This window comes from Bradyrhizobium niftali, from assembly GCF_004571025.1.
In the GTDB taxonomy this organism is placed as follows: Bacteria; Pseudomonadota; Alphaproteobacteria; order Rhizobiales; family Xanthobacteraceae; genus Bradyrhizobium; species Bradyrhizobium niftali.
The window spans coordinates 56418-114088 of the sequence record NZ_SPQT01000019.1 but is presented as its reverse complement, the minus strand read 5'-3'; the positions used below and the strand labels follow the sequence as shown (position 1 = coordinate 114088).

44 protein-coding genes and 1 pseudogene (2 of these 45 cut by a window edge) are annotated in these 57671 nt (G+C 60.1%); 20 read left to right on the top strand and 25 right to left on the bottom strand.

Going from position 1 to position 57671, the window contains the following annotated elements:
* From E4K65_RS28795 to E4K65_RS28785, 3 genes are all read left to right on the top strand, one after another.
* A protein-coding gene (locus E4K65_RS28795; RefSeq protein WP_027546406.1) for an ABC transporter permease crosses the window boundary here: on the top strand, positions 1–231 show its 3' end. Its footprint begins 747 nt before the window's first position; the window shows 231 of its 978 coding nt (coding positions 748–978); its start codon lies off the left edge, out of view; its stop codon occupies positions 229–231.
* Between the two features lie 42 nt (positions 232–273).
* Positions 274–1248 (top strand): sugar ABC transporter substrate-binding protein, encoded by a 975-nt coding sequence (locus tag E4K65_RS28790; protein ID WP_135176999.1) that lies wholly within the window; start codon positions 274–276, stop codon positions 1246–1248.
* A gap of 78 nt (positions 1249–1326) precedes the next feature.
* Entirely contained in the window at positions 1327–1614 is a 288-nt protein-coding gene (locus E4K65_RS28785) for a YciI family protein (protein ID WP_135176998.1), read from the top strand.
* 144 nt (positions 1615–1758) lie between these two features.
* Here E4K65_RS28785 and E4K65_RS28780 read toward each other — a convergent pair whose 3' ends face one another.
* The 6 genes from E4K65_RS28780 to E4K65_RS28755 are packed head-to-tail and all read right to left on the bottom strand — an operon-like array spanning position 1759 to position 8289.
* The gene (locus E4K65_RS28780; protein WP_135176997.1) at positions 1759–2646 is read right to left on the bottom strand and encodes a branched-chain amino acid aminotransferase; all 888 of its coding nucleotides are present in this window, start codon (positions 2644–2646) and stop codon (positions 1759–1761) included.
* Positions 2647–2674: 28 nt separating this feature from the next.
* Positions 2675–3532: an acyl-CoA acyltransferase gene (locus tag E4K65_RS28775; protein ID WP_167771241.1), complete on the bottom strand. Its 858-nt coding sequence runs from the start codon at positions 3530–3532 to the stop codon at positions 2675–2677.
* 11 nt (positions 3533–3543) lie between these two features.
* Entirely contained in the window at positions 3544–4701 is a 1158-nt protein-coding gene (gene metA, locus E4K65_RS28770) for a homoserine O-succinyltransferase MetA (protein WP_135176995.1), read from the bottom strand.
* The gene (locus tag E4K65_RS28765; protein ID WP_135177062.1) at positions 4698–5999 is read right to left on the bottom strand and encodes an O-acetylhomoserine aminocarboxypropyltransferase/cysteine synthase family protein; all 1302 of its coding nucleotides are present in this window, start codon (positions 5997–5999) and stop codon (positions 4698–4700) included. The genes metA and E4K65_RS28765 overlap by 4 nt, the downstream gene beginning before the upstream one ends.
* Positions 6000–6031: 32 nt before the next feature.
* Complete coding sequence (locus tag E4K65_RS28760; RefSeq protein ID WP_135176994.1) at positions 6032–7036, bottom strand: amino acid--[acyl-carrier-protein] ligase; 1005 nt, start codon at positions 7034–7036, stop codon at positions 6032–6034.
* Positions 7037–7062: 26 nt separating this feature from the next.
* Positions 7063–8289, bottom strand: coding sequence for an acyl-CoA dehydrogenase family protein (locus tag E4K65_RS28755; protein ID WP_135176993.1), 1227 nt, complete (start codon positions 8287–8289; stop codon positions 7063–7065).
* Positions 8290–8532: 243 nt separating this feature from the next.
* On the opposite strand from E4K65_RS28755, the gene E4K65_RS28750 reads away from it, so the two are divergent.
* From E4K65_RS28750 to E4K65_RS28730, 5 genes and pseudogenes are all read left to right on the top strand, one after another.
* Positions 8533–8802 carry a phosphopantetheine-binding protein gene (locus tag E4K65_RS28750; protein WP_027546415.1) on the top strand — a complete coding sequence of 90 codons (270 nt, stop codon included), beginning with the start codon at positions 8533–8535 and terminating at the stop codon, positions 8800–8802.
* On the top strand, positions 8799–10715 hold the full coding sequence (locus E4K65_RS28745; RefSeq protein WP_135176992.1) for a long-chain-acyl-CoA synthetase: 1917 nt from the start codon (positions 8799–8801) through the stop codon (positions 10713–10715). The genes E4K65_RS28750 and E4K65_RS28745 overlap by 4 nt, the downstream gene beginning before the upstream one ends.
* A 34-nt stretch (positions 10716–10749) precedes the next feature.
* The gene (locus E4K65_RS28740; protein WP_027546417.1) at positions 10750–10995 is read left to right on the top strand and encodes an acyl carrier protein; all 246 of its coding nucleotides are present in this window, start codon (positions 10750–10752) and stop codon (positions 10993–10995) included.
* A complete protein-coding gene (locus E4K65_RS28735) occupies positions 10982–12367 on the top strand; it encodes an AMP-binding protein (RefSeq protein WP_135176991.1) in 1386 nt (461 codons plus the stop codon). Before E4K65_RS28740 ends, E4K65_RS28735 begins: the two co-directional genes overlap by 14 nt.
* Positions 12360–13085 (top strand): annotated as a pseudogene (locus E4K65_RS28730) (SDR family NAD(P)-dependent oxidoreductase). Before E4K65_RS28735 ends, E4K65_RS28730 begins: the two are co-directional and overlap by 8 nt.
* Before the next feature lie 94 nt (positions 13086–13179).
* Here the strand turns inward: E4K65_RS28730 and E4K65_RS28725 are convergent.
* Together E4K65_RS28725 and E4K65_RS28720 are read right to left on the bottom strand one after the other, a co-directional pair.
* Positions 13180–13440 carry a hypothetical protein gene (locus E4K65_RS28725; protein ID WP_027546420.1) on the bottom strand — a complete coding sequence of 87 codons (261 nt, stop codon included), beginning with the start codon at positions 13438–13440 and terminating at the stop codon, positions 13180–13182.
* Positions 13441–14009: 569 nt separating this feature from the next.
* The gene (locus E4K65_RS28720; RefSeq protein ID WP_135176990.1) at positions 14010–14672 is read right to left on the bottom strand and encodes a LuxR C-terminal-related transcriptional regulator; all 663 of its coding nucleotides are present in this window, start codon (positions 14670–14672) and stop codon (positions 14010–14012) included.
* Positions 14673–15384: 712 nt separating this feature from the next.
* Here E4K65_RS28720 and E4K65_RS28715 point away from each other — a divergent pair.
* Complete coding sequence (locus E4K65_RS28715) at positions 15385–16284, top strand: LuxR C-terminal-related transcriptional regulator (RefSeq protein WP_060908458.1); 900 nt, start codon at positions 15385–15387, stop codon at positions 16282–16284.
* Between the two features lie 178 nt (positions 16285–16462).
* Here the strand turns inward: E4K65_RS28715 and E4K65_RS28710 are convergent, their stop codons facing one another.
* From E4K65_RS28710 to E4K65_RS28700, 3 genes are all read right to left on the bottom strand, one after another.
* Positions 16463–17887, bottom strand: coding sequence for an HlyD family type I secretion periplasmic adaptor subunit (locus E4K65_RS28710; RefSeq protein ID WP_135176989.1), 1425 nt, complete (start codon positions 17885–17887; stop codon positions 16463–16465).
* Positions 17874–20522: a type I secretion system permease/ATPase gene (locus E4K65_RS28705; protein WP_135176988.1), complete on the bottom strand. Its 2649-nt coding sequence runs from the start codon at positions 20520–20522 to the stop codon at positions 17874–17876. The genes E4K65_RS28710 and E4K65_RS28705 overlap by 14 nt, the downstream gene beginning before the upstream one ends.
* A 109-nt stretch (positions 20523–20631) precedes the next feature.
* Positions 20632–22875 carry a heparin lyase I family protein gene (locus E4K65_RS28700; protein ID WP_135176987.1) on the bottom strand — a complete coding sequence of 748 codons (2244 nt, stop codon included), beginning with the start codon at positions 22873–22875 and terminating at the stop codon, positions 20632–20634.
* Positions 22876–24162: 1287 nt separating this feature from the next.
* On the opposite strand from E4K65_RS28700, the gene E4K65_RS28690 reads away from it, so the two are divergent.
* The 4 genes from E4K65_RS28690 to E4K65_RS28675 all read left to right on the top strand — a co-directional run bounded on the left by E4K65_RS28690 (position 24163) and on the right by E4K65_RS28675 (position 30627).
* Positions 24163–25062, top strand: a complete 900-nt coding sequence (locus tag E4K65_RS28690) for a WecB/TagA/CpsF family glycosyltransferase (protein WP_235885761.1) — start codon at positions 24163–24165, stop codon at positions 25060–25062.
* Positions 25063–25234: 172 nt separating this feature from the next.
* Positions 25235–27109, top strand: coding sequence for an asparagine synthase (glutamine-hydrolyzing) (gene asnB, locus E4K65_RS28685; RefSeq protein WP_135176986.1), 1875 nt, complete (start codon positions 25235–25237; stop codon positions 27107–27109).
* 226 nt (positions 27110–27335) lie between these two features.
* Positions 27336–29258 (top strand): heparinase II/III family protein, encoded by a 1923-nt coding sequence (locus E4K65_RS28680; RefSeq protein WP_135176985.1) that lies wholly within the window; start codon positions 27336–27338, stop codon positions 29256–29258.
* A 235-nt stretch (positions 29259–29493) separates the two neighbouring features.
* The gene (locus tag E4K65_RS28675; RefSeq protein ID WP_167771240.1) at positions 29494–30627 is read left to right on the top strand and encodes a hypothetical protein; all 1134 of its coding nucleotides are present in this window, start codon (positions 29494–29496) and stop codon (positions 30625–30627) included.
* Positions 30628–30827: 200 nt separating this feature from the next.
* Here the strand turns inward: E4K65_RS28675 and E4K65_RS28670 are convergent, their stop codons facing one another.
* The 10 genes from E4K65_RS28670 to E4K65_RS28625 all read right to left on the bottom strand — a co-directional run bounded on the left by E4K65_RS28670 (position 30828) and on the right by E4K65_RS28625 (position 44494).
* The gene (locus tag E4K65_RS28670) at positions 30828–31466 is read right to left on the bottom strand and encodes a hypothetical protein (protein ID WP_135176984.1); all 639 of its coding nucleotides are present in this window, start codon (positions 31464–31466) and stop codon (positions 30828–30830) included.
* A gap of 84 nt (positions 31467–31550) precedes the next feature.
* Positions 31551–32288, bottom strand: coding sequence for a hypothetical protein (locus E4K65_RS28665; RefSeq protein ID WP_167771239.1), 738 nt, complete (start codon positions 32286–32288; stop codon positions 31551–31553).
* A 367-nt stretch (positions 32289–32655) separates the two neighbouring features.
* A complete protein-coding gene (locus E4K65_RS28660) occupies positions 32656–34164 on the bottom strand; it encodes an MOP flippase family protein (protein WP_135176983.1) in 1509 nt (502 codons plus the stop codon).
* Positions 34155–35039 carry a hypothetical protein gene (locus E4K65_RS28655; protein ID WP_167771238.1) on the bottom strand — a complete coding sequence of 295 codons (885 nt, stop codon included), beginning with the start codon at positions 35037–35039 and terminating at the stop codon, positions 34155–34157. Before E4K65_RS28655 ends, E4K65_RS28660 begins: the two co-directional genes overlap by 10 nt.
* Before the next feature lie 433 nt (positions 35040–35472).
* The gene (locus E4K65_RS28650) at positions 35473–36489 is read right to left on the bottom strand and encodes a polysaccharide deacetylase family protein (protein ID WP_235885760.1); all 1017 of its coding nucleotides are present in this window, start codon (positions 36487–36489) and stop codon (positions 35473–35475) included.
* 372 nt (positions 36490–36861) lie between these two features.
* Complete coding sequence (locus tag E4K65_RS28645) at positions 36862–38046, bottom strand: glycosyltransferase family 4 protein (protein ID WP_167771237.1); 1185 nt, start codon at positions 38044–38046, stop codon at positions 36862–36864.
* Positions 38003–40357, bottom strand: a complete 2355-nt coding sequence (gene wecB, locus E4K65_RS28640) for a non-hydrolyzing UDP-N-acetylglucosamine 2-epimerase (RefSeq protein ID WP_235885759.1) — start codon at positions 40355–40357, stop codon at positions 38003–38005. The genes E4K65_RS28645 and wecB overlap by 44 nt, the downstream gene beginning before the upstream one ends.
* 82 nt (positions 40358–40439) lie before the next feature.
* Entirely contained in the window at positions 40440–41600 is a 1161-nt protein-coding gene (locus E4K65_RS28635; protein WP_167771236.1) for a glycosyltransferase family 4 protein, read from the bottom strand.
* A 123-nt stretch (positions 41601–41723) separates the two neighbouring features.
* Complete coding sequence (locus tag E4K65_RS28630) at positions 41724–42884, bottom strand: GumC domain-containing protein (RefSeq protein WP_135176980.1); 1161 nt, start codon at positions 42882–42884, stop codon at positions 41724–41726.
* 122 nt (positions 42885–43006) lie between these two features.
* Positions 43007–44494, bottom strand: a complete 1488-nt coding sequence (locus E4K65_RS28625; protein ID WP_135176979.1) for an undecaprenyl-phosphate glucose phosphotransferase — start codon at positions 44492–44494, stop codon at positions 43007–43009.
* Between the two features lie 305 nt (positions 44495–44799).
* On the opposite strand from E4K65_RS28625, the gene E4K65_RS28620 reads away from it, so the two are divergent.
* Together E4K65_RS28620 and galE are read left to right on the top strand one after the other, a co-directional pair.
* Positions 44800–46248, top strand: a complete 1449-nt coding sequence (locus tag E4K65_RS28620) for a polysaccharide biosynthesis/export family protein (RefSeq protein ID WP_135176978.1) — start codon at positions 44800–44802, stop codon at positions 46246–46248.
* A gap of 322 nt (positions 46249–46570) precedes the next feature.
* A complete protein-coding gene (gene galE / locus E4K65_RS28615) occupies positions 46571–47629 on the top strand; it encodes a UDP-glucose 4-epimerase GalE (RefSeq protein ID WP_167771235.1) in 1059 nt (352 codons plus the stop codon).
* 1019 nt (positions 47630–48648) lie between these two features.
* Here galE and E4K65_RS28605 read toward each other — a convergent pair.
* The gene (locus E4K65_RS28605) at positions 48649–49029 is read right to left on the bottom strand and encodes a VanZ family protein (protein WP_135176976.1); all 381 of its coding nucleotides are present in this window, start codon (positions 49027–49029) and stop codon (positions 48649–48651) included.
* Positions 49030–49273: 244 nt separating this feature from the next.
* Between E4K65_RS28605 and E4K65_RS47640 the strand changes: the two genes are divergently transcribed.
* From E4K65_RS47640 to E4K65_RS28580, 5 genes are all read left to right on the top strand, one after another.
* Positions 49274–49495, top strand: a complete 222-nt coding sequence (locus tag E4K65_RS47640; protein WP_167771234.1) for a hypothetical protein — start codon at positions 49274–49276, stop codon at positions 49493–49495.
* A gap of 440 nt (positions 49496–49935) precedes the next feature.
* Positions 49936–52347 (top strand): coiled-coil domain-containing protein, encoded by a 2412-nt coding sequence (locus tag E4K65_RS28595; protein WP_235885758.1) that lies wholly within the window; start codon positions 49936–49938, stop codon positions 52345–52347.
* A gap of 92 nt (positions 52348–52439) precedes the next feature.
* Positions 52440–53483 carry a TAXI family TRAP transporter solute-binding subunit gene (locus tag E4K65_RS28590; RefSeq protein ID WP_135176973.1) on the top strand — a complete coding sequence of 348 codons (1044 nt, stop codon included), beginning with the start codon at positions 52440–52442 and terminating at the stop codon, positions 53481–53483.
* The gene (locus E4K65_RS28585) at positions 53480–54100 is read left to right on the top strand and encodes a hypothetical protein (RefSeq protein WP_167771233.1); all 621 of its coding nucleotides are present in this window, start codon (positions 53480–53482) and stop codon (positions 54098–54100) included. The genes E4K65_RS28590 and E4K65_RS28585 overlap by 4 nt, the downstream gene beginning before the upstream one ends.
* A gap of 35 nt (positions 54101–54135) precedes the next feature.
* The gene (locus tag E4K65_RS28580; protein WP_135176971.1) at positions 54136–54735 is read left to right on the top strand and encodes a DsrE family protein; all 600 of its coding nucleotides are present in this window, start codon (positions 54136–54138) and stop codon (positions 54733–54735) included.
* Positions 54736–54964: 229 nt separating this feature from the next.
* Here E4K65_RS28580 and E4K65_RS28570 read toward each other — a convergent pair whose 3' ends face one another.
* The 3 genes from E4K65_RS28570 to E4K65_RS28560 form a co-directional block, all read right to left on the bottom strand.
* Positions 54965–55783, bottom strand: a complete 819-nt coding sequence (locus tag E4K65_RS28570) for an ATP-binding cassette domain-containing protein (protein ID WP_167771232.1) — start codon at positions 55781–55783, stop codon at positions 54965–54967.
* The gene (locus E4K65_RS28565) at positions 55759–56841 is read right to left on the bottom strand and encodes an ABC transporter permease (RefSeq protein ID WP_135176968.1); all 1083 of its coding nucleotides are present in this window, start codon (positions 56839–56841) and stop codon (positions 55759–55761) included. The genes E4K65_RS28570 and E4K65_RS28565 overlap by 25 nt, the downstream gene beginning before the upstream one ends.
* A 119-nt stretch (positions 56842–56960) precedes the next feature.
* Positions 56961–57671, bottom strand: the 3' portion of a protein-coding gene (locus tag E4K65_RS28560) for a sugar ABC transporter substrate-binding protein (RefSeq protein ID WP_135176967.1). It continues 309 nt past the right edge of the window; the window shows 711 of its 1020 coding nt (coding positions 310–1020); its start codon lies off the right edge, out of view; its stop codon occupies positions 56961–56963.

Here is a 57671-nt window from a genome sequence, read left to right as displayed (position 1 = left end):
GGCGAAAGCCTGACGCTGCCTGCGATCGCGGCCGTGCTGATCGGCGGCACCTCGCTGTTCGGCGGCGTCGGCACCGTGTTCGGCACCTTCATCGGCGCGCTGATCCTGACGCTGGTGCTGAACGGCATGAACCTGCTCTCGGTCAGCGCCAACTGGCAGCCGCTCGTGACCGGCATCATCGTCATTCTCGCGGTCTGGCTCGACATGAAGACCCGCCGCCGCGCGCAATGAGTTTCTAGAGTTTCAACAAGCAAAACGAGGGATGGAGGCAACATGAAACGGAAACTTGGCAATTTGGCGCTGCCGCTGCTGATGGCGGCCGCGCTCACCACGGAGGCGCGCGCGGACGGCGAGACCATCGCCGTCTTCACCAAAAACCAGACCAACCCGTTCTTCCAGACGGTGCGGGTCGGCGCCGACAACATGGCAAAGGCGCTGAACGCGAAGACGCTCCAGTACATTCCGACCAAGCCGGACTCGATCCCCGAGCAGCTCAGCCAGATCGAGGACGTCGTGGTGAAGAGGCCGAGCGCCATCGTCTTCACACCGGTCGACTACAAGGCGATGGTGCCGGGCGTCGAAAAGATCAACGAAGCCAAGATCCCCGTCGTCAACATCACCGACCGCTCCGCCGGCGGCAAGTTCCTCTCCTTCGTCGGCGCCGACGATTACAGCCTCGGGCTCGAGACCGCGCGCTTCCTGCTCAAGACGCTGGGCGGCAAGGGCAACATCGTCATCATCGAGGGCGTCAAGGGCTCGCTGACCAATGTCGACCGCGTCCGCGGCTTCAACGACGCGCTGAAGGAGAACGCCGGCGCCAAGCTGTTGGCCTCGCAGCCCGGCAACTACCAGCGGCTCCAGGCGCTCCAGGTGATGGAGAATCTGATGCAGTCGAATTCGCAGATCGACGGCGTGCTCGCCGCCAACGACGCCATGGCGGTCGGTGCGATCGAGGCGCTCGACGGCGCCAACCGCAAGGCGCAGGTGATCGGCATCAACGGCACCAAGGAGGCGATCGACGCGATCAAGTCCGGCAAGCTGCTCGCGAGCGGCGACTACAACGGATTTGCGCAAGGCTGCCTCGGCACCATGATGGCGATCCGCTCCTTGCGCAACCAACCCGTTATCAGCGAGATCGTGCTGAAGCCGACGGTCATCACCAAGGACAATTACCAGCCGTTCGACGTGCCGCTGGAGCAGCGGACCTGCCCGACGTTCGAGGACGCCGGCAAGCTCGGCGGCAAGTAGATCAACAGGTCACGGCAAACCCGGACGGCCGCCCCTCGCGGCCGTCCCAAGAACCGAAGCAAGAAAACGGAGACCACCATGCTGTTCGCCATTCACGCCATCGATCGCGCCGGCGCGCTGCCGACGAGGCTCGCCAATTACGACGCCCACAAGGCTTTTCTCAGCGACACCTCGCGCTACGGCGTCAAGATCGTGATGTCGGGGCCACTCGTCTCCGACGACGGCGCGGCCATGATCGGCAGCCTGTTCCTGATCGAGGCGCCGGGCCGAGCGGAAGTCGAAGCCTTCAACCGCGCCGATCCCTTCGCCGCGGCCGGCATCTGGGACAAGGTCACGATCACGGGCTTTCTGCGCCGCCAGGGTTGAGCGGCCTCCGCATCGGCCGAACCGGCAAGTTCAATTCGCCGAACCTGCCACTTGCTCGGGGAAAGCCCTCAACCGGTCTGCCCGTTCGTACGCAGCGATCTCGCGATCGGAATAGATGACCTCGGCGGTGCCCGTGAAGTCCTCTCACGCGGCAAGCTTCACCCCGTGGGCAAAGTCCCAATACAGCTCTCGTGCCCGCGCATAAAAGCGCCCGGGCCTGAGTTGCCGATCGTCGATCCGGATCACCGGAGCGACCTTGGCGAAATTGCCGGTCGAAAAGATCTCGTCCGCAGTGACAAAATCCGAGTAGCGCAGCGTTGCCTCCAACACCGTGATGCCGTCACCGCGCAAGAGCTCGATCACGCGCTGTCGCGTGATCCCATTCAGGAAAGTGCCATTCGGCGCCGGCGTAAAGACAACGCCGTCTTTCGCCATGAACACGTTCGAATTGCCGAACTCCGTGACGTTACCGAGCATGTCCAGCATGAGGCAATTCTGGAAGCCGCGCGAGACCGCCTCCCTGAGCGCACGGGAACTGTTCGGATAAAGGCAGGAGGCCTTGACGTCGGCCGGCGCGCATTCGGCGGTCGGCCTGCGGAACGGCGACAGTGTAATCGCACTGCCGACGGGCTCCGGGATCGGCGATTCGTAGATGCAAAGGCACCAGTCCGTCGTTTCCGGATCGAACAGCACACCGCCGCCGATGCCGTTCTGCGGCCAGTACATCGGGCGGATGTAGAGTTCGGCATTGATCGGGAAACGGGCGATGCCTTCGCGCACCAATCCGAGCCACGTGTCGAGATCGACGACCGGTTTGAGCCCGAAATTGACCGCAGATTGATTGACGCGGGCGCAATGACGATCGAGGTCGGGCATGACGCCCTCGAAAGCCCGCGCACCATCGAAGATGGTTGAGGCGAGCCAGAGCCCATGGGTGCGCGGCCCCATGATCGGCACGTTGCCCTCGTGCCACTGGCCGCGGAAGAATGTCCATGTCCTCGAATGGCTGACGGACTTGGTATCGGGAACCATGACGAACCTCCGTTCCGGAACGACTGAGTTATGGTCCGTAGATCACCAGCTCGGAATCCGACAGATCGGCAAGCCGGGGGCAATGCGGGCCCTTGAAGTATTTGCGGCCGACCGCCCTGTAGATGCCGACGAGGCCAGCCACAGGGCCATTGGCGTCGAGCGCAATCGATATCCGGCCGTGCCGCAGCAAGAAGCGGCCGATGGCGCCGGCGCATACGACATAATCGGGCACATCGGGGCAATAGATCATTTGCATCGCCGGCAGCCTGATGCCGCCGGCGCGCATCTGCTGCAGGACGAACGGAAAGGCGCGGCCATCGGCGGCGCGGCAGACCAGGCAGAGGCAGCCGTAGGCTGCGTGACGCGCCAGCAGCGCAACGTCAGCCTCGGACAAGCCGTCGATCGCCTGCGTGTCCTGCCGGAAGATCTCCACGCGCATAGCCTTGACCGGATGCGACAGCGCCGGAAAGGAGAAGAACAAGCCGCCGCAATAGCGCTGGAATCCCTGCGCTTCGATGGTTTGCCAAGTCCATTCCGCCGGACTGATATTGACGTAGGTAACGTCCTCGTGGCGCTGCGCGACCTTGGTCAGCATCGGTGCGTAGGTGCGAAAGGCGGGTTCCACATACCAGCTGGAAAGACTGCAGCGGATGGAGGTGCTTCCACCATCGTTCCTTGCGGTGTGGATCAACAGCAGAGCACCGACGGGCGCCCGGTCGTGCTCGAGCATGTAGCCGAAGCGCGGGAAGCTGTCGGGCGTCTCGCGCACGGACAGGCGCCGGAGTCCGTCGATCCAGTAGTCGCGCGAACGGATCGGAAAGCCGCGTGTCAGAAGATCGGCGATGGCATCGAGATCGGCAATTCCTATCTCACGGCATCGGATCATGGTCCGAACTCTCACTCGTAGTATCCGAGCCGCCTCTTGCTGGCCGGGTTTGACGAGCGCGCCAGACGAGCGGATCGAGCGGCAACCAACTTGCGTCCGTGGCGATGCGCCGGATTTCCGGCGGCAGACAGGGTCGCTTCTCGGGCTCCCAGCGGCTTTGAGCGTCCGGCGCGCTGCGACACCATGTACAGCAACCAGTTGCGGTATATGCGCTGGGCCGGCAGATGCCAGACATTGCGCAGGTCCTTCGTCAGCCGGTCGACCGGAAACTCGGCAAAAAGCTCCGGGTTTCTGTCGGAAAGGGCTTTCTGCCGGAAAGCGATCATCATCTCTTCCGCGCCCTCGTTCAGATAGCCCGTCGGTATCGTCGGACAGATCTCGTTCTCTCCCCGGAGGAAGCGACCCATATCCCTGCGATATTCACCCAGCAGGCTCTGGGTTTCGTATTCCGGGTGCCCCTGGAAATGGACGAAAAGACTGTTCTTCTGCTGCTTGACGAAGCAATCGACGCCAGCGTCCGCCGACCAGGTGAGAACCGAATATCCGCAGTCCGAGAGATCCTCCTCCTGCACTTCGTTCCACCGGGCGTGCGGAATTCGGAAGGTCCTCGGCACATCTTGCATCAAGGGATGATGTCTCGTCTTTGTTTGGGCGAAGACACCGAAGCATTTGGTGGGGAGCTTGTGGCGCGTAACGCCGTCCAGGTGCAGGACGACCCCATGGACGGCCAGACAGGAAAACACCGACGACACCGTATTGTCCCTGGCCCAGTCAGCGATCTCGGCGAAGGTGGTCCAGTATGGCTCCTCCGTCAGACTGGCGGCTCTGGGTTCGGCGCCGGTCACGATCACTCCATCCAGATGCCTGTTCAGCAGATCGTCGATGCTGCGGTAGTAACGACGAACGTAATCGCGCCCCCATTCCGAACGGGGGGTCGCCTCCATCGTATAGAAATGCAGCCTGACGCAAAGTCGTCCGGAAGCCGCAGCCAGCAGGTCGAACAGCTGGCGCTCGGTCGACATCAAGGCAGCATCCGACATGTTGTTGATGAGCCCGATGTCGAGGCACTCCGCCCGGTTTCCCGACGACGCCGTCGCGTGGGCGCCTCTGCCCGGCGCTCGCGACAAGAGATGGTGCTCGTGTGAATCTACGTCGATCAAGACAGTCATGCGAGTGCCTTCATGCTTGACGAAACGTCAACGGCGCAAAGGGCCTGATCGAGATCCGCGACGATATCGTCGATGTGCTCAATTCCGACGCTCAGCCTGATCATCTCGGGCCGCACGCCGGCTCTGTCCTGTTCTCCGGGAGACATTTGCCGGTGCGTTGTCGATGCGGGGTGGCAGGCGAGCGTTTTCGCGTCGCCAATATTGACCAGCCGCTTGCAGAGCTTCAGCGCGTCGTAGAACCGCTTGCCCGCCTCGAAGCCTCCAGCCACGCCAAACGTCAGCAGCGAACACGCCTGACCACCTAGATACTTCTGCGTCAGCACGAAATATGGGCTGTCGTGAAAGCCGGCATAATTCACCCACTCGACGCGGCGGTCATTGCGCAGGAACTGCGCGACCTTTGCGCCATTCTCGACGTGCCGCTCGATCCGGAGCGCGACGGTCTCAATGCCCTGGAGCAACAGAAAAGCGTTCATCGGCGCCAGGACGGCGCCGGTGGTCCTCTGGGAGACGGCGCGGCAACGCGCAATGTAGGCGGCGGCGCCGTAGCGCTCGGTAAAGACCAGTCCGTGGTAGGACTGCTCCGGCTCGTTCATCATCGGGAAGCGCCGGCGATGCTCCGCCCACGGGAACCTGCCGCCGTCGACGATGATTCCACCGAGCGTCGTGCCATGCCCACCCATGAATTTCGTCAGCGACTCCACGACGATGTCTGCGCCGTATTCAATCGGCCTGAGCAGGATCGGTGTCGGCACCGTGTTGTCGACGATGAGCGGGACGCCGTGCCTGTGCGCGGCATCGGCCATCGCCTGGATGTCGCAGACGTTTCCGGCCGGATTCCCGACGCTCTCGCAGAACACCGCCCGCGTATTGTCGTCGATCAGCCTTTCGACGCTTTCCGGCCGGTCGTCTTCCGAAAAACGGACCGCAATGCCCTGCCTCGGCAGGATGTGCGCGAACAGCGTATGCGTGGTGCCGTAGAGCTGCGGAACCGAGACGATGTTGGAGCCCATCTCCGCGATGTTCACGACCGCATAGTTCACCGCGGCCTGACCACAGGCCACGCTGAGTGCCTCGATGCCTCCTTCCAGGGCGGCGACGCGCTTCTCCAGTACCGCGTTGGTCGGATTGCCGATCCGGGTGTAGCGGAAGCCGTCCACTTCAAGGTTGAAGAGCGCGGCTCCATGGTCGGCGCTGTCGAATGCGTAAGAGGCTGTCTGGTAGATCGGCACGGCAACGGCTTTCGTTGCCGGATCGCTTTCGAAGCCGCCGTGAATGGCGAGAGTTTCTCTCCTCATGGAGGCGCACCCTTCTGCTCTTCGAGCCCGGGCTAGCTCCCGACTTCCTTGGCGCATCGGTACTCCTCGAATGCAGGCGCTGTCCCGCGGTCGGTCTGCCCCAGGCCAAGCAGGTCCCGCACTGCGATCGGCCACTGAGCGACGTCTTTGCCGTGGGTATGGAACATGGCGACGGCGAGACGGTCCATTCCGAAGGCGACGCAGGCAGTGTGGGCCGGCTCGCCGGCCGCATCGACGATGCCCCAGGTGGTGCCGAAATGATCCCGGTGGTAGTTGAAGCTCATGCAGGCGGTCGGTCGCTCCTCGGAGCGCAGAGGCACCAGTAGTTCGAACTTCAGCGACAACTGCTTTTGGCTCACCGCCATCATCTGCCCAACCCGGCCGAAGAACGGGTCGTTGGCATGGTCGACCCTGAAGGTCAGCCCGAGATCCCGGGCGATCTTCTGCGCGCGTATGATCCAACGATCCCGGAACGCCGAGACGTGATCGGCACTGCCGATGCAGACGAATTCGCGCATCCTGAAGGACTGCAGCCGGTCGAGATGGCGCGAGGGTTCACGACGGAAACAGTCGGCGGCCACGTCGAAGCTCCAGCCGGCTGCCGGCACCGGCCCTCGGCTCGCCGCGATCGGATAGACCGGATAGCAGGCTGCCGGCGACAGCACGAGATCGGCCGGTGATAGCGATGCGGTCCAGTCGCCACCGGCATCGAAGCGGCTGATCGCCGCGTCGATCTCGCTTTCTATGCCGTGCAAGCCACAGACGCAGCCAAGAAGATTGGGAAAGCTCTTCAGATAGCCCGACCTCTCAAGCTGGGCGCGATTCATGACGGGCGGGAAGCGCATCACCTCGGCGTTCGGCTCGCGATTCCGCGAGATCACCGCCGCAATTCGCTCCACAACGTCTTCGTAGAGTGCGGTGCGGGCATAGACGCCGGGAGAGCCCATCTCGTGGAACAGCGCATCCGCAAGATGGTCCAGCGGATCGGCTGGAGGGGTAGTGGAGTCCGCGGATGCTTCGACAATGACCACGTTCATCAGGCCGTTTCCTTTTCAGAAGAAGATCAATCGCACAAAGAGTCCGGAACCGTGCTCATCAGCGTGGCGGTCCCCATGCTGGCGAGGATGCGATCGTTGTTGATCATGATCGGAGCGGAAAGCACGTCACGCAGGTGGCGGCCGATACTTACGTCGGTGTCGTTGCGGTATCCGGACAGGCCGCAGGCGCGCATCGCGTGCATGACGGTCGCAACCGCGAGTTCGGAGGCCTCCACCTTGAGAAGATTGATCGAGGACTGGAAGTCGACGGACGAGAGCGCGCGCACATCCCGTTCGCGGACTTCGAAGAAGTGGAGGTTCGCAGCGATGACGGCGCGCAATTTCGTCAGGCTCATTTTGGCGGCGGTGAAGTGCGCCGCGCCGGGAGGCATGTTGCCGCCCGATCCGCGGGCGGCCTTGCGGATGAAGAGCTGCGCCCGGTCCACCGCCGCAGCCGCGATCCCCGCCCAGACCGAGGACCAGCACAGATGGGCGACGGGCGTCATCGTCTGCGCATGGATCTTTTCGTATGCCACGGGGAATATCTGCTCCGCAGCGCCCCTGAAATTCAGCTTGAAACCGGCGCTGCAGGTCCCGCGCATGCCGAGCGTCTCCCACGCGAGAGTGGGCTCCAACGTATAGTCGTCACGGGTGATGGCCAGCAGCACCTGATCGGATCCGGCGGCCTCGTCCGAGCGGCGGGCGATGGTGATGATGCCGTCCGCCTCGGCGCCGTACGAAATCACCGTCGCATCGCGCACCAGCGAAATCTCGGTGCCGGCGCTCTCCACTGCGGCCGAACTGAAGCGTATGTTTCCGCCGTTCTGGCCTTCCGTGGTCGACGATGCCAGCAGCATCTGCTCGGCAGCCACGCGGCGCATGAGACTTTCGTGCCAGCCACTGCCCGCGCCGTGGCGAACCAGGCACGCGACCTTGGTCTGATGCATCGCGAAGATCATCCCGACCGAAGCGCAGGAGCGGCCGAGCGCGTAACACATATCGGCCACCTCGGAGATGGACGCAGCGTCTCCGCCGAACTCGACCGGAATCTGAGCGCCCAGAAGTCTCTCCTTGCGCGCCGCGTCGATCGCCTTCCGCGGGAAGCGCGCCTCGCGATCGACCGCCTCAGCCTCCGCCGCAGCGACCTGCGCGACATTTGCCGTTCGCTGCTGGAACGAGGGGCCTTCGGGAGAGAATGCTACTCGGCCAATTTCCGTGGCGACGTTGCGGAACTGAACTTCCTGCACAGTCATGGGCCAGAGCCTCCCGTTTCATGGTGGTCATGATTGGTCGATGCGAGCCAAATCGAGACGAATTCCGCTCCAAATCGACAACTAGCCCACTTCCGCTGGCGCGTCGTTGGCGCAGAAGTGGGTATCAGGAAGCTGTGACTCCCGGGCGAGGTACCTCCGAAGCAGAGCTGTTGGCCGCAGGAACAGTTGGGTATCGTCGCCCCGAATGTGATCACGCCTGGCCACGGCGGGAGACCGGCTGAAATGCACAACATTGCCATCAACGTTCAGAACCGCGTTCTATCGGTCGTCAGGAGCGTCCTGCAGCAGAACGCGATCACCGCCGATGTCCACCCGGAGTCGCGACTCGTGGATATCGGGCTCAGCTCGATGGGCATGGTCGAATTGATGCTCAAGGTCGAAGCCGAGTTCGATCTCATCCTTCCCCAATTCGAGATCACCCCTGAGAACTTCCGATCGGTAAAGGCAATGGAGCGGATGATCCTCAACCAGCTGGGATCCGGGTCCGGATGAAGCCAGTTGAACAGAGGTTCTGCTTCGACAACCAAGCGAGCAGCATCGAACCGGTGCGCGCGCACGTCGAGCCAGCTCAGCCGGATGATCACGTCCCGAAGAAAGCCGCGATCCAGCGGGCGACCAGCCGTGACGCTCCGCGGCGCAGACGGTCCGCCGCCAAGACCTGGCTGCAAGCCATCGCATTAACCACACGGATCGAAGCCCAGCCGCATCGGTTGTTCGCCGACATCGTGGAGGATTGGGCACAGCGTCAGCCCGGACGGCCCGCCTTGCTCGCGGATGGCCAATCCTTCACCTATGGCGAACTCGCTGCCCGGATCAACCGGTATGCGCGCTGGGCGCGGGACCTCGGCCTCCATGCCGGAGGCACCGTCTGCGTGCTGATGCCGAACCGGCCGGACTACCTCGCCTGCTGGCTCGGCATCAGCAGCGTCGGCGGGACGGCGGCGCTGATCAACACCAGGCTGGTCGGCCAGTCGCTCGCCCATTGTATCGACGTCGCTCATGCCGATCACCTCATCCTCGCCGCCGAATGCGTGGATGCGTTCGAGAGCTCGCGTCCGCACCTGCACCGCGTGCCGCAAATTTGGAGCCTCGACACCGGCGATCCCAGCGGCGATCTGGATGCGGCGCTCGCCGCCTTAGACCCACGCCCGCTGTCCTCCGCCGAACGTGGCGACGTCGCGATCGACCGACGCGCGCTCCTCATCTACACCTCGGGCACGACGGGCCTACCGAAGGCGGCGAACGTCAGTCATCGCCGCATTCTCGCCTGGGGCGGATGGTTTGCCGGACTGACGGACGCGTCCATCGACGATCGTCTCTACGATTGCCTGCCGCTCCATCACTCCGTGGGCGGCGTCGCCGCTCCCTGCAGCATGCTCTGCGCGGGCGGCTCGGTCGCGATTGCGGAGAAGTTTTCCGCTGGCAGCTTCTGGGACGACATCGAGCGTTTCGACTGCACCGTCTTCCAGTATATCGGCGAGCTTTGCCGCTATTTGCTGAAGGCGCCGGCGTCTGAACAAGAGCCGCGACACCGGCTGCGGTTGGCCGTCGGTAACGGATTGCGCGGCGACATCTGGGAGATGTTCGCCAACCGGTTCGCGATTCCGCAGATCCTCGAATTCTATGCCGCAACCGAAGGCAATTTCTCGCTGTTCAATGTCGATGGAAAACCGGGCGCGATCGGCCGGATCCCGCCGGTTCTGGCACATCGCTTTCCCGCCTCGATCGTCAAGATCGATGCCGACAGCGGCAGCCCGGTCCGGAGCGCCGCAGGACTCTGCATCGCCTGCGCACCTGGCGAGATCGGCGAGGCTGTCGGACGTATCGGCGCTGGCGATCGCGACGGCCGGCCTTTCGAGGGCTACACGGATCCCGAGGCAACCAGGAAGAAGATTCTGCACGACGTCTTCGCTGTGGGCGATGCCTGGTTTCGCACCGGCGATCTGATGTTGCGCGACGAGCAGGGGTACTTTCACTTCATCGACCGCGTCGGCGACACCTTCCGCTGGAAGGGCGAGAACGTAGCGACCAGCGAAGTGAACGACGCAATCAGGGACTGCACCGGCGTTCTCGACGCCTCAACCTATGGAGTTGCGGTGTCCGGGGCGGATGGCCGCGCCGGCATGGCGGCATTGGTGGTCGGCCGAGATTTCGACTTCGGGATACTCAGAGAACACCTTTCGTATCGGCTGCCGCGTTATGCAGTTCCAGTCTTCGTCAGGCTGTGCCGGGCGTTGGAGACGACCGACACCTTCAAGCAGCAGAAGCAGCGGCTGATCCGCGAGGGATTCGATCCTTCGGTGGTGGACGATCCGCTGTTCCTGCGTGATCCGGCGACCGGTGACTATCGTTCGATCGACCGGGCCGTCTACGCGCGCATCGTAAAGGGCGAAATCAGGCTCTAACACCGGCTCGGAAAGCCGAAATGTGAGGTGTATCATGTCGGTCAAATCGAAGATCTTCTCCGCGATGAAGCAGATCGCCGAAGAACAGAAAGTCACGCTTCCGCCGCTTGAGGACGATCTGTCGCTGAACGAAACCGGGTTCGATTCGCTTGCATTCGCCATCCTGGTCGCGCGGCTGGAGGACGAGCTTGGCATCGATCCCTTCACTGTCGCCGAGGACGCAGCCTTCCCGTCTACCCTCGGTGAGTTTGTCAGAGCCTACGAGAATGTTCCCGCCTGACATCATCGCGCTCCGCCAATATCTCGGCGCGGGGCCGAAGGACCGCACGATTTCCGATGCCCGGCACAGTGTATCGCTGACCGACATGATCCAGCACAGCTGCCTGGCTGGCGGACCGTCCGAGCTGTCCGGCCGCTCGGTGCTGCTTGCGACGTCGGGACAGCTGCTGTCCGCGCTAGCCATGATCGAGCTCGACGGCATTGCCCGCCGCATGCTCCTATGCCCGCCCGACCTGGATTGGGATTGCCTGCAGGTCCTGCTCGAGCGGGCCGATATCGACACCATCGTCACCGATCGGCCCTTGCACCGAAGCAGCGCTGGCAAGTACGTCGTTATCGGCGTCGACCTGCCCGAACGGAGGGCCATGGGATCGGAGGTTGATCGCACGACCGAGTGGCTGATGCTGACCTCGGGGACGTCAGGACTGCCGAAGATCGTCCGACACACGCTTGATGGGCTTTCTGGCGCGATTATCGCCGAGGGGCCCGCGCGCCACCGGAACGCAACCTGGACGACGTTCTACGACATCCGCCGCTATGGTGGCCTGCAGATTTTCCTGCGGGCCGTGATCGGCGGCGGATCGATGGTGCTTTCGGAGCCCGGGGAAGCCATTGCCGCCCATGTGGCGCGGCTGCGCGCGGGCGGCGTTACCCACATCTCAGGGACGCCGTCGCATTGGCGCAAGCTCCTGATGAGCGGCGCGTCCGCCAATTTCTCGCCAGACTATGTCCGCCTGTCCGGCGAAATCGCCGACCAGGCGGTGCTGGACGGCCTGGCCAGAGCATTTCCGCGTGCGTCAATCGGGCACGCCTATGCCTCGACCGAGGCGGGCGTCGGTTTCAGCGTGGACGACGGGCGCGAGGGTTTTCCTGCCCACCTGATCGGGCAGAATCACGCCGGCGTCGAGATGAAGGTGGTCGACGGCTCACTGCGGATCCGTTCCCGGCGTACTGCGCGCGCCTATGTCGGCGCCGATGCTCCGCCGCTCGCCGACACCGAGGGCTTCGTCGATACCGGCGACATGGTCGAGCTGCGCGGCGAACGATACCACTTCGTCGGCCGGCGAGGCGGCATTATCAACATCGGCGGGCTGAAGGTGCATCCGGAGGAGGTGGAAGCAGTGATCAACCGGCACGCGTCCGTCCAGATGTCGCGCGCGCGGTCGCGCAGGAGCCCGATCACCGGCGCCATTGTGGTCGCCGACGTCATCCTCACCAACGGTACCAATGCGGAGCGCCACGAGAGGATTCGCACGGAGATTCTCGGTCAGTGCAAAGATTGCCTGGCTGCATGGAAGGTGCCTGCGGTGATCCGCTTCGTCGAGCGGCTCGACGTCACCGCGGCGGGAAAACTGGCTCGCACCGATGCGTAACGTCATCGTCACAGGCGGCAGCCGCGGTATAGGTCTTGCCATCGCGCGCAGGCTCGCCGCATCCGGCGAGTATAATGTGATCGCCGTCGCGCGCCGCGAGAGCGAGGAGCTTGCAGCCGCGGTCCGCGAAGCGCAGCGACGCCTGCATTTCCGCGCCTGCGACCTTGCGGTGACCAACGCGATCCCGGCCTTCGCAAAATCGCTGCGCGACGAATTCGGCGCGATCTACGGCCTCGTCAACAATGCCGGGGTCGGTCCCGACGGACTGCTGGCGACCATGCACAATTCCGATATCGAGGCCTTGATTCGCTTGAACGTATTGTCGCCCATGATCCTGACCAAATACGTGGCGCGCCATATGATGGCCGACGGCGCGGGGCGGATCGTCAACATTTCCTCCATCGTCGCCTCGACCGGCCACAGCGGTTAGTCCGTGTATGCCGCGTCCAAGGCCGCGGTTGTCGGCTTCACCCGCTCGCTGGCCCGGGAAGTTGGCAGGGTCGGCATCACAGTGAACGCGATCGCACCCGGCTTCATCGAGACGGAATTGACCAGGTCCCTGGACGACGAAGGCCGTCGACGCATCGCTCGCCGCAGCGCATTGCGCCACCTGCCCGAAGCCGACGACGTCGCTTCCGTGGTCGAATATCTTCTCGGTGAAGGCGGCCGGAACATCACCGGCACCGTGGTGACGGTCGACGCCGGTAACACTGCCTGAGCGCCGGGAATCGGGCATTCGCCGTCGAGGGCGACCTCTCCTCTCGGCTCAAAGGTACTCGAAGTCGACCTGGCCTGACGGCAGGCTGGGCACTTCAATTCGGCGATAGCCCCTTCAGATACTCAAGCATCGTGTTGCAGGCCTTCTCCGCCTCCGCGAAGGTTGAAAACGCCGAACCGCCAATCTTGATCGCGCCGTTACCCCGATAGAGCGGTCGCCACGACGCCACGTAGCCGGCACGTCCGTGAAAGCCGGCACCGGCAGGCGTCTCATACGTGATCACAAAGGAAAAGCCGTCGCCGGCCGCACTCCAGATTTCCATGTCCTCGACGGCACGGTGAAACAGAAGGGACATCAAGATGCGCCCGCGCACTCGCTTTCAGCTCAACGACAGAGTTCCGGTCCTGACGGCAGGCCGTCAGGAGGGAACGACCCTGACCACTGGGGGGGCAGGAAGGTAGGGCCAGGGCCGTCGCTCCGGATGTGCCGAGATCCAATCGGCACATCTCTGCGATCATGTCTGGAGCCGTTCGTCATAGCCCGCGACTACGTTTTACCTGACAGCGGACAAACTGCGATCGACCCAGAGCCGCAGATGACGAATAAAGTACACTTCCCGCCGGACGCCTTGGCTGCGATTTTGGATCAGGCGCCAGGCCTGAGGGACTACCCCATTAGGTATCCCGGACATCGACCTCGCCAATCAAGCGGCGCTTGAAATCAGGCTTCAGCCCCTAACACTACTTGTTCCAGTCGAATGGTTGCGTTGCCGGGGCGCCGCCGTGACAGACGCAGCTTCATCACCGGCATCTTTCGGATCGGGTCGCTGCATCCAATAGAGCCGCCTGCCCATTGCAGTGGGAGCGTCGACCGGGAATGGTGGTGCGTGACGAGCCTCTCCTCAGCGCTCCCCACTCGTCGGACTCAATCCTGAGTCTTCTCCCGCGGGGCGGTCGCGCGATCATGTTGCGAGATGGCGAGGGCCGCGAGCACCGTCCGATTGCTGATTTCCAGTTTTTGGAAGATGTTGTGCAGGTGCACCTTGATGGTGCCGTCGGTAGTATTCAACCGGCGCCCGATTTCCTTGTTCGACAATCCTTCGGAGACCAGCCGCATGATCTGACGCTCGCGTTCCGTCAGCGCGGTCAGTCCGGTCTCCGAAGTCATGCCCTGCTCGCGCGACACGATCGAGTCGGATGGGGTCGATGGCAGCACGTTGTGACCATTGGCGATATGCCGCAACGACTGCACCAGAGCCTCGGGATCGGTATTTCTCAGGATGATACTGCAGGTCACGGGCGTCGCCGAGAACACCAGTTCGCAATCCTCACTCGCGACGAAAAACACCAAATGCGTCGAACGATTTTCTGAATTGACGGTCGAAAGAATTTTCGCGGCGGCGAGCTCGGGCATTGCGGGATCGACAATCGCCATATCGGGCGCCAAGCTCCGGATCGCTTCGATGCAGCTTGCGGCATCGCTACAAGATGCAACGATATTGAAATCGGCCGCGGCGCCGAGCACCTTGCTCAGCCCCTCCAAGACCACCGGATGCCGGTCAGCAATGACTACACTGATACGTCGCATTACGCGCTCCTCAGCCAGTCCCCCCAACATAAACTCCGCGCACCTTCTTCTGTTTCACCCACACCATACAGCATACATGCAACGCTGGAATCGCAGCATAGCATACAAGCAATGTTGGAATCGCAGCGCAATACTTAGGTTAATCCAAGCCCGGATCTGTTCGCTTCCCGTATCTTCACGCAGCAATGCAACGCGAATGCCCGTAAGACTCCGGTGATCTGACGAGGGCGAGCAAGCCCCCAGCACCCATCCAGTCCGCCTAACGGCGTAATCCTCAACGGTGCACCCTTCGATATTTCCGCAACGTTCAATATATACCGCGCCGTTAACTCGCTCGCAGAATGCGTTCGCTTATACCTAGTATAGAAAAGCGAGTACAACCAACAAATCTTTCAATGTTGAATGAACATCCTCACCTAATTCACGCAGAGGCTGCGCCGGAAGGCGGGTTTTTATACCGCAATTACACGGGTATACGCAGTCCCGCGTCTATAACCAACGGTATATAGGGCGATCGCGAATTCGCATCTAACATTCATAAAAGCTTAAGCACGATGGATTGCTCGAAATCCACCAACGAGACGAGGCAAAGAACGCCAGACCAGAACGGAGGAACACGATCGAGGTAGCTCAATATACCTAAAAACCACAAGTCATATCAGTTCAACCGCCCATCGCTGTTGTGTCATTGCGTAGTAGGCTGGAGGGTAAAATGAGGAGGCGGCAGTCTTGCGAGACCGTTCTTATTGGAAAGAACGTTTTGATTAGAGAAGGTATTGCTAAAATCCTGCACGCGGCAAATTTTCACATCCCGGCCTCAGTATCGAGCCCCGAGGAATTGCCGAACTCACTTCAAGCAGAGAAATTGATGTTCCTCATCGTCCATACCGGCGATGGCTTCAATGTCGCGATAGAACAAATCGGATTCGTGAAAGATAGGTACCCGGACGCGCGCATCGCCATCGTGTCCGACAATTATCGACCAGTCGATCTTGCCTCAGCATTTCGAGCAGGGGCCAACGGATACTTCGTGAACGTCAATTCGTGCGACGCGTTCATCAAATCCGTCGAACTCGTGACGATGGGCGAGACCGTCTTCCCGCCTGCATTCCTGTCATTCGCCCTTGATGCCGGTCGCGATCGCGAGCCTGAAACGGCGGAGCCCGGCGAATGCAGACAAACCATCCTCGCTGCTGCGGACGAAGCGATCCTGCCGCAGCTCTCTCCCCGAGAAAAGGCAATTCTATCCTGCCTTATCGAAGGCGATTCCAACAAGTGCGTTGCCAGGAAGATCAATATCGCCGAGGCGACCGTGAAGGTTCACGTCAAGGCGATCCTGCGCAAGATCAGGGTCCAGAACCGGACACAGGCCGCGATCTGGGGAATGAACCACGGGTCGCTGGTACGGCCGGCAAACGATCGCGCCCCCTCAGCCGTCGATGCGGGCAGAGGGATCGCCAAGCCCATCGAGGTGATCTCCGAAATGGCGCAGCTCAACGAGCCGGCGCCATTGGTTCCTCACTCCAGCCACGTCGTGGTACCCCGTATCGACAGTCTGCTCCGCAAGGGCGTCGACTCAGGAGCTCACGCCGCGGTACGGCTCTACAAGTAGATGCAGGGACTCGTGAACGGCCCCATCGCGGAGTGAAGCTGCGACACTTTCGTCGACTCCGCGACGGCCAGGCGCCCGACAGCAGATTCCCTGCTGCTCTTGCATGCATAGCACTCGAGGTCGTGCGGACACTCTCGTCGGCCTCGGGTTGACGACGCGGACTGCGGGAGCGGGCTCTTTACCGCTCTCGCAGCGATTCCTGCTTGTACCTCGCCAACGGCGAGAGAAGATAGCTGATGATCGTGCGCGCGCCGGTCTTGACCTCGACCGTCACCGCCATGCCGGGACCGAGCTTGACGAGCTTGTCCTCCACCTGCATGTGCGTGCGGTCGAGTGAAATCCGCGTCGCATACTCCAGCTCCTGCCCTTTCGGCTCGCTGCTGCCTTGCGCCGTGCCCGACGCGCGGTCGTTCGGTCCGCCCTGCCTGTCCCGCGTGATGGCGTCGGTCGACACGCTGAGCACGTCCCCATGCAGGAGCCCATAACGCGTGAAGTTGAACGTATCGATCTTGATCTCCGCCTTCTGTCCGGGATGGACGAAGCCGATGTCGCGGTTGGAGAGCATGGCCTCGATCTCGAGCTGACTCTCGCTTGGAACCACGATGGCGAGTGACTGCGCCGGCGTCACCACGCCGCCCACCGTGTGAACGGCGAGTTGCTGAACGACGCCGTCCACCGGCGCGGTCAACTGCTGAAGCTTCGTGCGCCGATCCGCCTTGACCACTTCCTGCGCGGCGCTCGCCGCCTTCTGCTCGGCTTTCGCGAGTGCGTCATAGGTGGCACGCCGATACTCCGCGGCAGTCCTTTCCTTCGTTTCTTTCAGCAGGGCGATGGCGGCGTCGGCTTCGCCGAGCCGGCTCTGCTGGAGGACCAGATCCTGCTGAAGGCCGACCAGCTCCTGATACTCGGAGAGATAGACAACCCGCGAGGCCAAGGCCTTGTCGACCAGAGTCTTGCGAATATCGACCCGCTCCTGGAGCACCGGTATCGTCGCCTGGAGCTTCGCCACGCTCGCCGATGTGGTCGCCCGCTCCGCTTCCTTCTGACCCTGCTGGCGCTCGATCTCCGCAAGCTTGGCGCCCTGCTCGGCGCGCTGGCTGATCAGAAACTGGCGATGCATCTCGATCTCCGCGGCGCTTGCGCCCTGCGGTGATCGGAAGGCGGCAAGCGGATCGCTGGTGAGCGCTGCTCGCAGCCGCGCGACGTCGAGTTCGGCCGCAACAAGATCGCTTCTCTGGCGCTCCTGATCGGCGTCCGTCATCGTCGGGTCGAGCTCGATCAGCACATCGCCGGCCTTGACGCTCTGTCCGTCACGTACGTGAATGGCGCGAACAACGCCTGTCTCGAACGGCTGGATCAGCTTGGTGCGTCCGCCGGGCACGATCTTGCCCGTCGCAGTAGCGACGATGTCGACGCTGCCCAACGATGCCCACAACAGCGCGACGCAAAAGACCGCGATGATGCTCGCCCCGATCGCGCGACCGATCGGCGACGGCGGCGATTCGGTGATCTCGAGTGCCGCCGGCAGAAACGCGATCTCGTGCTCGCGCCGTCGGACCTCGGCTCTCGGAAACGGAACGATATTCCGGTTAGCGGACGTCATGGATACCGGCCTGCAGATAGTGGAGATTTGCGTAGCGCCCGTTCGAGCGAATGAGTTCGTCGTGGCTGCCGTCCTCGACGATGCGGCCATGCTCGAGAGTGATGATCCGGTTCGCATTGCGCACGGTAGAGAGCCTATGAGCGATGACGATGACAGTCCGGCCGGCGGAGATCCTTTTCATGTTCTGCTGGATGGCGCGCTCGCTTTCGTAGTCGAGCGCACTGGTAGCCTCGTCGAGGATAAGGATGCGGGGGTTGGTAATGAGTGCGCGAGCGATCGCGACACGCTGGCGCTGCCCGCCGGATAGACTGCTGCCGCGCTCGCCCACGATGGTGTCGTAGCCCTCGGGCAGCTCCAGGATGAAGTCGTGTGCGCCGGCGAGTGATGCCGCCTCGATGACGCGCTCCATGGGCATGGACGGATCGGCGAGTGCAATGTTCTCGCGGATCGAGCGATTGAAGAGCACGTTCTCCTGCAAGACCACGCCGATTTGGCGCCGAAGCCAGGTCAGGTCGACCGTCGCGAGATCGACGCCGTCGACCAGCACGCGTCCGCTCTCCGGCACGTAGAGACGCTGGATCAGCTTGCCGATGGTGCTCTTGCCCGAGCCCGAAGAGCCAACGATACCGATGACCTGGCCGGGCTCGATGCCGAAGGACACATCGTGCAGCACCTCGGGGCCGTCGACGCGGTAGCGGAAGGTCGCGTGCTCGAATACGACCTTGCCGCGGATCGCCGGCAGCGCGGCGCGGGCCGAACTGAAGCTTGGCTCCGGGATGGTGTTGAGAATGTCGCCGAGACGATCGACCGACAGCCGGGCCTGATGGAAATCCTGCCACATCTGCGCGAGCCGAAGCACCGGCATGCTTACCCGCCCCGCCAGCATGTTGAACGCGACGAGCTCTCCGACGGTCAGGTCGCCGCCGATCACGAACTTGGCGCCGAAGTAGAGCGTTGCGGCCGTGACCAGCTTGTTGATCATCTGGACCGCTTGGCTCGCCGTGTTGTTCAGGCTGAGTACGCGGAAGCTCGCCCCCACGTAGCCGGCGAGTTGCTCCTCCCAGCGGCGTTGCATCTGCGGCTCGACTGCCATCGCCTTCAGCGTCTCGACGCCCGTGACGCTTTCGACCAGGAAGGACTGGTTCTCCGAGCCGCGATTGAACTTCTCATCGAGGCGGCGGCGAAACAGCGGCGCGGCGCCGGCGGAAATTCCGATGTAGAACGGGAACGACGCCAGAACGATCCACGTCAACGCGGCCGAATAGTAGAACATGACCGCAAGGAAGACGACAGTGAACAGAAGATCGATGACAAGGGTGAGCGCCGAGCTCGTCAGGAACTGGCGGATGTTCTCAAGCTCGCGAACGCGTGCGACCGAATCGCCGACGCGGCGTGTCTGGAAATATGCGATCGGCAACGCCATCAGGTGACGAAACAGCCGGGCGCCGAGCTCGACGTCGATGCGGTTCGTCGTGTGCGCGAACAGATGGACGCGCAACGTGCCGAGAACGGTCTCGAACAAGGTCAACGCGACGAGACCCGCGACCAGGACGTCGAGCGTGCTGATGCTTCGATGCACGAGTACCTTGTCGATGACGACCTGGAAGAACAGCGGGGCGACGAGGGCAAAGACCTGAAGGAAGAACGACGCGATCAGCACTTCGCCGAGAAGACGGCGATACTTGTGGACCGCACCGAGAAACCAGCCGATATCGAATCGCCTGGACAGATCCGTCAGGGCCGCACGCCGGGTCATCAGGATGATGTCGCCATCCCAGACGGCCTCGAGTTCGGCCTGCGTCATGGATTCGGGTCGGGAAGACAATGGGCGCTGAACGAGAATCTTGTCGTCGATGACCTTGCCCAGGACCAGGAAGCTGCCGTCGCGCAGCGCGGCGATCGCCGGCAACGGTGTGACGGAAAGCCTGTTCCAGCTTGACCGCTGTGCCCGCGCCTTGACGCCGAACTCCTTGGTACAGCGCAGGATTTCGGTCACACCGATCCGCGAGGTGCCCATGCGATGGCGAATTTGCTCCGGGTCGGCCGCAATGCCATGGCAACGCAGCAATATCGCCATCGCAATGAGTCCCGACTCATCGCCATCCGCAGGCCCAGGACCCGGCTCCTGGACGGGCATATCGCGACGTTCGGCGGACCGTGCAGAGGCCAGTGCATCGCCGGCGAGCGCAACCAGATCACGCCCGCGCGCAATCAGACCGGCAAACGCATGCTGCGCGCGACCGGCGAGGCCATGAGATCCGGCCAGGAGCAAGCGGCCGTCCCAGATTTCTTCAAATTCCGCACGCGGCATCAGCTTCGGATGTGCCGAGGTCGGATGCAGCACAAGCGCGGCGTCGTCCTCGACCTTCCCGAGCAGCAGGAAGCCGCCATCGCGCAGCGCTGCGATTCCGGGCAGGCCGATGCCTGCAAGCTGTTTCCAATGTGTCGTGCGCGAACCGACCTTCAGTCCGAAATCGCGGGCGCAGCGAAGCATCGCACGGATGCCGATTGCGCTCTCTCCGCAACGGTCGCGGAGCTGGTCGGGCTCGGCGTTCACGCCATGAAGGCGCAGGAACAGAGCAAGGGACCGAAGCCCGAGATCTGCGGCATGGGCATTTCCATTCTGGATCGCCATTTAGTACTCAACCCTTCGCGGCTACCGGCCGCGTATGATGTTCCTTCTCATGCATTCCCAAATATTGACGGGGCCGCACCCAGGCGCTGAGCCTGGGTGCGGCTCGGCCTTAGTGTTGCGGTCGGGCCAGCAACGAGTCGTGCCCCCAACCGGTCGCCTGCGACAGAGCCGCCACGAACTGACCGGGATCCACGTGGCCGGTGTGAGCGGCCAAGTACTGGTTCAGCAGCGCAAAGCTCTGGCTTGCGAACGACGCCATCGTGGTGCCGGTCGCAGCCGGATGATCCGCCGCCATGATCGGATGGGCAGCGGTGGTTGCCAGGGTGCTGGCGGCCGGGTCAAAGTGCTGCCGGAGCAGCGCAAAGCCCTGGCTTGCCATGGACCCCGTGCTTGCAGCGGCCGTGTGCTGATGATCCGTGGACTCGGTCGTCTGCGAGGTCGTCGGGGCCACGGCCGTCGTGGTGGTAACAGGCTGCTGATTCGTCGCGGTGTGGTGGTGGTGGTGCGACGACGTCGTCGTGGTCGTGGTCGTCGCAGGTCGGGGATCCACCACGGTGATGGTCTGCGGCGAGGCCGTCGCAACCGCACCGGTGGTCGGATCCTTCGCACTTGCAGTCAGCGTGAGCGTTGCGGTCGGATGGGCGCCGCCACGATAGTACGAGTGCAGTTCCAGTCCGCTGTCGACCTGCGCAGCCGTCAACGTGATGTTATCTCCACGGAACGTCTGACCGTCGAGCTTGTCGGTGATGGTCTCGTACCTCGGCAACCCCGTGATGTTTACCGTCACCTGATCGTTGGAGTCGGTCGTCGTCACCTTGGTCCCGAGATCAACCTTGCCGCCTCTTCCGGCCACCCAGAGCGAGTGATCCGCGACGGTGAGGACCGGCTTGGTCGCTGACGGCGTCGGTGGTGTCGTCGGCGTGGTCGGCGTCGTCGGCGTGGTCGGCTGGGTCGGCGTCACCGGTGCCGTCGAAACCGCCAGGCCGGAGAAAGTCTTCACCGCAGCCGACAGGTTCGCCGCAATTCCGCTCGCGTCCTTGATGGCCGTACCGCTCGGCAGATTCACGCCGGTGATGGCGAGCGCCGAGGTGCTGGTGTCGGTCGACGCCACAGTCGTTTTGAAGGTGAGCGTACCCGTGCCCGAGCCGCCAAAGTAGGTGGCCTTGCTGCCGTCATTGAGCGACAGCGTGGGCGTGCCTGTTACCGTCACGGCCTCGTTGAAGGCGAGCGACAGCGTGATCGTGTCTCCGACGTGCTCGGTACCCGTTCCCGGAGTGGCCGTGGCCTGGGTTACCGCCGGCAAGATCGGGTCGATCTGGAGACCGGTGAACGTCTTCACCGCACCCGACAGGTTCGCCGCAGTACCGCTCGCGTCCTTGATGGCCGTACCGCTCGGCAGGTTCACGCCGGTGATGGCGAGCGCCGAGGTGCTGGTGTCGGTCGACGCCACAGTCGTTTTGAAGGTGAGCGTACCCGTGCCCGAGCCGCTGACATAGGTGGCCTTGCCGCCGTCATTGAGCGACAGCGTGGGCGTGCCTGTTACCGTCACGGCCTCGTTGAAGGCAAGCGACAGGGTGATGACATCGCCGGCATGCTCGATGCCCGTTCCCGGAGAGGCCGTGGCCTGGGTTACCGCCGGCTGGACCGACGGCGTCGTCGGTGTCGTCGGCGTAGTTGGGGCTGGGAGAGATCCTGTGGTTATCGTCAAGTTTCGGAAATCGGCGGCCATAACTTCGGGTGAGGTATGCCGATAGAGCCCTTCTTCCCAATACGTGCGAGAACCATAGCCCAACGGGCCGTTGTAGTTCACAACCTGATTCCCGTTGATGTAGACGTCCAGAAACCCGCTGCTGTTGTTGGCTACGCTGGTCTGTATCTGAATATTGTAATACTGGCCGCGCACAATGGGATTGGGGTCGGTCCACAGCGTCCTGGTGGTGACGCTGCCCGTCGCGGGGTTCCCGTATCGGGCCACGACTGCCATATGTTCGCCCTGCATTTCGATCGCGAAGGGAGGCGAGGTGGACACACCAAGGTCACCGTCATTGCTGTGCAGTTCCGCAGTCACAAGCCACGGCGCGGTGTTCGTGGCGCCGGGCTCCACCATGAACTGATAGGAAATGTTGGTGGGCATGCCGACCGCAATCAGATTGTTCATCTGAACCTCGGAGCGATCGATAGTCGAGCCATCGAACCAGGCCGGATCACCTGCGTGAATTTCGAAGCGCAGGGTCTGGCTGTCGGGCTCGGTCAGGCTGTAGCTCTCGCCCGCCGTCTGGACGTTGTAGGGGTTGCCGTCGATATACAGATTGCTTTGCGGCTGAGACGTAAACGACGTGATTGTGCCGGCCATTCCATTATCCTTTTACCGTTGAAGACAGGGAATTCCATCGCCGCGCATCACGAGGCGCACGACGTACCGCATGCTCGGAGTGCGTGACACTGCGAGCCGATTCCAAAGCAGCGGGATTTGATAGTGCCCCCCCAACTGCTGGGGTCGCTGGTTAATTAGGAAGTATGGCGAAAAAAGCCTCAAAATGTGATTTATACCCATGTATAGAGCCTCCTTGTTCCCTTCTTGATGATGACGAGTGGTGGGAGAACTCGAACGGGGCGGTCGTCATCCTCGCGAGTGTCGGAGTGTCGGATCTTCCGTGCCATCCCAATGGTCTAACGCCGGGGCGGACCTCGAAATTGCGATCGTCGCCAAGCTCCTTGCTTGCGCATGGGCTGTTTCGCAAATCCCATTATAGTTTTCCCGATCACGCCTCTCCTCGCTACTTTCATAACTTCGCTGCAGCAACGTCGGCGCGGTATCGCCCAGGCGGCGCCTTAACGCTTGATCTTCGAGCAATCGGTTATGCGCATGGCAAGCGCCTCGGCGTGCCCCACAAGTGACAGGAGCCCGTTGGTTCGTGAGCAACGGCTTCATCGACAAATGGGAGCGTGAGAATATCGGTCTGCTGGAGCTGCGCACGGTTTCCGCAGGGCCGAGTCAGCTTGGGAAGTCTACGCATCAGCGATTTTGAGCCATTGAGCCTGATCGCGGGTTTGCTCAATTTCGACGCTTCCAGCTATGGTCGCGGTCCAGTCACTCACCAATACCCGCTCTTCCATCCCTGGTTACCAGTCGCTTGGGCTTGCGCCAAGATTTCCGCGTCCATCGACTGTATCGATGATGGGATCCGTAAGGCGAAGACGTTACTGCTCAGTTGGACTCCGCGGGCAGGACAGACCGTGGCCTGTTATAGTGACAGCCTGACAACACACGATTGCTAAGCATTCCAGCGGTTGGCCCGGACGTTCGCCCGACCTGCTCTACTTAACATTAGCCGCCTTTCTCGAGATTCGTACTGCCCCGCCGCCTCAACGCCGCGGCGACCAACTAGCGGCAACCGACCTTCGCGCCGCACCAGCCAGCTGCGTGGAGGCTTGCGAGCCTCCGCAGCGATCGCGGCTGTATTCGAGCTCCGCTTCTCACGCCGCGGGATCAGGCGGCCGGCGACGACCCCGAATCTGTTCAACACGGACTTACTCACAATTGGGTAGCCACTCAGCCCCAGGTACCAACCCTTCTGCTTTCACTTGCTCAGCAGGCCCTGGGCTATCATCGCTTTGATGAGAATAGAGGTGATCAGACTTGCTGCGCCGCCTGCACGGCGGTGAGCGGAGGGTGGCGATGCGTGCGTCATTTCTGGGGTGCCCCATTGATGTCCTGACGATGGCCGATACGGTCGAGCTCGCGCGCACAGCAATGCATAGCCAGCAGCGTTTGCAACATGTTGCGCTCAACGTCGCCAAGTTAGTCAGCATGCGCTTTGATCCGGTGCTCGCTGCCGACGTCGCTAGCAGTGATGTGATCAGCATTGATGGCATGGGCATAGTGTGGGGAGCTCGTGCAATCGGGCTGCCGGTCCAGTCGCGCGTGACCGGCATCGATCTGCTCAACGAGATTCTTGCACTATGTGAAAGGGACGGCTTCAAACCGTATCTTCTCGGAGCGACGCCTGGTGTGTTGCAACAGGCCGCGCGGCGAGTCCTCGACAAGCATCCCTCGATCGCGTTCGCTGGCCTCAGGGACGGCTACTTCACACGCGAGCAGGAGGCCCAAGTGGTCCGCGAAATTCGGTCTAGTCGCGCCGACTGCCTTTTTATCGGCATGCCTTCGCCGCGCAAGGAGCGCTTTCTCGCGTCGTATCGCGATACGCTCGGTATACCTTTCATCATGGGTGTCGGTGGTTCGTTCGATATTCTTGCCGGCGCGGTACGGCGGGCGCCAGTTCGCATGCAGCACCTCGGGCTCGAATGGCTTTACCGCGTCTATCAGGAGCCAGGACGCATGTGGTGGCGATATGCCAAGACCAATACATTGTTCGCCGGCATTCTGGCCCAAGCCATTGTACGCCAGAGGTTGGGCATAGCACCGCGAGAAAACATTGGGCTGCCGCCTCGAGCGGATGTAGGCCATTCAGTCCAAGGTGTTCATCAAGCCCCGCTAACGTACTCACCAAGCCGCGAACGGCACACTGCTATGCCTTAATTGGAGTCGACGCCGCCGGCCCGCGCTAATGCGAGCGATCTCTCGTCGAGTAACCGTGTTTCAGCCTTCTGACCTTCAGTTTGATTGATAGCTCAAATCGGAGCGGTAGCCAGAAACAAGCATATGACCTGACGAGTAGCATCAAACTATCGTCCAGATAAGGCATCTTGCAATGTGTGGGATCTTCGGATGGGTTCTCGGGCCCGCGAAGCATCAGGATCGCGACACTCTCATCAAGCTTACCGATTTGATGTTACATCGGGGGCCGGACGGCTCAGGCTACCGGCTTTACGAAACGGCGGAGCGATATCAAATCGGCTTTGGCCACCGCCGGCTTTCCATCATCGACATCGGTGGCGGCGCCCAACCGATGGCGACCGAGGATGGCCGCTTTAGCTTGGTTTTCAATGGCGAGATCTATAATTACCTTGAGCTGCGGAAGCAGCTCGTTTCTCTTGGCCATCACTTTCGTACGGACTCGGATACCGAGGTGCTGATCGAGGCATATCGGGCCTGGCAACTCGACTCGGTGCGCAGATTGCGCGGCATGTTCGCCTTTGCGCTGTGGGACGACGCTGAGCAGCGGTTGGTGCTTGCCCGCGATGCCTTTGGCAAGAAGCCACTGTTTCTCGCCGAGGCGCAAGGGGCTGTTCTCTTCGGCTCAGAGATTGAGCCGCTCGTTCAGTTCCCGGGCTTCAGCCGCGCCTTAGATTCCGATGCGCTCGGCCACTATCTTCTTAATCGCTATGTTCCGGGGCCGTCGACGTTTTTTCAGTCGGTGAAGAAACTACAGCCTGGTCATTGTGCGGTATGGCAAAATGGCATGTTGAAGTCGACACGCTATTATACGCCGCCGTTCGCGACGACGGTGCCGGACGTCAAGGAGTTCAACGATGCAATTCGATTATTCGAAGGTGCGTTCGACGAGGCCGTCCGAATTCGCATGCGCAGCGACGCGCCGTACGGCGCTTACCTTTCGGGTGGCATCGACTCGTCGGCGGTCGTGGCAACCATGGTCAAACACAGTACGGAGCCGGTGCGGACGTTCTCGGTAGGCTTTCGGGAGGCCGGATATTCGGAGCTCGATCACGCGCGGGTCATTGCAGGTCAGTTCGGTACCATTCACAATGATCTGATTGTCGAGCCTGGCGCGTTCATGGACCATTGGTCGACCGCCATCCTTCGTCGCGGTGCTCCGGTGAGCGAGGCGTCTGACATCCCGATTTTCATGCTTTCGGAAATGGCTTCTCGTAGCGTGAAGATGGTACTTACGGGAGAAGGCGCCGATGAGCTGATGGGTGGATATCCGAAGTATCGGGCCGAGCGATGGATCGGCCTCTATCAATGGCTCATCCCGCACCTGTTGCACGAGCGGCTGATCCGTCCGCTAGTCCGCTCGCTGCCGTATGGCATGAGGCGTGCAAAAATTGTTGCGCTGGCCGCAGGCGAGCGCGATCTCGCAAACCGTATGAGAGTATGGTTCGGCGGTCTTTCGGTCGGCGAAAGTGAAGCAATGCTGGGGCGACTGCTTTCAGCAACCCCGCCCGACCTGTTTCCGTATTCGTCGCAGATTGGATCCAGCCTGCGACGTATGTTGTTCTTCGATCAGACGTCTTGGCTTCCGGATAACCTTTTGGAACGCGGCGATCGAATGATGATGGCAGGATCAATCGAGGGCCGGATGCCGTTTATGGATACGGTGCTGGCGGGCGTCGTGGCTAGATTCCCGGACGACTTTCTGACCGGGGGCAAGGGAGGCAAGAGAGTTTTGCGGGCGGCGATGGACAAGATTCTGCCCTCGGAAATCATACGGCGGAAGAAGATCGGCTTCCGGGTACCGATCGAGGAATGGTTCAGGGGTCCCTATCGTGAGTTCTTGCGGGACATGCTGGTGAGCGAAACGTCCTGCGTGGCACAAATGGTAAGCGGCGATAGGCTCCGTCAACTTGTAACGGAGCACCTTGACGCTCGGCAGAACCACGAAAGACTTCTTTGGTCGTTCGTGAATCTCGAGATCTTCTTGCGTGCGTTCAAGGTGGCATCATGAGAATGGTCTACCTGGCGCTTCGAAGGCAGCAACGACGAAACGTGGGACGACCGCCACTACGACGGGGGCCAACCTCACAGGCCCGCCGTTTCGGGCCGATCCCCGTTAGGCCAGCACGATCGCGGCCTCTCGTTATGGTGGAATCTAGCGACGACATGCAGGTGAGACGATTCTTTTGAGATCCGCTTTGGGACGAGTTGCCTGGTACCGAGACCGTCTGGCGGCAATGAACACGTCGGAGATCGTCCACCGGGTAGTCGAAACCGCCGCCAAGCAAATCGGGCGCCGGCACAACGGCGGCTGGGATAGGATCGAACCATTTGGTCCACTAGCGGCGATACCTGGCGTTGGTGCCCGGATTCACGCGTTGCCTTCGGACTTGTTGGCTCTCATAGCCAGCGAGGCCGACAGGGTCCGTGCCGGGAACTTTGACCTTCTCGGTGCTCGCTGGCCGACGCCTTCGGCGATCCCCCCGACTCCGAGCTTCTGGCGTATCGATCCCGAGGACGGCGAACCCTTTCCGCAATGGGACGCCTATACCTTCGATATCTCGTTTCGGCATGGAATAAACACGCGAGAGATGAAGCGCGTCTGGGAGCTCAACCGACTGCAATTTTTGGTACCTCTCGCCGCGGGGGCAGTGCTGGAGAACAGCAACGCGTCCATGCTTTTGACCGGCATGATCGGATCATGGATGGCGGGCAATCCACCCTTTCGTGGGCCCACCTGGACCTCCGGCATCGAACTCGCACTCCGTGTCATTTCAGTCGCAATGGCGCTCTCCATCGCCGGGATTGATAGCCTCGACAGTGTAGAACGTCGGGCCGCGCTTCGCTTCTTCTTTGCGCATGTCGATTGGATACGACGCTTTCCATCGCTCAATTCGTCCGCCAACAATCATCGCATCGCCGAGCTTGCGGGACTGATTGTGGGTTCTATCATGGCGCCAGGATTTCCAGGTGCAGTCGCTTTGCGCGAGAATAGCTGGCGCGCGTTGCTTGCCGAGATTGATCGGCAACTTTATCCGGATGGTGTGGGTGCCGAACAAGCAGCCGGCTACTCTGCATTTTCGATTGAGCTGCTCCTCGTTGCGGCTACTGCACTCGGACGCGAACGCAGCTTGCCGGCAATAACCGTGGATCGGCTTTCGGCATGGGCTGAGCATTCCCTTTGGTTGATGGACGCTGGCGCCAAAGTGCCCGCGATCGGCGATTTTGATGACTGCCGGGTTATTGCGACAACACAGGCGCCTGAACCGAGATATGTTTCGTCCATTGTAGCCGCTGTCTCGGATTGCGTCGGCCGCCAGCATCTTGCTCCGCCGGCCAAGGATCCGAGCATCCGTGATGCCATTCTAGGGTCCGCGAAGGCATCGCCAAGACAACTCGTTGGAGTACGCTCATTTCCGATCGGGGGCTACTCGGTCATCCGAAGCAAGCAGAAAGATCCCGTCGTACTCACGTTCGATCACGGACCGATCGGCTATCTGTCGATTGCTGCGCATGGTCATGCGGACGCGCTTTCCATTTGGCTCTCCGTTGGCGACCAGCCCGTTATCGTAGATGCAGGAACGTATCTTTATCACTCAAGCAGGGACCTGCGGGACCTGTTCAGGGATACCGCGGTCCACAACACGCTGCGGCTCGATAGTGTTGGATCAAGTCGCCCATCTGGACCATTCAACTGGGGGAGCAAGGCGAATACGCGCCTCATATCGTCCGAAGACACGCCGGTTGCGCGGATCGTGGCAGAACACGACGGATACCTTGCGCAATATGGCGTGAAGCACCAGCGGACAGTAGAATTTGATGGCTCATCGCGGTTCACGATCATCGACGAACTTCTCGAGGGCGCCGAAGATAGAAGCGTTACCGTATCGTTTCTCCTGGACCCGGCCTGCCGTTCAACAATCGAGCCGGATCCGCGCGGGGTGATGATCGCCCATGACAATCGTCAAATCATTCGAGTCGCAAGCGCCGGCCCATTGAAGCCGAGAGTGGTTCGCGGCGACCAAGCAACGGGCCGTGGGTGGCTGTCGCCGTCTTTCGGCGTCCGCATGCCTACCGATCAAATCCTTTTCGAGGGCCGTCTCGACAAGCCTTCGACTATCACAATTGACGTCCTCGATAGCGTGGTGGCGTCGTGCTGAAGCACATCCCGGGTTGGTCAAAGAGCGGGCGCATCCCTGTGGCACCAGGCAGGTCAGCAGGGCGCCGACGCACCTCACGGTGTGTCCGGCCTTTTGACAGCAATGAGGGCGCCCTCGGCTCCCGGAAATCGCCTGGTCGAGATGCCCACGGCAGAGACCTCCGATGGCAATTGCACCGAAAACTCGTTAAAGATAATCTGAACTTGAAAAATGCGAACTCAGCGGAGCACCCCGTGTGATGCTTGTCAACGCGCTGTTCTCGTTCCTCATGTTTAGGTGCGCTATCGACATTCTCAGTCCCGGGGACAAGGGGACGGCGGTGGTGGCCCTTTACGTCTTTTTGGCGTTAGGACTGACAGCCCTGAAGATTGCAACGTCCGGGACGTCCCGCGGAGACATGGTCATTTGTGCCATCGTCCTTTCGCTGCTGATTGTTAACCTGCTCTGGATACCTGCCGACGCCACCCCGCAGTTCTATTTTTCGATAACCGTCTTTCTCCCGATTATTTTCCTGCTGATCCTGTCGTGCTGTGAGCCGCTAACCTTTGTCCGCTTGCGAAAGCGCACTTTGATATTAGGTACACCTGTTGTCTGCGGCCTGCTGCTCATTTTCTTCTCGCGTATGGGTGGGCTGCAGGCAGATCTGTTGACCGTCCTCAATGAGCAACCGTTCCATGTCGTCGCCCAAACGGTAGCGAAGTTCTCGCTGTTGATGATCAATCAATGGATCGGCTTTCCCATAGTTGCTCTGATTTTGCTAACCGTTCTCAATATTCGATCCGCGCTCCTGGGTTTCCTCCTCGCATTCTCCATCAAGAAATTCAGCTCGTTCAATTTGAGGACCTTTCTCGCGATGCTGGTCGTTTCCGCCGTCGCGACAGCCTATCTTCTGTCGAACCCCGAATTGACCGACGCCTTCCTGCAACGAATTCTTTATCGCGATCGAGATTTCTTCGAGCTGGACGCCTCCAATTTGACCAGCGGGCGCGACGAAATCTGGCGCTACTATGGTCAAGTGCTGGAAAACTCATCGCCGATGGAGCTGCTGTTTGGGCATGGAGCGATCTGGCTGTATGGCGCTTTCCCGCTGGCTGCTCATAACGATCTCCTGAGCTTGATGGTCTGCTACGGATTCGCCGGCACGACAGCGACCCTCTATGCCTGGTACGTGATCCTGTCGCGTCTGGACCCTGAATACAGGACGGCCTGCGCTGCACTGTTCCTGGTGCTGCTTTTCACAAACGGCGTGGTCTTCCATCAATCCAATCTCTTGTTTCTGCTTTTCATGGCCGGGCAAACACAACGAATGCCACGCGGGATCCTGGATGATGCGGCGATGAGGCAGCGTGGTTTGCCGGTACATGGATGAGCGTGGCTCGCCGAAGCTCACATCTTGCTTCGGACATTGCGGCTCGATCCGCCGACCGCAGGTCCATCGCAGGCTTGAACCTCCATCTTGGCAGTTCTACTCAGGCAAGCGCCCCCGCGCCAATGCAGCGAACGAGCCTGATGCTGTGATGGGGCGAGCCGGCTGGTAAGCACAATGCCGGCAAGGGCTGACTGGATCGATCAGCGGTAATCCGCATAGTAAAGGCCCAGTTGTGCCCTGCACCTTGCGCTGTCAAACGATTTCTTCTTTCTAAATTCGGCCATGGTCCCGTAGAGGGCGGTACGATCAGCGAACTCCTCGATTATCTCGTATGGCCGCCCGGGATAGTCATCGATTAGAATCTTGGTTTCTTCCCCGATATGAAGAAGCGATTCGAGCGCACAAGCCACCCTGAAACGGCCATCGATGAGAAGCAGATCGGGAGAGAAATCATACGACTGCCACGGGGCTTGGGGGTATTTTTGCCAGCGGCGGATTCTGCGTTCTGTCGGCCGCGAGAAAACCGGATATCCCCACTGGCGGGTCAGCCCGATATCGACGTGGATGAGGCTTATGCCGGCGCGCTCCGGAAGCATCTTTCTCACGGCACGGCAAAAGACGGCATCGCTCTCGACGCTTACTATTCTTTGCGCAAACTTGGCGGCGAGAACGGTTGAGCTGCCGCTGCCATATTCCAGATAGCATTTCGAAGATTGGACGGCCTTGCTGAACGCAGACAGTCCTTCTTCCGTGTCGAACGTCGAGCTTATCGAGTAACCACGGATGTACTTCCGTGCAATGAACTTAGCGGCTGACAGAGAAGACGCGATATCGGTCATGTCACAACAACCTCCAGCACAGTCTCGTCGCACGTTCTGGGTTAATCCGCAGAGATTTTCATCGCTACACTACATCTGCACCAGTCATTTCGGAATGGTCAACCCAGGCTCACACGGCACGCCATCTCCGCAGGGAAATCCATCCCATATTTCAATCTCGTCCACCCACTGATATTTAGGCACAGCTCCACCGGCATAAACTTGCGTCAGCATGATCCGGTCGATCGGGTCGTTTCCGCCAAGCAATGGCCCGAAGCGATCAAATACCACCCGTCCATCGATCGCCTGCCATGCTCGCCCCTCGCCTAGCGCACTCCGATGCCAAAAAAACTCGAACTTGAACCATTTCCCGATCGGCACGGGGGCGATATGATTCGCGATTTCCCAGAAGCTTTTCGTCACACCACCCGACAGGTCGTCCGTTTTCAAAAACCAATAAGGCTTATTCAAGCGGTCGGTATAAATATATGTAATGAGCCTGCGTTGAGCAGTCGTCTTCCATTCGAAGAGCGCCCGCCAGTTGTTTGCCCCAAGCCTCTCCAAGCAGTCAGGCTGTAGTTTGATCCAATAGCTCACGTAAAGGTCTTCCTGCAGCGCAGCCGTGGAAGGCGTCAGAAGGTAGGGGGTTTGCGTGGCACCGCCGCCGCGCTGCCGTATCTCGCTGTAGAGAACGGAGGTTTGCTGCCCTCGCGGTCCCACGACTTTCTGGATTTCGTTGAAAACATAAGTGCTCACCGTACTTGGCGTGACTGGCGTGTCTGCGAGAAGTTGAAGCTTTCCGCCGCCCCGCCAGATTTCTGGCGCCCAGCGATAGCCGGTCACTGGATCAGAACCTTCGATATCCTGCCAACATGATGTTCCACAATCATATGGCCTGCCCAATAGAGGCCCTTCGAAGCTCGACTTGAAGAGGAGCTTGGCGCCGTAACTGGACGACGCCGATCCAAGCAAGAGAAGAAGGACGCCCAAGCGCAGAAATACGATTGGGATCGAGCAACGTCTTCGGCTGCTCAGTGACATGTCGATTAAAGAATTTGTCGCAAGGCTGGAAGAGCGCTCTGATGGGCACAGGGTCGGCTGGTCGCCGACGCAGTCGGGGCCAACGGGGTGATGATGACTCTTGAACTCACCGTCCATACGCAAACCATTTCACTTCGAGGAGAAGACGCCTCAAGAACGACAAGCGAGATCAAACTACTCCATCGGAACGGCCTGTCAGCAAATTCCGAATTTTCAGAGCCATAGGCCGATCCGCGACCATGATATGGACCCCATATGCAATTCCACCGACGACAATCGCCGCCAGGAGGCGGCCCGTTTGTGTCACGGGAATGATGGTCTGCGCCACAACAAGATAGGCTGCAAGGCTCATCCAAGCTGTTGCCACAACAGCCGTCCTTATCGACAATAGATAGGTCGGCCATTTGAGGTGGATCATCCATCTCACCAGGCCGAGCATGCAGGCTGCATGGCAGCATGCCACGATGGCAAAAGCCACCGCAACGGCCTGCAGTCCCATCTCGACGACCAGCAAGAAGCCCACCAGGGTGCCCAGGGCAACTAACAATCCCGACGCGAAGGCCAGATCAGCTCGCCCCTTCGCCAACAGAAGTGGGACGACTGGAACTATCACCATCTTTCCGATGCCAACGATCGTCAGTAGCTGAAGTATTGGAATTGACTGTTCCCACCCAACTCCAAACACGACTTGCACCAGCAGGGGCGCAGTTATCAGGGCGCCGACAAGCAAAGGCAGCGTCAGGACGATTGAGAGTTGCAAAAAACTCAGATAGCGGGCCCGCAGAACGGCATCGTCCGTCTGCTGCCTTGCGAACATCGGAAATGCGACTCGCGTAAGAATGGGACCAATCTTCTGAGGCGCAAAAGTTGCTACTTGATAAGCCAAGGCATAGTAGCCCAGCTGGCGGGCGCCCAGGTAATATCCAATGAGGAGATAGTCGATGTTGGTCGAGATATAGGTCAGAATGCTTTCTACTGTCGCGTAAAAGCTGAATTTCAGATGCGGCGAGAGACCTTCGACCTCCCACACTTGCGTCAGCGGATATTGTCGCCATCCGACAAGCGCGAGAAGCGAATATTTTACCCAACTGTTGCCGGCCCAGCCCCAAACGATCGCATAGGCGCCCTGGTCTAGAATGGCTGCAAGAACAGCTATTACAAGCCCGACTATGGAGCCCACGATTTCAAAAACAACCAGTTGCTTGAAGCGAAGATCTCTCGAAAGAAGGCAATAAAATTGGTGTCCAATGGGGACAATCAATAGAGAAACGGATCCCCAGCTGAGGAGCGATGCAAGCTCCGGTGCCGCGTAGTAATCGGCCAGCGAAGGCGCACTTGTCCAAACCAAGAGCCAGACCGCGAAACCCAAGATCAGTTCGAGAGCATAGAGAAAGGTCCTGAGCCCGGGGGTTAGATGTTGCTCCTTGATCAAGACCTTGTTTATCCCAAAGTCGGAGATAACCGTTGCGAATCCCAGGATCATCATTGCCAGCGCGGCGATCCCCAATTGCGATGCCGACAAGAACCGACTGACAACCGCAAGCTGAACGGCCACGGCCAATGCCGATATGATCGCCGACAGGAAAGTCCACCGTATCGGGGAAACAGCGGAAATCGAGGAGACCTCGAAGTCACTGTCCCTGAGTCTATCCTTCAGATTGGTGGTACTCAATTGCATGGGCGACTGCCAAGTCCGTTTTCAGGATCGCTGTCGATCTCGAACTGGTTCGCATCGAGGGTGAACTTGGCCGCCCAGTTCGGAAACCCCAACGGGACATATTCCCCATCGAACGGGCAGGATCCTCTTATGCCCCCGACCATGTTGATATCTCCCGTTACCGGTATCGTTCGCCGGACAAATTGGTTCAGCTTGCGCGCAAGCACCTGATACCCGGCCCGTTCCGCGTTCTTGCCAAGAAACATAAGTGACCAGGCGATCTGCGATGAGCCTGTCACACACGCCCAGTCGACCGCTGGAGACCAATCGCGGCGCAAACGTCCGGCCAGATATCCGTCTTGTCCGATACAAGTGGCCAGTCCATCCGCGAGGCGAACGGCGGCTTCGAGAAAAAAGCGGTCGTTTGAGAAGCGATATGCTTCCACGATCCCCTTAAGTGCGTAGCCCAGCGTATGCGTCAGCGGTGCCTCAGGATCCGACAGGCAGCAGTCTGCCATCCAACCGTTGGGCTGCAGCTTGCCCACCGCCCAGCGAACCTGCCGCAATCCCGCCTCCCCCCAGGACCGTCTGCCGGAAATCCGGGCGGCTTCGAAAAGCCCCCACGACACGTGAGTTTCATAAGCTTTTTCGCCGGGAGCAGCCAACGGAGTAGGAGCGCGTCGCCAACAGCCGTCCGCATCCTGTGTTTCGACCAGCCAATCTGCTGCTCGGGCCATGGCATCTCGATAACGATCGCCGAACACCTCCGTCCCCCGCGCCAGGCCCAGTAGTATCTGCCCTGTATTGAAGGTTACCGGCACCGGACGCGCGGTATCGATCAGTCCACTTTGAAATCCGCCTTCAGGAAACTGTATCTTCACCAGCCAATCCAGCATCAGACGGGCACGATCGAGAAGACTATCGTCACAGCGCTTGAGTCCTTGATCAATGAAACTGCAGACGATGTATCCCGTTGTCTCCGGGTAAGATGCGGACCACCCCCATCCAAGCGTATAGAAGCCTGAAACGCCTCCGTCGCGACCCGGGCTCATGTCTTGAGCACGGCATAGCCACTCCAGGGTCAGTTCGACTGCCCGCACTGGACCGCAATCCAAACGGGCTTCTAACTGTTGATCCCCTCGCAACAGCTCCTTCGCTGATACTGGCGGAAATCTTTTAATCAGCCGAAGCTTGGCGGATCGTGCCATATCTCGAACTATCATTTCTGAAATCTCTCACGGTTGGGTTCGTTCAGAACGACTCGTATTGTGATTTCTCCGCGGATTGCGACCGGGCACCCGATGAACCGGTGCCGCTCGACGATGATCATCATTGATGATCTCTGAGCTCAGGGACGACACGGCGCTTCGCGAGCGCCTGCATCCCCTCGATGATGCCGCTCATTCGCGCTCTGAGCGCAGAACGACTGGAAATGCCAATTCTGGGAAGCGCAAAATGGTTCGTCTTGTGGTCGTACAATCGTCCCTGTCGCGTTGTCGTCGCAGTCTGAAAGCCTGCTTGACTTGCCAGATCCTCTTCGCGAGGTCCGCACGCGCCATAAGGATATGCGACGTGTCGAACGGGCAATTGCAGCAAATTCTCAAGATAGATTCGATTATCGGCTAGCTCGGCTCGCGCCGAGTCGCTGTCCAGGGTTGAAAGCGCCTGGTGTGACGTCGAATGGCCGCCGATTGACGCGAGCGGATGGCGCGCAAGAGTGCAGAGTTCACGCTCGTCCAGGAAGTACTCGTCGTTCAACTTCGCTAACGAAATCCCGCTCTCGTTGAACGCCGACGAGAGCATCGCACCGCGCCGATAATCCTGGTGGACCCAGCGGGTCACCTCAGCCAACGCGGATGTCTTGCTCGGAAGGTCGGAACATTGGAACTGGCGACCTAGCGCATCGATTGAAACTTTATCTCTTGAGAGAAACAACCTTCGCAGCCCCAGCCACCAAGATTGCATCGATCGTGTTGGGGCGCCGGTGGGCACGTACACCATGAACGGCGCATTGTGCCGTTCCATTATTGGAAGCGCTACGGAGGCATTATCTCGGTAGCCGTCGTCAAAGGTCAGCACTGCATAACGTTCCGATCGATCATTGCGCGCTAGCCTCTCGATGCATTCATCGATGCTGACGATGACCCATCCCTCTTGCCGGAGCCAGTTGAGCGAATACTCGAAGAGCGCAACCGGCGTTCCGGTCATCAACTCTGATCGCGCATCGCGCTGTATTTCATGAAACAGAATTATGGCCGCTCTCGCCGCAAGGTGTGCCCGCAAGAACGGCAGCTCGCCGATTCGGCTCGCGCCGTAATATAAGCAATCCTTCACAATCGGGATCATGTGCAACGCTATCCTGCGGGTTGCAGAATTCCCATCCGAGAGCGCGAGATCACAGACACGGTGCATCGCGGCCGGTCAATCGCACACCGCAATCTCCATGATCAAAGCCATTAGCTGTCATAGCGAGTCGTCCTTAAATCCACGCCGGGATATCCAGAATTCGAAACAGCCTATCCAGAACAGGAACATATCGATCGAGTTCATAGGGGACTGCGTTCTACCAATTGTGAGTACCTCCGAAGTAGAGCGTTGGACGCGGTTACCACGAGCGCTTGCCACGCCATCGCTCGACGCAGCGGCGCCCATTTTCCGGTCGTTAGCCCGACGCTACGGAACTGGCGTGCGCCGGCTCCAGTGGCATCCGGAAACCTCTCATCCTAGCGATCGACCCACGCCGGTCGTCATTGCGCTCCGAGCGTCGTCTCGCCCCGATCTTGGCCGCGAAGCCCCTCGCCACACACCTACCAATCTGTCGACGTAGGCGTTGATCTCAAATCTGCTTGCATGCAGCGCTCGCGCTCGAAGCCCCAAGCTGGTACGAAGGGCGGGACTGCTTAGAAGCCGCTCCAAAGCCGAGGCCAGAGCCGGTGCATTGTTCACGGGCACCAAGAGTCCCGTCTTTTCGTGCTCCACAATCTCCGGCAAGGCTCCCACCGGGGTGCAGACGACAGCCAAGCCATGAGCAAACGCTTCCACCACGCACATCGGTAGGTTCTCGACCCACGAGGGCAAAACGAGAATGTCGGCGGTCTGCAATTCAGCGGCTACAGATACGTCGTCGAGCCATCCCGGCACTTTCACACGCTGGGAAAGTCCAAGGCGTTCAACCAACATACGTGTCTCTGCTACTGCTCCGTCACCCGCCAAGATTGCCTGCCAATCATTGCGATGCTGAATCATCTCGAACGAATCAAGAAGATTCCCGATTCCCTTGGCTTCGCAGAGACGACCGAGAAACAGGATTTTGACCGGGCCATTGGGATGGAAAGTGCGACGCCGCGCTTTGGTCGAGTTTGGCATGATAACTGTGCGACCTGACAATTCCGGCAACTTTCCAACGACCAAGTCAGACCATACCTGACCAAGAACGATTACCGCTTCGGCTCTCGCAAAGAGCGTCTCTATGTGACGGCGGGTCACTCGATTACACGACTCCCAGAACCGGCCGAATTCACCCGAATGTAGGTGGACGATGTAGGGAATTCGCAATAGGGACGCGACCGCCGCAATGGCGATCTTGCGGTACGTGCTTGCGTTCGCAGAGAGGTTTATGTGAATGAGGTCGATCCCCTGCCACGCGTGGAGCCACAGTATCCTGAGAAGGGCCCATACCAGTGCGATAGGCGACGCATATATGTTCGCCCCGCGACTGACCACGAATTGAAGCGAAACATCTGCTCGCGGACATTCGCGAAACCGCTGTCGAATCGCATCCATCATACGATCGATACCGCCGCGTCCTCCTTCGCCGAGAGGCGTTACCACCACGACATTGAGGCACGACACCGATTGCCTATGAACTCTCTTGAACATCTTTGGCCGCAGGATATTGATCATGGTCCGCGTGTCGCGATTCTGTCGGGAAATAGTCTGTGTCAGCGAGGCCGGGCGCCCTCAGCCAGCGAGGCGCCCCGGCGTCGATAAGCTTGTCAAAGGAAAGCAGCGGAGACTCGAACCTCTGCGAAGCGTAGACCTTATGATTTGAAAGAATGACCAATACGTCCGCCCAACCATCGACCTTGTCGATCGGGAACAGCTTCAAATCCCGATCCTTCACAAAAGGATCGTGACAGCGGACTTCGTATTCTCTCGAGAGGAGCCTTGCGATCTCCAACGCCGGAGACTCGCGGGCATCGTCGACGTCCGGCTTGTAGCTAACGCCCAGGATCCCGATTTTCCGCACGGACGGAGCGATCTTGTTTTGAATTCGCTCGGCGGTATGCTTCGGCATCGCATCGTTCAGTTCGCGGGCGGTTCTAATGAGGGTTAGATCGCCGTCGACATCTTCGGTCAGGAACCAGGGATCGATAGCGATGCAGTGCCCCCCGACCCCTATCCCCGGCTGCAAAATGTTGACGCGCGGATGCCTGTTTGCAAGTTGAATCGCGGCCGAGATGCTGAACCCGAACTTGTCAGCGATCAGAGAAAACTCGTTGGCGAGAGCGATGTTGACGTCGCGGAAGGTGTTTTCCATAAGCTTCGCACATTCGGCGGTCACGAGGTTGGTCCGATGTATCGTCCCCTTCGCAAATACAGAATAGAGCCTCGCCGCTCTTTGTGCCGCTTCCGGCGAAGTCGCGCCGATGATGCGATCATTGTGCACTATTTCGTGAAGCGTATTGCCAGGAAGCGCGCGCTCCGGGCAATGCGCAACCTCGACATTCAGATTCTTCGACTTCAAAATGGGCAGCACGACGTCCTGGCAAGTATTCGGCTTGATGGTCGATTCGATGATAAGAAGGTTTCCGTCGTTCAAGACAGGGAGCAGACTGTTCACAGCGGAGATAACGTAGGACAAGTCGCACTTCTTGCTTTCATGCGGGGTCGGTACCGCCACAACGAAAACGTCCGCCGCCACGGGCTTCGTCAGTGCTTTGAAGTTTCCTGTTTTCAGGGTCGCCGCCAATAATTCCGGAATATCCTTCTCCTCGAACGGACAGTGGCCGCTACTGATCTCATTCACCTTCTTTTCGTTGAGATCGACGCCGGCGACCTTTACGCCGGCGTTCGCAAGTAAGAGAGAAGTCGGGAGTCCCATATAGCCGAGGCCCACAACGCACACCGTATCGAGCGTTTGCAGGACCGGCCGCACCTCGTGTTCCGTGACAATGTCGAGTATCCTCTCGGCGGTGTGGCCGTCTCCGAATGGATTCTCCCAGGGCGCTATCGGCCGATTAAGTGCCTCGAGCATCGCTCCTGCGTCTCGGTGGACCAGTACGTTTGCGCCCACGTCGACGGTCTCGGGACGTTCTGTCCGGTCACGAATCGTCACGCAGGGGACGCCGAGGATGCAGGCTTCTTCCTGCACTCCACCCGAATCCGTAACGACGGCGATGCAATTGGACAGCAACTTTACAAAATCCGAATATCCGACAGGTTCAGTCCAAATCAGGTTCGAAGGCAAATCAATCTTGGCCTCCTTGAGGACCTTCTGTGTACGATAGTGTATGGGCCAGTACACCTTGCCGGGAATCCTGGCGATTAGTCGGATGATCTCGATCAGCGCGTTCGGATCATCGACGTTTGCGGCCCGGTGCGAGGTAAGAAGGTAATACCCTTTTTTCTGCAAATTTAGCGCACATAGGATCTGGCTCGTTTTTTCCGCCTGACTTCGATGAGATAGCAGGGCGTCGACGATCGTGTTGCCTACCTTGAATATCTTCGAATCCGGCAGGCCTTCCCGTTTTAGTTGATCAACTTGCAAGTCGGTGACGGCGAACAAATAGTCCGAGATATGATCCGCGATGATCCGGTTGCTTTCCTCGGGCATCGTTTGATCAAAAGAGCGCAATCCGGCTTCGATGTGCCCGACCTTGATGTGAAGCTTGTGCGCGGCGAGCGCGCCGGCCACCACCGTGTTCGTGTCGCCTTGCACGAGCAGGATACTGGGTTGTTCCGACACCAAGATCGGCTCCAGCTCGATCAGTATGCGGCCCGTTTGGTTCGCATGCCCGCCGGAGCCGACATTCAAATTGTACTTTGGTGCGGGGAGATCGAGTTCGGAGAAGAAGATCGCGTCGAGCTTCTCAGAGTAGTGTTGCTTCGAATGAATGATGAAGTAGTCGATCTTTCGCTTCCGGCATTCGCGAATGACCGGCGCCATCTTGATAATCTCCGGGCGAGTTCCAACGAGAATCGCGATCTTCATCTTTCCACCATGAGCGGCAAACCGATTTCCGCTTCCTTTGATTTGGACGCCCTCACGGGACGTCCTGCCTAGAATTGCGCTGCTACTCGAGATATTTCGTTGCCAAGTTTCGATTTCGTTCAATCGCCCCGGCCCGCAACGAGCCAACGCACGGATCGGCGTTGACGGCATGCAAGTGGGTGACGGCGAGCAATGCATCGACAATCGCAAAACTATCGTGAGGAACGCATATTCCTTTTTCGCCCCCCCCCGGCGTGATACCAACGCCGGGCTGCCTCCGTGTGCCAGAAACGAAAACCCAACGATCAGAGCTCGTCAAAACATCCGTAAGCTTGCTGGGAAGGAACGGGCTATCCTTGATGTCGGCTTCAACGATCAGATTCGCCAATGCCCTGCTCGCGATGTACCTGCTAAACTTGTCGGGTAACGGCCCCAAAAGACATACGCTGTTCCCGAACTCACCGCTCTCAAGGCTTTGCTTTAGCTTCTTGCAAACGCTGCCGATGAACGTGAACGACATCCCGTGCGAATGGATACACTGGGCCATCGCCTTTTTGAGTTGCGGCGAGAATCGTTCCTTGGACAAATCACCAAGATGAACCACTGACGATCGGACTCGCTCAACTACTTCTGTCGACGGAATGTCAATGAGTTCATCTGCGAGATGCGCCGCCACAGCCAACTTGCCGGAGTTGCGCTTGAGCTCGGGATAATGATCAAGCATGAACTCCACGGCGGACGAATTCGTGTATATGACTCGATCGAAGTTCGAGTAGACCTGCGAGATCAACTTCCTGTTGTAGTTGCCTGCCAAAGGAAAAGCATGTCTGTTGTAAGGTGAAGGTAGACCCCGATACGGCCAGGGATCCGAGAAGAAAGCGACTTTTCGAATTTCATCGAGGCATTCCAGTTGCAGTCCGAGCAGTGGTACAAAAAACGGCTGTGCGACGAATATCGCGAGCTCGGGTTGGAACTCCTCCACCCGACGGCGAAGAGCGCCGATCAGCAGATTCGATTTTGGGTACATGAAGTTGCAGGTGAACTCCGTGGCAACTCTGTTGACGATCGTCGAACGAACCAGGTTTAGCTTCCGGACGATGCCCTGGATCGCACTCGAGAGAGGGAACCGCACCACTTCTATCTCATCGTGGAATTGCGAGTGATCCGGCCGCCCGCCCACCTCGGCATCAAAGGAAAGAACGGATACAGTGTTCTCATTGACGGCGGCGAGAGTTCTGGCCAACCGTCGGTTTTGAACAGCTCTGGCACTCATTCCGTAGAGGAATGGTCCGCAGACAATCAGGATTCTCAGAGTTCTCGCTCCTCGATATTGATTGAGGGGGCCGATCGAAACAACATCACTCGACTAGGCGTCCGGGCCGCGTCTGAAACCGCCCTGCACTCCTAGTGCTCCAGGCTCGTCCCGCGCGTCTTGCCGTCGAAGCCGCGACAAGACAGCCAACGGATAGTTCTGATTGACCACAGCCGGTTGTGCCGGTTCACAAGCGCCCCCAGATGGCACCCTGGTCGCGTCTCCGACGACGAGGATGTCTCGAACAAATAGATCGCGCAGCATTCCGAGCGCGATGCCAAGAAACAGCCCTCCAACGATCGATATTCCAAAAACGATAAGCGGCTTCGGAGAGCTGGCTTCCAAGGGACGAGACGCCTCGATCAACAAATGCGCTTCGGTATTGGAGGATTGCTGCTGTGCCTCCATGTAGCGGAGCATGCGGACAAAGTTCTCATAAGCCTTTGTGGAAGTTTCCGCAGCAGCTTCCAGCTCGCGGAGATTGCCCTGCGCATTAGCCGGGGATTGCGACGATGACTTACCTGCGCCCCCGGCTTGATATTCGGTCACCGCCTTCTGGGCGGCTGACGCTTTGATGCTTAGTTCGGCGATCCTATCCTTGACCCATTTTTCTTCGCCCAGGCCCGACTTGAATTTCGCCTCCATTTGAGCCGCAATATGCGTCTCCCCGATGGTGTTCAGAATCTTTGCAGCTCGCTGGGGATCTGCCGAGTCGAATGTAATCTCGATGATGTAGGTAAGACCGACACGCTTAGCCGAGAGCCTGCGATCGAACGACCGCAGAGCTCGGCGCATCACGTCAAATTCCGTTTCTGGTTCCATTAACCCGAACATTCGCAATATCGACTTGATCGTGCCGCGCAAGCCGCCGGATGGCGCGCCAAACTCCGCATCTTCCGCCAGACCTAATTTCCTTATTACAGCGCGTGCCAGGCCCTCCGATTTTATGATGGCGATCTGACTTTCGACCATCGTTGAAGCAGACGCAGCGTCGATCGGAGGCGCTTTCGCATCTATGACGAGCTTCGAAGTGGCGGTGTAGGTCTGCGTTGCGGTGGCGAGGTACAGAGTAGCACCGCCAACCGTAACCAAAAACGCAAGCGACATGATCGTGAGGTGCCGCCGTACGAAAGCCAAGGCGGCCGCCAAGGACTCGGCTGGCGAACGGAATTCTTCCGAATCTGTCGAATCTTCCGTTCTACGCGTCTGTGCCATGTTCTCGTACCTGCGCTGCTAGACATTACCCAAGGCGACACACAATCCGGCGAAACGAACGCATGGCGGCGGGCACTAGCACGCTCCGTGCGCTACACTAAGTTGAAGGCCACTAGTGAAAGCTAGTATGCATTCCGATACACCTTTCTCGAGAACAGGGTCAGGATGACGATCTTGACGTCGAGGAGAAGCGACCAGTTGTCGATGTAGAAGAGATCATGCTCAACACGCCGGCGCATCTTCTCAAGTGTATCGATGTCGCCACGATATCCGTTGACCTGAGCCCAGCCGGTAATGCCGGGCTTGACGTTGTGACGACGGTAAAACGACGCAATGAGCCGGGCAAACGTCTCGTTCTGCGAGGTCGCGTGCGGACGGGGGCCAACGAGGGACATGTTGCCCATGAGCACGTTGAATAGCTGCGGAAGTTCGTCGAGATTGGTGCGGCGCAAGAAGCGGCCGACTCGGGTTACACGTGGATCGTTTCTGACGGCAGGACTGAACTTGTCGCCATCTTCCATTACGATCATTGATCTGAATTTCAATACGCGAATGGGCTCATTGTTGTAACCATGCCGCGTCTGGCGAAACAGTACCGGTCCGCGGGAATCCAGCTTGATCAGGATAGGAATGAGAACGAAGAAGGGAATAGCCAAAACGAGTCCTGCGATAGAGGCCGCAATGTCGAACACTCGCTTGACTGCTCGGTTGAACTGAGTGAGGGGACACTGGAATATCCGCATCGTCACCACGTTGCCGAATTGGTTGATCCGCGACATGGCGATCAGATCGATAGCGCCGACCGGGACGACGTGAACGTCGACCGGCAGCTCGGATAGAGCCCTAGCCAGCGCAAGGGCAGCCGGGACATCGGACTCCGAACTTAGAATGACAATGTCGTCCGCTCGGAGAGGTCGGCAATCCGCGAGCAGTTGGTGCGCCTGAGGAAGAGCTCCGCCGGCAGACACCATTGCCGAAGAACTCGGGCCAGCCGTCGGGAATTCAAACGAACGAATCGTCCTGATTCCGCTGACGAACACGCGAGCAGAGAAATCCGAACAGTGAGACGGGTCTCCGATAAGAATGACGCGCCTGGCATCTATCAGCCCGGACGCAATGGCCGGCTGCAAAAGAGAGAACCACACCGTCCGCGTGCAGAGTACTGCAAGAAGAACGCTCACCGCCTGGGCTATGACGGTGGCTCGCGAAAAGCTGTCCGAGATCTTGAGAAGAAATATAGTCGAAATGAAAAAGGAGAATACGAAGAAGACGGAGCTAGCACCGCTCCATAGGAACACGTGCCGGGGCTGCGTCTGGATCCGCGAATATTGACGCAGCCCTACGGAAACGAGCAGCTGCAACGTGGAAATGAAGATTGATTGCTGGATGTACTTGGAGGCATCCGGAGCGTCGAGCAGGACAAGCCGATGATAGAGAACAGCCGCGGAATATGCGGCAATAGCTACGAGTACAAGTTCAGCACTTGCCGCCAATACGAGCAATGCAGCCAAGCGGTTCTTACCGGTGCCCGCCGCAACTGCCCTGCTTCCAGCGACAAAATGCGCTTGGCGCTTCGCTGGAGCGGGCGAATTGGAAAACGCATAACTCACCTGTAACTCCCAGTCCGCCGACCGTTAAAAACAGTAGCATTCGATCACGCGGCGGAGTTGGCAATAAATGGGTAGAGTGGAGTAACCACGATGGTCGATTGAGTAGGGGCGGCCCGGGACTAAATTGTACGGACAGATCAGTCCAAGACGAGGCTATGAGCGGCCCAGCGCGCCGAGGAAACGAGCGTTAGTTTCAGACCACCCTTTGAAGCGATTGCCCCTACGGTGGTGGTGCCGCGTCGTCGCCATAGACCGATTTGAACGACCTCGCTGGATGACCACGTCCGTATGGAGAGTTTGCTGCCATGCCGAGCTTCACACCACGCAATCGTTTCCGTGACGCAATGTTTAGCAGGCCGCGCAATCGATGCATTAGATGGAGCCTGATCGCGTTCAGTCTGACGATTTCGGCTCATGCGAAGGCCGAATATCGAGTGAGCGTTGGAGATGTTCTTGAGGTTACGGTCGCAGGCGTCCCCGAGCTACGACATCGGGCTCCCGTCCAGATGGATGGCAATATTTCCTTGCCGCTAGTCGGGCTGCTCCAAGTAGCGGGCCTGCCCGTGCAGCAGATTCGAGCCAAGATCGGCGCTGCACTGACAAGCAAGGTCTTTCGACAGAGGACCCCAGATGGCCGCGAGGTTATCGTCGTCATCGACGGAGACGGGATCACGACGACGGTCGCCGAGTATAGGCCGGTTTACATAAACGGAGACATTTCGAAGCCGGGGGAATACACCTATCGCCCGTCCATGACTGCGCGCCAGCTTGTCGCCATCGCGGGCGGCTACGACATCATGCGCATCAAGATGAACAACCCCTATCTCGAGTCAGCCGACCTGCGAAGCGAATATGGATCCCTTTGGACCGAGTTCGCCAGGGAACAGGCGCATATGTGGCGCATCAAGAGCGAACTCGGAGAGGCCACTCAGATTAGCCCAGGCGCACTGACGGACGTTCCCGTGGCTCGGTCGGCGATTTCAGAAATCGTACATGCAGAAACGGAATACTTGAAGATCAAGCAGAGCGATCATCAGCAGGAGAAATCGTTTCTTGAGCGGGGAGTCCGACAAGGAGACGAGGAGGTGCGCGTACTGTCTGAGCAACAGAAGAGAGAGGAAGAGGGATTTCAGTCAGACCTGGAAGAGCTGCAAAAGGCGCAGGACCTATTCGCCAGGGGAAGCTTGACCAGCCCTCGCGTTACAGATGCGCGCCGCGCGGTGTTGTTGTCCTCAACCCGGAAGCTGCAGACTTCCGCACAACTGATGCAGGTCAAGAAGCAGCAGGACGAACTCGTCAGAAAGCTGACAAAACTCGATGATCAACGGCGCCTCGAGCTATTCCGCGAGCTACAGGACACGAGCTTAAAGCTCAACCAAATTCGCGAGAGGCTACAGAGCGTCGGTGAGAAGCTTCAGTATACTGCAATGGTTCGATCGCAGCTCGCTGGAGGAGGCGGCAGCAAGCCGGGCATCGCTATCATCCGGAAAGGCGAAAACGGGCCGGAACGGATTGCTGCGAACGAAGACACCGAGTTGCAGCCCGGTGATGCCATCGAGGTCACCCTGCGATACCAGGATGGTCTTGAGGCACCTCCCCGAAAGAAACTAAGCAATTTAAACGCCCCAGCGGCGACGGGACGCATCGACGTGACCTCAGCTGAATCGCTGCAGCCGGCAGCAGATGACGAGGCCACAAGCGGCGTGACCTCGCACCGTAACACGGACGACTCGCTCTCGTTCCAGCGGAAATGAAACTGGTCAGCCTGCTTCGGTAGGCCACGGAATTGGAAGAGCTCCCTTACTGACCGCCTCGAGACTTGAGCATTGGGAGCCTTTGCAGTTCTCGGCGCGCTCCTCTGCCCTGCGTATCCAAGGCGCACTCCTGCAGTCCTCGCCCTCGTTCCGTTTGGACAGCCCGCAGACCGATTGCAGAAACCAGTGAAATTGAACGAAGTGTCTGAATGCCCATCAGAGGTAGTTCTTAAAGCCCAAAATCGTCGCTTCCGGCGGTACGACTTGCAAGTAGAGTGGTGTCCACGGTGGACGGAGGCCGGTTGAGCGAAAGGTGTCCGAAATGATCTTGGTGACCGGAGGTGCCGGCTACATCGGGTCCCACGTCTGTATCGCATTGCTGGACGCCGGGTTCGACGTCGTCGCCGTCGACAACCTTTCCAACAGCAACAAGGCCTCGCTCGAGCGGGTCCAGTCCATCTGCGGGCGATCGCTCATCTTTCGGCATGCCGATATCCGGAATGAAGAGCTGATCTACGACATGCTTCGTGCCTGCGCAGTGACTGCGGTCATTCACCTTGCAGGACTGAAGGCGGTGGGCGATTCCAACGTACGGCCCATGATGTATTACGAGAACAACGTCCTTGGAACGATGCGGCTGGTGTCGGCCATGAAGAGGGCGCATGTAAAGACGCTCGTGTTCAGCTCGTCGGCGACCGTCTACGGGATGCCCAGATACCTGCCGCTCGACGAGAAGCATCCCCTCGGTCCGACCAATCCGTACGGCCGCACAAAGCTCGTCATCGAAGAGATGCTGAAGGATCTCTGCAGGTCCGACGACGGCTGGCGGATCGGCAGTCTGCGCTACTTCAACCCGGTTGGCGCGCACGAAAGCGGGCTCGTCGGGGAAGACCCGCTGGGCGTTCCCAGCAATCTGTTGCCGTTTGTGGCGCAGGTGGCGATTGGACGGCGGGAGACGCTGCAGATCTGGGGAAACGACTATGACACGCCTGATGGCACCGGAATCCGCGACTTCATTCATGTGGTCGATCTCGCATCCGGGCATTTGAGTGCCCTGCGCCAACTCGGACAGCCCGGTCTGATCACGGTCAATCTTGGAACGGGCAACGGCAGCAGCGTTCTGGACATCGTCCGTACGTTTGAATCGGTGAGCGGGCGATCAATCCCCTATGAAATCAGGGAGCGCCGAGCCGGTGATGTCGCCGCCTGCTATGCCGACCCGACGTTTGCGAAGAACGCGTTGGGCTGGGCATCGACGCGGTCGTTGGAGCAAATGTGTGCGGACCATTGGCGTTGGCAATTGCAGAACCCCAACGGTTATCAGGGCAGCGAGCTTCCGAAGGTTCGGGAGCGGTCCAGGCATCTTCGTCGTCATGCCTGAGCGTGCGCGTCCGAGGTGTTGAAACGTGCACCGGCGGGTCTGGCCGCATGAGTGGAGTTCGGGACGAGCTACAGCAGCGTGCATGTCGCCCATCAGAGGTAGCTCGTAATGACCCAAAATCTTTTCACCGCGGAACAAGCCTGCAGGTAAGATGCAGTCGCGCCTGGGGATTTGCGATGCCACACTATCGTGCGTACGTTCTGGATGAACATGGCCAATTGGGAAGCGTCGTCAACCTTCACTGCCCTGACGACGCGTCCGCAACCAAGCGGGCCGGACGGTTGGCCGATGGTCACGAGGTTCAGCTTTGGCGACTGGTTGCCGAGCTCAAATTCGACGATCCGCAGCACCGATCCAGGCGGCGACGAAGTGTCCGTGCACCAATGCACTGAGCTCGATTGACGGTGCGCTTCGTCTCGGTCAGCTCCACGGATAATTTGCATTGCGGTTCGACTGCGAACTGCTCGCCGGTACGCGCTCCCCCAAGGCGTCGAGAGCGACCTGCTCCGGATGAGCAAGCGGCCGATGAGGCCGGCGCTGGCGGTACGAGGACGGTGGAGCAATAAATCAACTACGCGGCGCCCCCCACGCATACGCATCGAGCCTGCCTGCACGCCATTGTGCATAGGCAATTCGTGGACGTCCTGCAGAAATCGCGCAGCAGCGGCCCGAATGCCCTGCTTCCGATGATCAATCCCTCACCCGCGGATAACTCACCTGGCCCACGAAGTCGGTAGACTCGGCGTCACAAGGCCATCGCGCCCGGCTTCATCATTCTTGGGATGCGACGGCCACCCGCACATCGCCGGCCGTAGCGCGTCGCGCCACCTGCCGGAGGCCGGGGACGTTGCTTCCATGGCGAACTATCTCCTCGGCAAAGGCGGCAGGAGAAACACCGGTAACACCGCATGACCGTCGCGGGGGCTGACGTGCGCTTTTGCAGCTCACCGTGCTTTAGCGATTCCGCGCGTGGTATGTGACGCGCAAGAAGCTCTGGGTGAGGCTGATCAGCCTGCTCATTAAGGACGTTCGCGTGTCAACGGGTCGGAATCTTGGCCAACATGTGCTATCATCCGAGCGGCCGCGGCGGTCAGCGCGAGGCCAACGCAGGCCGAGAGCGCATCGACCACAAAATCCTCAAACCTCGCGTGCCGTCCCGGCGCCCATAGTTGCATAATCTCAAGCAGGCCGATCAGGACAACGGCGACCGCGGAAGCAGTCCAGCGCCGCTGCGGATAGGCTAGGGCAAAGAGAATCCCGACCAGAAGAAAGGCAAGCGCGTGATCGCCTTGCTGCCCGAGAACAGGGTGAGGCCGAACGCCCTCAGGTCCGAGCGTTACGAAAGTGACGATAGCCGTGAGCAGCCACGCGACAAGTCGAAGAAGAGCGATACGAACCATTAAGGCGCCCCGATTGGTAGCCCCAGCCGGGGCCCTTCATTTCCGAGACTCGATACCCGCGTGCAAGACATCATTGGACACTCGATGTATAATTTCAAATAGCGCTTGGCACAGGCTGCCATGCATAGGGAGTACCCATCCATAGCAGTTGTTCTGACGGGCTGCTCTTGGCAACAATGGCTGCTTTCCTCAGGGTTGAAGGCAATGCAATGGCGACCCAGGAAGTCGCTACTCGGAGGCGAGCTTGTCGATTAGTCGCACGCAGACCATTGAATGGGACGGCAAAGCCCTCAGCGGCTGGGTAGACCTCTGCGGAACGCCGACGAAAGTCTCGGCAGACCGGGAAACAATCCATACCCATGCGCCTGGCTTTAGTGACGCACTCAACCGCGAAATCGACCGGCATCGGGATGAGATTTTCGAGAAGCTGCTGCCGTTCTTCAAGCAGCAAAAGCGAGATTTCTAGCGCGGTTGGTTGTGGTTGCACGTAAGAATTGTTGACCCGTCGGCCGAAGGCAGTAGCAGCCAGTAATGCTTGCTCCGCGCCCCTATCGGGGCGCGATAGAAGCGCGCTTGCCGTTCTTGTTCTTTGTCCATTCCTGAAGGCAGGCCCGGAATGGGCGGCCCCAGTCTCCAGCTCACTGGAGCCGCTCATTGGCGAAGACGGCGGGCCCGCCACCGTTCGTTGGCGATCAGTTCCATTCGCGAAATACAGATACACGGAAGAGAGCTTTGAGCCCTTCACGGCTTCGATGATTGGAACACAATCTGTGGCCTAACCCAAAAGTGGTGGGGAGGGTCCTCCATGCGAGCTATATGATTCGCGTAAAGATGCAGGGCATAGTGATGCATCCGGGGCAAATCGTATCGCCACGCGACAGGTGATTGCAGATGAGTCGCACAGTCATGTTTACCGAGAAAGTGGTGAAGACCTCTCTCACGCGGGGAAGATGCGTCCCCCTGTGGATGGCAGCGGTCATGCTCGCTATGACATGGGCGTCGGAAACGGAGGCTTCCCAGGATCAGGCGCGGCACCTCGCAGACGCGCAACAGGCGACGACTGCCCGCGATCGCGGTTCTGACGAGTTCAAGAAGTTGCTGCCGCGCCTGGGCGGCAGCGACAAATCGATACAGGTTGCGCAAGCGACGACGAGCGACACAGGGGCCCTGCAGCAGCCTCCGAAACAGCAACGCGACTGGGCGGAGTCGCTGTCGTGCGAACTTGGCTTCGCAAGGCGCGACATAGAGTTGCTGCAACATCTCGAGCAGGAGCATGATCGGGTCGAGTGGCTGGTACAGGCACTTGACGATGTGCGGCGCGAGGCCGCCGAAATGCAAAAGGCGTTGGCGGCGAAGGCCGTCGAGGAAGGCTTCCGACTGAAGGAAGCTTCCCGGCCGAATCAAGCGGGCGAGAGTGGCGCCGCTGAGCTGCAGGCATTCCTGCAGGAGGAGCGCGAGCGGTCGGCGCGGCTGGAGCAGGATCTCGCAGCCGCGCGGCGCGATGTCGAAACCCAAACCGCGCTGGCGACGAAATCAGGTGAGGAAGTATCCTCGCTGAAACAGGCGGGCGAGAGCGTCGCCACGGAGCTGCAGAAGACGCTGCAGCAGGAGCGTGAACAGTCGGCGCGGCTGGAGCAGGACCTCGCAGCCGCGCGGCGCGATGTCGAAACCCAAACCGCGCTGGCGACGAAATCAGGTGAGGAAGTATCCCCGCTGAAACAGACGGGAGAGAGCGTCGCCACGGAGCTGCAGAAGACGCTGCAGCAGGAGCGTGAACGGTCGGCGCGGCTGGAGCAGGATCTCGCAGCCGCGCGGCGCGATGTCGAAATCCAGACCGCGCTGGCGACGAAATCGGGTGAGGAAGTCGCCGCGCTGAAGCAAGCGGGGAATAGCGTCGCTACGGAGCAGCAGAAGACACTGCAGCAGGAGCGTGAACGGTCGGCGCGGCTGGAGCAGACTCTGGCAGCCGCGCGGCACGATGCCGAAACCCAGGCTGCGCTGGCGGCAAACGTGAACGAGGACCTTTCGCAGCGCAGTCGGGCGGCGGAGGCCAGTGCCGAGGACTTGGGGCAATTGGTGCAGAAGGAACGCGAAAGGGCCGACACGCTTGCGCAGGATCTCGCCCTGACGCGAAGCGCCATTCATGCATATCAGGCGCAAACAGCGCTGTTGGCGAAAGCCAGCGAGGGCCCCTCCCTGCTGAAAGCGGCAACAGGGGACGATGCGGTGGAGTTGCAGAAATCCCTGCAACAGGAGCGGGATCGGACCGGCCAGCTGGAGCAGGCGCTTGCGGCTGCGCGACGAGATATTGATGCGCAGACGGCGCTGGCTGCAAATTCCGGCGACGAAGTCGCCAGGCTGACGCAAGCAGCAAAAGCTGGCGCCGCGGAGCAGAGACGGTCGATGCAGAAGGAGCACGAGAGAGCCGAAGCGCTGGCGCAGGATCTCTCGATGGCACGCAGCACGATCTACGCATACGAGGCTCAAGCGGCCAAAGCCAGCGGGGAAGCAGCACAGCTCAAGCAGGCTGAGGCGAACAATACCGCGTCCCTGGCGCAATCGGAACGCGAGCGCCAGCGGGCTGACCAACTGGCCCGGGATCTCGCGAAAGCAAGCCGCGATCTCGACGCGCAGACCGAGCGCGCGTCCAAGGCAACCGAGGAAACCGCAAGGATCAAGCAAGCTGGAGAGCGCGACTCGGCCGAGCTGCGCAGCTTGTTGCAGCGTGAACGTGAGCGGGCCGAGGGACTGGAAAGGGATCTGGCATCGGCGCATCGAGACAACGGCGCGCTTGCGGCGAAGATTCCCTCCGCCGCGTCTCCGCCGGCTACCACCGGCAAGGCCGTGCGCGAGGAGCCGCTGGCAGCGCCCGCACGGCCAATCCAGAACCGGCCCGTCCAGGACAAACCAGTCCAAGACAAACCAGTCCAAGACAAACCGGTCAGAGACAAGCCAGTCCAAGACCAGGACATAGCGGCGCGCAGCCAGGGCGGCGCCCAGGTCAATCCTAAAGAAGTTAAGCCTAACGAAGTCAATCCCAACGAAGGGGTGCAAGCGGCGAAATTGGTTGCGCGCGCCAGCGTGCTGCTTGAACAGGGAAACATCGGCGCGGCGCGAATCGTGCTGGAACGTGCCGCTGAGATGGGCAGCGCTCGAGCAAGCTTCGTGCTCGCAGAAACCTACGATCCGCTGATCCTTCCGAATTTCGGAACGTATGGAACGCAAGGCGATCCCACGAGAGCGCAAAATCTCTATGCGCGGGCCGAAGCTGGAGGAATCAAGGAAGCGAAGGCGCGATTCGAAGCGTTGCGCCGATAGCACGGTCTTATGAGGCGATTTTCCAGGCCGACATGCGCCATCAAGGATCGAAAGCGCAGACACGGATGCAGTGCGCGTCAAGGAGTTCGTTGATGAAAAGATTCATGGAATTGCAACGGCTGCTGTTGCTCGTGGCGCTCGCATCATTGCTCCTGGCCATTCAACCCTGGGCGGATGCGCGGCCGCAAGACATTCGGCCTCACAAGGTCCGTCTGGCACGGCCCGAGCCGCCGCAGCCAAGGCCTGAGGTGACCGCCATGAACGCCTGGACGATCGGCCTGGCCGGAGGTCTTCTCGAGGGCGCGCCGATCCGCCTCGCGGCGGAGATCGCGCGTGTGGTCGACGATGGGGATAACCTCCATGTCCTGCCGGTGGTCACCCGAGGGGCCACTGAAAACGTGAATTCCCTGCTCTATTTGCGAGGCATCGATGCGGCAATCATCAACTCCGACGCGCTCGAGGAGTACAAGAGCCAGGTGCCGGACATCCAGCGGCGAATTGCGTATGTCCTGAATCTGTTCCCGTCCGAGCTGCATATCTTCGTTCGGCCGGAGATTCAGAGCTTGAGCGATCTCGCCGGCAAGAAGGTCAATTTCAATACGCAGGGCACCGCTGCGGCCTATTCGGGGCCGCTGATCTTCAGCCGCCTCAACCTCGAGGTGGAAAAGACGTTCATTCCGCATCAGGTCGCGCTCGAGCAGATGCGCAAGGGCGAGATGGCAGCCGTCGTCTTCATTACATCGAAGCCGGTGGATGCCTTCGTGCGGGGGCGCTGGGAGCCGGGATTCAAGTTCCTGCCCCTCCCCTACGACGGCAGATTCGAGGACTACTATCTTCCCGCTGCGCTCGGTGAAGCCGACTATCCCGGTCTGATCAAACCGGGCGAACGGGTTTCAACGATCGCGGTGCCGACCGCTCTGGTCGCGTTCAATTGGCCGGCCAACTCGAACCGCTCCGAGCGCGTCGCGCGCTTCATCGACCACCTGTTCTCCCGGATCGACAGATTGCAGGCGCCCGGGTTCGATCCGAAGTGGAAATCCATCAACCTCGCTGCGACAGTCCCGGGTCTTGCGCGCGTCCCTGCGGCGCAGGCGTGGCTGGATCGCCAGCCCCGTGCAACACAAGCATCGCAATGAAGCGCGCGGCGGTCCTTCTTCTTATCGCACTCGGCGGTACAGGCGGCACCGCGTTGGCCCAGGATCCCATGACGCAGCTCCGTTCCTGCCTTCAGAAGGACCACGCGGAGCGCCTGGCGTGTCTGAATAGATTGACGCGTACCACCGCGCCTCAGCCTCGCCTGACGCCCGAAGACGAATGGATCGTCAGCCAGACGACCTCCCCCATCGACTACTCACCGATCGCGACCGCCACGACATCGTCGCGCGGCGAGACCGGCGAATCCGCGATGCAATTATCGATCCGCTGTCGCGGCGGCCGGACGGAGCTGGCCCTCGCGGGCCCCGGCATCTCCCGCGGAGGCGGTGAGGATGCAATTTCCTATCGCGTCAATGACAACCCGGCGGTGCAGGTTGCGGCAGCGGTCCCGGCATTCGGTCCCGGCGTCGCGTTCACCGGGGACGTCGTTCGCTTGCTGCAGTCGCTTCCAGACGGCGGGGAGCTTATTGTCCTGCTCTCACCACGGGGCGGCGTTGCCCGTGACGGAATGTTCTCCCTCGCCGGGCTGGACGCGGCGCGCGCGAAGATCGCCGCGGCTTGCAAATGGCCGCGCGCGATCGCGACACCAAATCGTTGATGGTGCGCTTATGATTTTCTTCGATGGAGGTGGTAATGATCAGATTTCAACATATTGGCAAAGCGGTCGTGATGGCAGCGATCGTCGTTCTGGTTTCCGCATCGTTTTCGGCCGCTGAGCAGGGCGGAAAATACTGGACGCCGGCAGACGGGCAACCCGTCCCGCATAAGGCGAGCCATGCAAGGCAACAGGCAGCGAAGCCGACGACGGCGACGCGGAAACACTCCGCGTTTGCCCGCATGGAGGATGCGGCCGCAGCGAAGAAAAGAGAACATCATTTGATCCTGCAGGTGAATACCAACGACCCCGCAGCGATGAATCTCGCGCTCAACAACGCAACCAATGTGACGCAATACTACAAGGACGCCGGCGAGAAGGTGAAGATCGAGGTCGTCACGTTCGGGCCCGGCCTGCACATGCTGCGTGAAGACACCTCGCCGGTAAAGACGCGCATCGAAGAGATGGCCCTGAGCACGCCCGAGGTTTCGTTCAAGGCCTGCGGCAACACCCAGGAGAAGATGCAGAAGGCCGAGAACAAGGACATACCGATTGTTCGGCAGGCGGAGGTCGTGAAGTCGGGCGTCGTGCGCGTGATGGAATTGCAGGAGTTGGGCTGGGCCTACGTCAAACCGTAAGCCAGCCATGTCAGGATCGACCCAAACCAACCCCAGGTTTCCACCGGGGTCGCGTATTCAGGTGAAGCCCACGGCGGGCCCTCGCTTGGCTGGAAAGACTGGGAGGGTGGTTGGCGTTGGATATTACCCGAAGAGTCTCCGTGTGGTTCTCGACGGATCGAAGGCTCCGATCACTCTTCATGCAGACTATGTGGTCGTGATTGACGAGTGAATCGACAATCCACGGCCGTCACGCCGCAACTTCGATGGGCGCCCGCGCGCCGGTCATGAAGGCGACCGCATCCGACATCGTGTATGCCTTGGGATCGATCACCGTGAGCCGCCGACCGAGTCGATGGATATGGATGCGATCGGCGATCTCGAACACATGCGGCATGTTGTGGCTGATCAAGACCACCGAAACGCCGCGCCGTCGCACATCGAGGATCAGTTCCAGCACACGACGCGATTCCTTGACCCCGAGCGCCGCGGTCGGCTCGTCCATGATCACCACGCGCGAGCCGAATGCCGCGGCCCTTGCCACCGCCACGCCCTGGCGTTGACCGCCCGACAAGGTCTCGACGCGCTGGTTGATGCTCTGCACGGTCATGAGGCCAAGCTCGGTGAGCTTCTCGCGCGCGATGCGCTGCATGGCCTTGCGATCGAGCATGCGGCAGATCGTGCCGAGCGGACCCGGCCGGCGCAGCTCGCGGCCGAGAAACATGTTGTCGGCGATTGACAAACTCGGAGACAGTGCGAGCGTTTGATAGACCGTCTCGATGCCGGCCGCCTGAGCGTCGAGCGGCGAGCGGAATGCGACTGGCATGCCGGCCAGCTTGATCTCGCCGGCGTCCGGAACGAGTGCGCCCGAGAGCGCGCGGATCAGCGATGATTTTCCGGCGCCATTGTCTCCGATCACGGCCAGGATTTCGCCCGGATAGAGATCGAAGTCGGCGTGATCGAGCGCCGTCACGCGGCCATAGCGCTTGTTCAATCCGCGCGCCTGCAGGAGCGGTGTTACCCCGGGAACGTTCGGTTTTGCGCTCATGCCGACACCTTGCGAATCCATTGATCGAGTGCGACTGCGATGATGATCAGCCAGCCGACGGCGAATTCCTGCCAGAGCACGTCGACATCGGACAAGGCAAGCCCGTTGCGAAATACGCCGACGATGAGGGCGCCGATCAGCGTGCCGACAATCGAACCACGCCCGCCGAACAGGCTGGCACCACCGACGACCACCGCCGTGATGCTGTCCAAATTGGCCGTCTGGCCGGCCTGCGGGCTGATCGACCCAATGCGCCCGATCAATGCCCACGCACCGAGCGCGCAAATCACGCCGGCGATCACATAGACGCTGAAGAGGATGCGGTCGGTTTGGATGCCGGCAAGCCGCGCCGCATCGGGATCGTCGCCCACCGCATAAAGATGGCGCCCGAAGGCCGTACGATTCAGCACGAACCAGATCAATGCCACGAGTCCGAGCATGAAGAAGGAGCCGTAGGTGAAACGGGCGCCAAAAATGTTCACCGACGTTCCCAGTGCCTGGAGCAACGGGGCGATCTTCGCGACTTCCTGCGAACGGATAGTCTCAGACGCTGAATACCAAAGGTTGAGAGCGAAAAAGATCGACCACGTCCCAAGCGTTACGATGAAGGGCGGCAGCTTGAGCCGGGTCACGAGTGCACCGTTGACCACGCCGCAGCCGGCGCCTGCGGCGACACCGACAACGAACGCGATCGGAGCCGGCAGTCCCATCGTGACCGCGAGCTTGCCCATGATGACGGAGCACAGCACCATGATGGCCCCGACCGACAAATCAATGCCGGCGGTGATCACGATCAACGTCTGCGCCGCCCCGATCACGCCGATGATCGTGACCTGCTGGATGATCAGCGACAGGTTGAACATCGACAGAAAACGCGAGCCGACGGTAAAGCCGAACGCGGCAACGCTGAGCAGGAGCACAATTGCCGGCACGGCCGTCGGATTGGCGTGCAGGAAGTGCTGAAGCTTCTGCAGCGGAGATCTTGCACGGACTTCGAATTCGGCGACACGGCTCTCGCCCTTGTCGAGCACAAGCTCGAAGGCCTGGGCAGCCGGGCGGCTACTGCCGATATCAGTCATGGCCGTTTTCCTCGTTGCATGTGGAGACCTGCCAATCTCGGGCGAGCTTCGCCGGCGTTATCTGGCGCCCAGATCATGGGGCGCCAGTCCTTGCCATCGGCAACAAGTCAGGAGTGGGATCAGCCCCAGCACTTCTTCAAGGCGGCGGCGCTGTCGATCGACGGCATCTCGCCGACCGGCTTGTCGGTAACGAGCTCGACACCGGTGTTGACGAAGTCCAGGCCCGGCGAGGCCTTCGGCTTGCCGCCGCCAGAAGCGAAGGCCTTCACTGCTTCAACACCTTTCGCCGCCATCAGCAGCGGGAACTGCATGGAGGTGGCGCCGATGACGCCGTCCTTCACGTTGCGCACGCCGGGGCAACCGCCGTCGACGGAAACGATCAGCACGTCCTTGTCGCGCCCGACCGAGCGCAGAGCCTCATAAGCTCCCGCCGCCGCAGGCTCGTTGATGGTGTAGACGAGCGAGATGCCGGGATCCTTCTGCAGCAAATTCTCCATCGCCTTGCGGCCGCCCTCCTCGCTGCCGAGCGTCACATCATGACCGACGATGCGCGCATCCTTCTCGTCGCCGATCTTGGCGGGGTTGCCGAGGTCAATGCCAAAGCCTTTCAGAAAGCCCTGGTCGCGGGCGACATCGACCGAGATCTGGTTCACGTTGAGGTCGAGCAGCGCAATCTTCGCCGATGCCGCCTTGGCCCCCAGCGTCTTGGCGGCCCATTGGCCGATCATTTGACCCGCCAGGAAATTGTCCGTTGCAAACGTCGCATCCGCCGCACTCGCCGGATCGAGCGGGGTATCAAGAGCAATGACCAAAATGCCGGCGGCGCGTGC

What these genes read in the sequence shown, in the direction of transcription:
- E4K65_RS28790 (WP_135176999.1), top strand. Translation starts at nt 274, where the DNA reads ATGAAACGGAAACTTGGCAATTTGGCGCTGCCGCTGCTGATGGCGGCC.
- E4K65_RS28785 (WP_135176998.1), top strand. Translation starts at nt 1,327, where the DNA reads ATGCTGTTCGCCATTCACGCCATCGATCGCGCCGGCGCGCTGCCGACG.
- E4K65_RS28780 (WP_135176997.1), bottom strand. Translation starts at nt 2,646, where the DNA reads ATGGTTCCCGATACCAAGTCCGTCAGCCATTCGAGGACATGGACATTC.
- E4K65_RS28775 (WP_167771241.1), bottom strand. Translation starts at nt 3,532, where the DNA reads ATGATCCGATGCCGTGAGATAGGAATTGCCGATCTCGATGCCATCGCC.
- metA (WP_135176995.1), bottom strand. Translation starts at nt 4,701, where the DNA reads ATGACTGTCTTGATCGACGTAGATTCACACGAGCACCATCTCTTGTCG.
- E4K65_RS28765 (WP_135177062.1), bottom strand. Translation starts at nt 5,999, where the DNA reads ATGAGGAGAGAAACTCTCGCCATTCACGGCGGCTTCGAAAGCGATCCG.
- E4K65_RS28760 (WP_135176994.1), bottom strand. Translation starts at nt 7,036, where the DNA reads ATGAACGTGGTCATTGTCGAAGCATCCGCGGACTCCACTACCCCTCCA.
- E4K65_RS28755 (WP_135176993.1), bottom strand. Translation starts at nt 8,289, where the DNA reads ATGACTGTGCAGGAAGTTCAGTTCCGCAACGTCGCCACGGAAATTGGC.
- E4K65_RS28750 (WP_027546415.1), top strand. Translation starts at nt 8,533, where the DNA reads ATGCACAACATTGCCATCAACGTTCAGAACCGCGTTCTATCGGTCGTC.
- E4K65_RS28745 (WP_135176992.1), top strand. Translation starts at nt 8,799, where the DNA reads ATGAAGCCAGTTGAACAGAGGTTCTGCTTCGACAACCAAGCGAGCAGC.
- E4K65_RS28740 (WP_027546417.1), top strand. Translation starts at nt 10,750, where the DNA reads ATGTCGGTCAAATCGAAGATCTTCTCCGCGATGAAGCAGATCGCCGAA.
- E4K65_RS28735 (WP_135176991.1), top strand. Translation starts at nt 10,982, where the DNA reads ATGTTCCCGCCTGACATCATCGCGCTCCGCCAATATCTCGGCGCGGGG.
- E4K65_RS28725 (WP_027546420.1), bottom strand. Translation starts at nt 13,440, where the DNA reads ATGTCCCTTCTGTTTCACCGTGCCGTCGAGGACATGGAAATCTGGAGT.
- E4K65_RS28720 (WP_135176990.1), bottom strand. Translation starts at nt 14,672, where the DNA reads ATGCGACGTATCAGTGTAGTCATTGCTGACCGGCATCCGGTGGTCTTG.
- E4K65_RS28715 (WP_060908458.1), top strand. Translation starts at nt 15,385, where the DNA reads ATGAGGAGGCGGCAGTCTTGCGAGACCGTTCTTATTGGAAAGAACGTT.
- E4K65_RS28710 (WP_135176989.1), bottom strand. Translation starts at nt 17,887, where the DNA reads ATGACGTCCGCTAACCGGAATATCGTTCCGTTTCCGAGAGCCGAGGTC.
- E4K65_RS28705 (WP_135176988.1), bottom strand. Translation starts at nt 20,522, where the DNA reads ATGGCGATCCAGAATGGAAATGCCCATGCCGCAGATCTCGGGCTTCGG.
- E4K65_RS28700 (WP_135176987.1), bottom strand. Translation starts at nt 22,875, where the DNA reads ATGGCCGGCACAATCACGTCGTTTACGTCTCAGCCGCAAAGCAATCTG.
- asnB (WP_135176986.1), top strand. Translation starts at nt 25,235, where the DNA reads ATGTGTGGGATCTTCGGATGGGTTCTCGGGCCCGCGAAGCATCAGGAT.
- E4K65_RS28680 (WP_135176985.1), top strand. Translation starts at nt 27,336, where the DNA reads ATGAACACGTCGGAGATCGTCCACCGGGTAGTCGAAACCGCCGCCAAG.
- E4K65_RS28670 (WP_135176984.1), bottom strand. Translation starts at nt 31,466, where the DNA reads ATGACCGATATCGCGTCTTCTCTGTCAGCCGCTAAGTTCATTGCACGG.
- E4K65_RS28660 (WP_135176983.1), bottom strand. Translation starts at nt 34,164, where the DNA reads ATGCAATTGAGTACCACCAATCTGAAGGATAGACTCAGGGACAGTGAC.
- E4K65_RS28655 (WP_167771238.1), bottom strand. Translation starts at nt 35,039, where the DNA reads ATGCTGGATTGGCTGGTGAAGATACAGTTTCCTGAAGGCGGATTTCAA.
- E4K65_RS28650 (WP_235885760.1), bottom strand. Translation starts at nt 36,489, where the DNA reads ATGATCCCGATTGTGAAGGATTGCTTATATTACGGCGCGAGCCGAATC.
- E4K65_RS28645 (WP_167771237.1), bottom strand. Translation starts at nt 38,046, where the DNA reads ATGATCAATATCCTGCGGCCAAAGATGTTCAAGAGAGTTCATAGGCAA.
- wecB (WP_235885759.1), bottom strand. Translation starts at nt 40,357, where the DNA reads ATGAAGATCGCGATTCTCGTTGGAACTCGCCCGGAGATTATCAAGATG.
- E4K65_RS28630 (WP_135176980.1), bottom strand. Translation starts at nt 42,884, where the DNA reads ATGGCACAGACGCGTAGAACGGAAGATTCGACAGATTCGGAAGAATTC.
- E4K65_RS28620 (WP_135176978.1), top strand. Translation starts at nt 44,800, where the DNA reads ATGCCGAGCTTCACACCACGCAATCGTTTCCGTGACGCAATGTTTAGC.
- galE (WP_167771235.1), top strand. Translation starts at nt 46,571, where the DNA reads ATGATCTTGGTGACCGGAGGTGCCGGCTACATCGGGTCCCACGTCTGT.
- E4K65_RS28605 (WP_135176976.1), bottom strand. Translation starts at nt 49,029, where the DNA reads ATGGTTCGTATCGCTCTTCTTCGACTTGTCGCGTGGCTGCTCACGGCT.
- E4K65_RS28595 (WP_235885758.1), top strand. Translation starts at nt 49,936, where the DNA reads ATGTTTACCGAGAAAGTGGTGAAGACCTCTCTCACGCGGGGAAGATGC.
- E4K65_RS28590 (WP_135176973.1), top strand. Translation starts at nt 52,440, where the DNA reads ATGAAAAGATTCATGGAATTGCAACGGCTGCTGTTGCTCGTGGCGCTC.
- E4K65_RS28585 (WP_167771233.1), top strand. Translation starts at nt 53,480, where the DNA reads ATGAAGCGCGCGGCGGTCCTTCTTCTTATCGCACTCGGCGGTACAGGC.
- E4K65_RS28580 (WP_135176971.1), top strand. Translation starts at nt 54,136, where the DNA reads ATGATCAGATTTCAACATATTGGCAAAGCGGTCGTGATGGCAGCGATC.
- E4K65_RS28570 (WP_167771232.1), bottom strand. Translation starts at nt 55,783, where the DNA reads ATGGATTCGCAAGGTGTCGGCATGAGCGCAAAACCGAACGTTCCCGGG.
- E4K65_RS28565 (WP_135176968.1), bottom strand. Translation starts at nt 56,841, where the DNA reads ATGACTGATATCGGCAGTAGCCGCCCGGCTGCCCAGGCCTTCGAGCTT.